48 protein-coding genes, 11 tRNA genes and 1 pseudogene (2 of these 60 only partly in view) are annotated in these 57,671 nt (G+C 44.0%); 40 read left to right on the top strand and 20 right to left on the bottom strand.

The annotated features are described in order from the left end of the window. From L5M71_RS07605 to L5M71_RS07595, 3 genes are all read left to right on the top strand, one after another. On the top strand, positions 1–562 hold the 3' portion of the coding sequence (locus L5M71_RS07605) for an NUDIX hydrolase (protein ID WP_263208078.1). The gene continues 152 nt to the left of window position 1, outside the view; only the last 562 of its 714 coding nucleotides appear in the window; its start codon lies beyond the left edge, outside the window; its stop codon occupies positions 560–562. A 357-nt stretch (positions 563–919) separates the two neighbouring features. Further along, the gene (gene prs / locus L5M71_RS07600; protein WP_263208074.1) at positions 920–1,807 is read left to right on the top strand and encodes a ribose-phosphate diphosphokinase; all 888 of its coding nucleotides are present in this window, start codon (positions 920–922) and stop codon (positions 1,805–1,807) included. A gap of 10 nt (positions 1,808–1,817) precedes the next feature. After that, the gene (locus L5M71_RS07595) at positions 1,818–3,290 is read left to right on the top strand and encodes a nicotinate phosphoribosyltransferase (protein WP_263208071.1); all 1,473 of its coding nucleotides are present in this window, start codon (positions 1,818–1,820) and stop codon (positions 3,288–3,290) included. Between the two features lie 171 nt (positions 3,291–3,461). Here L5M71_RS07595 and L5M71_RS07590 read toward each other — a convergent pair. The 5 genes and pseudogenes from L5M71_RS07590 to L5M71_RS07570 all read right to left on the bottom strand — a co-directional run. Beyond that, positions 3,462–3,707 (bottom strand): annotated as a pseudogene (locus L5M71_RS07590) (hypothetical protein); the annotation flags it as partial. A gap of 300 nt (positions 3,708–4,007) precedes the next feature. After that, positions 4,008–4,181 carry a hypothetical protein gene (locus tag L5M71_RS07585; RefSeq protein ID WP_006082106.1) on the bottom strand — a complete coding sequence of 58 codons (174 nt, stop codon included), beginning with the start codon at positions 4,179–4,181 and terminating at the stop codon, positions 4,008–4,010. A 726-nt stretch (positions 4,182–4,907) separates the two neighbouring features. After that, positions 4,908–5,630: a ChrR family anti-sigma-E factor gene (locus L5M71_RS07580; protein WP_113940905.1), complete on the bottom strand. Its 723-nt coding sequence runs from the start codon at positions 5,628–5,630 to the stop codon at positions 4,908–4,910. Further along, positions 5,623–6,285 carry a sigma-70 family RNA polymerase sigma factor gene (locus L5M71_RS07575; protein WP_028759609.1) on the bottom strand — a complete coding sequence of 221 codons (663 nt, stop codon included), beginning with the start codon at positions 6,283–6,285 and terminating at the stop codon, positions 5,623–5,625. The genes L5M71_RS07580 and L5M71_RS07575 overlap by 8 nt, the downstream gene beginning before the upstream one ends. A gap of 145 nt (positions 6,286–6,430) precedes the next feature. Further along, on the bottom strand, positions 6,431–6,982 hold the full coding sequence (locus tag L5M71_RS07570) for an LON peptidase substrate-binding domain-containing protein (protein ID WP_028759610.1): 552 nt from the start codon (positions 6,980–6,982) through the stop codon (positions 6,431–6,433). A 101-nt stretch (positions 6,983–7,083) separates the two neighbouring features. On the opposite strand from L5M71_RS07570, the gene L5M71_RS07565 reads away from it, so the two are divergent. Beyond that, a complete protein-coding gene (locus L5M71_RS07565; protein WP_263208065.1) occupies positions 7,084–7,698 on the top strand; it encodes a class I SAM-dependent methyltransferase in 615 nt (204 codons plus the stop codon). Positions 7,699–7,987: 289 nt separating this feature from the next. Beyond that, complete coding sequence (locus L5M71_RS07560; RefSeq protein ID WP_105252200.1) at positions 7,988–8,932, top strand: chemotaxis protein CheV; 945 nt, start codon at positions 7,988–7,990, stop codon at positions 8,930–8,932. Between the two features lie 184 nt (positions 8,933–9,116). Here L5M71_RS07560 and L5M71_RS07555 read toward each other — a convergent pair whose 3' ends face one another. Together L5M71_RS07555 and L5M71_RS07550 are read right to left on the bottom strand one after the other, a co-directional pair. Continuing rightward, positions 9,117–9,758: a hypothetical protein gene (locus tag L5M71_RS07555; RefSeq protein ID WP_263208063.1), complete on the bottom strand. Its 642-nt coding sequence runs from the start codon at positions 9,756–9,758 to the stop codon at positions 9,117–9,119. Between the two features lie 51 nt (positions 9,759–9,809). Beyond that, a complete protein-coding gene (locus tag L5M71_RS07550) occupies positions 9,810–10,169 on the bottom strand; it encodes a DUF2750 domain-containing protein (protein WP_028759614.1) in 360 nt (119 codons plus the stop codon). Positions 10,170–10,588: 419 nt separating this feature from the next. Here L5M71_RS07550 and L5M71_RS07545 point away from each other — a divergent pair, with 419 nt between their 5' ends. Then, positions 10,589–11,893, top strand: a complete 1,305-nt coding sequence (locus tag L5M71_RS07545) for a lytic murein transglycosylase (protein WP_263208061.1) — start codon at positions 10,589–10,591, stop codon at positions 11,891–11,893. Positions 11,894–12,037: 144 nt separating this feature from the next. Continuing rightward, positions 12,038–12,526: a peptidylprolyl isomerase gene (locus L5M71_RS07540; RefSeq protein WP_105252202.1), complete on the top strand. Its 489-nt coding sequence runs from the start codon at positions 12,038–12,040 to the stop codon at positions 12,524–12,526. A gap of 194 nt (positions 12,527–12,720) precedes the next feature. On the opposite strand, the gene L5M71_RS07535 is transcribed toward L5M71_RS07540, so the two are convergent. After that, on the bottom strand, positions 12,721–14,664 hold the full coding sequence (locus L5M71_RS07535; protein WP_263208059.1) for a M1 family metallopeptidase: 1,944 nt from the start codon (positions 14,662–14,664) through the stop codon (positions 12,721–12,723). 253 nt (positions 14,665–14,917) lie between these two features. Between L5M71_RS07535 and L5M71_RS07530 the strand changes: the two genes are divergently transcribed. The 4 genes from L5M71_RS07530 to L5M71_RS07515 all read left to right on the top strand — a co-directional run bounded on the left by L5M71_RS07530 (position 14,918) and on the right by L5M71_RS07515 (position 21,073). Further along, positions 14,918–15,145 carry a DUF3389 family protein gene (locus L5M71_RS07530; RefSeq protein ID WP_106651841.1) on the top strand — a complete coding sequence of 76 codons (228 nt, stop codon included), beginning with the start codon at positions 14,918–14,920 and terminating at the stop codon, positions 15,143–15,145. A gap of 92 nt (positions 15,146–15,237) precedes the next feature. Continuing rightward, positions 15,238–15,909, top strand: coding sequence for an alpha/beta hydrolase (locus L5M71_RS07525; RefSeq protein WP_263208057.1), 672 nt, complete (start codon positions 15,238–15,240; stop codon positions 15,907–15,909). 363 nt (positions 15,910–16,272) lie between these two features. Then, complete coding sequence (ushA, locus tag L5M71_RS07520) at positions 16,273–17,991, top strand: bifunctional UDP-sugar hydrolase/5'-nucleotidase UshA (RefSeq protein WP_105252205.1); 1,719 nt, start codon at positions 16,273–16,275, stop codon at positions 17,989–17,991. Between the two features lie 421 nt (positions 17,992–18,412). Beyond that, positions 18,413–21,073, top strand: coding sequence for a TonB-dependent receptor (locus L5M71_RS07515; protein WP_263208055.1), 2,661 nt, complete (start codon positions 18,413–18,415; stop codon positions 21,071–21,073). An 89-nt stretch (positions 21,074–21,162) separates the two neighbouring features. Here L5M71_RS07515 and L5M71_RS07510 read toward each other — a convergent pair whose 3' ends face one another. After that, on the bottom strand, positions 21,163–21,522 hold the full coding sequence (locus L5M71_RS07510; RefSeq protein WP_263208053.1) for a TraR/DksA C4-type zinc finger protein: 360 nt from the start codon (positions 21,520–21,522) through the stop codon (positions 21,163–21,165). Between the two features lie 251 nt (positions 21,523–21,773). Continuing rightward, entirely contained in the window at positions 21,774–22,721 is a 948-nt protein-coding gene (locus L5M71_RS07505; RefSeq protein WP_263208051.1) for a tRNA-dihydrouridine synthase, read from the bottom strand. Positions 22,722–22,988: 267 nt separating this feature from the next. On the opposite strand from L5M71_RS07505, the gene L5M71_RS07500 reads away from it, so the two are divergent. From L5M71_RS07500 to L5M71_RS07450, 11 genes are all read left to right on the top strand, one after another. After that, entirely contained in the window at positions 22,989–23,417 is a 429-nt protein-coding gene (locus tag L5M71_RS07500) for a hypothetical protein (protein ID WP_028759624.1), read from the top strand. 116 nt (positions 23,418–23,533) lie between these two features. Beyond that, on the top strand, positions 23,534–24,403 hold the full coding sequence (locus tag L5M71_RS07495; RefSeq protein ID WP_263208048.1) for a DUF692 domain-containing protein: 870 nt from the start codon (positions 23,534–23,536) through the stop codon (positions 24,401–24,403). Further along, positions 24,403–25,149, top strand: a complete 747-nt coding sequence (locus tag L5M71_RS07490; protein WP_263208046.1) for a DUF2063 domain-containing protein — start codon at positions 24,403–24,405, stop codon at positions 25,147–25,149. Before L5M71_RS07495 ends, L5M71_RS07490 begins: the two co-directional genes overlap by 1 nt. 150 nt (positions 25,150–25,299) lie before the next feature. Beyond that, on the top strand, positions 25,300–25,422 hold the full coding sequence (locus tag L5M71_RS07485; protein WP_006082086.1) for a hypothetical protein: 123 nt from the start codon (positions 25,300–25,302) through the stop codon (positions 25,420–25,422). Between the two features lie 81 nt (positions 25,423–25,503). Beyond that, positions 25,504–25,872: a YbaN family protein gene (locus L5M71_RS07480; protein WP_113940896.1), complete on the top strand. Its 369-nt coding sequence runs from the start codon at positions 25,504–25,506 to the stop codon at positions 25,870–25,872. Positions 25,873–26,140: 268 nt separating this feature from the next. Next, the gene (gene apt, locus L5M71_RS07475; RefSeq protein ID WP_105252212.1) at positions 26,141–26,692 is read left to right on the top strand and encodes an adenine phosphoribosyltransferase; all 552 of its coding nucleotides are present in this window, start codon (positions 26,141–26,143) and stop codon (positions 26,690–26,692) included. 37 nt (positions 26,693–26,729) lie between these two features. Beyond that, positions 26,730–30,041: a DNA polymerase III subunit gamma/tau gene (dnaX, locus tag L5M71_RS07470; RefSeq protein ID WP_263208044.1), complete on the top strand. Its 3,312-nt coding sequence runs from the start codon at positions 26,730–26,732 to the stop codon at positions 30,039–30,041. A 223-nt stretch (positions 30,042–30,264) separates the two neighbouring features. Then, the gene (locus L5M71_RS07465) at positions 30,265–30,594 is read left to right on the top strand and encodes a YbaB/EbfC family nucleoid-associated protein (RefSeq protein WP_028759630.1); all 330 of its coding nucleotides are present in this window, start codon (positions 30,265–30,267) and stop codon (positions 30,592–30,594) included. A 12-nt stretch (positions 30,595–30,606) separates the two neighbouring features. Continuing rightward, positions 30,607–31,206: a recombination mediator RecR gene (recR, locus tag L5M71_RS07460; RefSeq protein WP_028759631.1), complete on the top strand. Its 600-nt coding sequence runs from the start codon at positions 30,607–30,609 to the stop codon at positions 31,204–31,206. A 441-nt stretch (positions 31,207–31,647) separates the two neighbouring features. Continuing rightward, positions 31,648–32,139 carry a GNAT family N-acetyltransferase gene (locus L5M71_RS07455; RefSeq protein ID WP_113940894.1) on the top strand — a complete coding sequence of 164 codons (492 nt, stop codon included), beginning with the start codon at positions 31,648–31,650 and terminating at the stop codon, positions 32,137–32,139. A gap of 206 nt (positions 32,140–32,345) precedes the next feature. Then, positions 32,346–32,759, top strand: coding sequence for a hypothetical protein (locus L5M71_RS07450; protein WP_220776085.1), 414 nt, complete (start codon positions 32,346–32,348; stop codon positions 32,757–32,759). Between the two features lie 204 nt (positions 32,760–32,963). On the opposite strand, the gene L5M71_RS07445 is transcribed toward L5M71_RS07450, so the two are convergent. From L5M71_RS07445 to L5M71_RS07430, 4 genes are all read right to left on the bottom strand, one after another. Then, a tRNA-Met gene (locus L5M71_RS07445) sits at positions 32,964–33,040 on the bottom strand. Between the two features lie 153 nt (positions 33,041–33,193). Next, positions 33,194–33,270: transfer RNA gene (locus L5M71_RS07440), tRNA-Met, on the bottom strand. 145 nt (positions 33,271–33,415) lie between these two features. Beyond that, positions 33,416–33,492 (bottom strand) — tRNA-Met (locus L5M71_RS07435). A 41-nt stretch (positions 33,493–33,533) separates the two neighbouring features. Further along, positions 33,534–33,610: transfer RNA gene (locus tag L5M71_RS07430), tRNA-Met, on the bottom strand. Between the two features lie 257 nt (positions 33,611–33,867). On the opposite strand from L5M71_RS07430, the gene rlmKL reads away from it, so the two are divergent. The 5 genes from rlmKL (at position 33,868) to rmf (ending at position 40,402) form a co-directional block, all read left to right on the top strand. Then, positions 33,868–35,997 (top strand): bifunctional 23S rRNA (guanine(2069)-N(7))-methyltransferase RlmK/23S rRNA (guanine(2445)-N(2))-methyltransferase RlmL, encoded by a 2,130-nt coding sequence (gene rlmKL, locus L5M71_RS07425; RefSeq protein ID WP_173497383.1) that lies wholly within the window; start codon positions 33,868–33,870, stop codon positions 35,995–35,997. Next, a complete protein-coding gene (locus tag L5M71_RS07420) occupies positions 35,990–36,244 on the top strand; it encodes a glutaredoxin family protein (RefSeq protein WP_263208037.1) in 255 nt (84 codons plus the stop codon). Before rlmKL ends, L5M71_RS07420 begins: the two co-directional genes overlap by 8 nt. Position 36,245: 1 nt before the next feature. Continuing rightward, positions 36,246–38,171 (top strand): ABC transporter ATP-binding protein, encoded by a 1,926-nt coding sequence (locus L5M71_RS07415; protein WP_263208035.1) that lies wholly within the window; start codon positions 36,246–36,248, stop codon positions 38,169–38,171. Positions 38,172–38,199: 28 nt separating this feature from the next. Beyond that, a complete protein-coding gene (locus L5M71_RS07410; protein WP_263208033.1) occupies positions 38,200–40,038 on the top strand; it encodes a DUF3466 family protein in 1,839 nt (612 codons plus the stop codon). Between the two features lie 187 nt (positions 40,039–40,225). Further along, the gene (gene rmf / locus L5M71_RS07405; RefSeq protein ID WP_006082074.1) at positions 40,226–40,402 is read left to right on the top strand and encodes a ribosome modulation factor; all 177 of its coding nucleotides are present in this window, start codon (positions 40,226–40,228) and stop codon (positions 40,400–40,402) included. A 122-nt stretch (positions 40,403–40,524) separates the two neighbouring features. Here the strand turns inward: rmf and fabA are convergent, their stop codons facing one another. Together fabA and L5M71_RS07395 are read right to left on the bottom strand one after the other, a co-directional pair. Further along, positions 40,525–41,040 (bottom strand): bifunctional 3-hydroxydecanoyl-ACP dehydratase/trans-2-decenoyl-ACP isomerase, encoded by a 516-nt coding sequence (gene fabA / locus L5M71_RS07400; protein WP_113940888.1) that lies wholly within the window; start codon positions 41,038–41,040, stop codon positions 40,525–40,527. Between the two features lie 74 nt (positions 41,041–41,114). Continuing rightward, the gene (locus tag L5M71_RS07395) at positions 41,115–42,848 is read right to left on the bottom strand and encodes an AAA family ATPase (protein ID WP_263208028.1); all 1,734 of its coding nucleotides are present in this window, start codon (positions 42,846–42,848) and stop codon (positions 41,115–41,117) included. A gap of 221 nt (positions 42,849–43,069) precedes the next feature. On the opposite strand from L5M71_RS07395, the gene L5M71_RS07390 reads away from it, so the two are divergent. From L5M71_RS07390 to L5M71_RS07340, 11 genes are all read left to right on the top strand, one after another. After that, positions 43,070–43,160: transfer RNA gene (locus tag L5M71_RS07390), tRNA-Ser, on the top strand. A gap of 546 nt (positions 43,161–43,706) precedes the next feature. Continuing rightward, the gene (locus tag L5M71_RS07385; protein WP_263208025.1) at positions 43,707–45,704 is read left to right on the top strand and encodes a methyl-accepting chemotaxis protein; all 1,998 of its coding nucleotides are present in this window, start codon (positions 43,707–43,709) and stop codon (positions 45,702–45,704) included. A gap of 178 nt (positions 45,705–45,882) precedes the next feature. Further along, positions 45,883–45,973 (top strand) — tRNA-Ser (locus L5M71_RS07380). A gap of 190 nt (positions 45,974–46,163) precedes the next feature. Continuing rightward, positions 46,164–46,254 (top strand) — tRNA-Ser (locus L5M71_RS07375). 478 nt (positions 46,255–46,732) lie between these two features. Then, positions 46,733–47,377 (top strand): UvrY/SirA/GacA family response regulator transcription factor, encoded by a 645-nt coding sequence (gene uvrY / locus L5M71_RS07370; protein ID WP_006082070.1) that lies wholly within the window; start codon positions 46,733–46,735, stop codon positions 47,375–47,377. A 103-nt stretch (positions 47,378–47,480) separates the two neighbouring features. Beyond that, complete coding sequence (gene uvrC / locus L5M71_RS07365) at positions 47,481–49,310, top strand: excinuclease ABC subunit UvrC (RefSeq protein ID WP_263181527.1); 1,830 nt, start codon at positions 47,481–47,483, stop codon at positions 49,308–49,310. 47 nt (positions 49,311–49,357) lie between these two features. After that, positions 49,358–49,906 (top strand): CDP-diacylglycerol--glycerol-3-phosphate 3-phosphatidyltransferase, encoded by a 549-nt coding sequence (pgsA, locus tag L5M71_RS07360; protein WP_028759642.1) that lies wholly within the window; start codon positions 49,358–49,360, stop codon positions 49,904–49,906. 214 nt (positions 49,907–50,120) lie between these two features. Next, positions 50,121–50,196 (top strand) — tRNA-Gly (locus L5M71_RS07355). 44 nt (positions 50,197–50,240) lie between these two features. After that, a tRNA-Cys gene (locus L5M71_RS07350) sits at positions 50,241–50,314 on the top strand. Between the two features lie 49 nt (positions 50,315–50,363). After that, positions 50,364–50,450 (top strand) — tRNA-Leu (locus tag L5M71_RS07345). 137 nt (positions 50,451–50,587) lie between these two features. After that, positions 50,588–50,674: transfer RNA gene (locus L5M71_RS07340), tRNA-Leu, on the top strand. Positions 50,675–51,138: 464 nt separating this feature from the next. On the opposite strand, the gene L5M71_RS07335 is transcribed toward L5M71_RS07340, so the two are convergent. Together L5M71_RS07335 and pepE are read right to left on the bottom strand one after the other, a co-directional pair. Continuing rightward, positions 51,139–52,728, bottom strand: a complete 1,590-nt coding sequence (locus L5M71_RS07335) for a glucan biosynthesis protein G (protein ID WP_411568968.1) — start codon at positions 52,726–52,728, stop codon at positions 51,139–51,141. Positions 52,729–53,174: 446 nt separating this feature from the next. Next, the gene (pepE, locus tag L5M71_RS07330; protein ID WP_219251641.1) at positions 53,175–53,888 is read right to left on the bottom strand and encodes a dipeptidase PepE; all 714 of its coding nucleotides are present in this window, start codon (positions 53,886–53,888) and stop codon (positions 53,175–53,177) included. 435 nt (positions 53,889–54,323) lie between these two features. Between pepE and htpX the strand changes: the two genes are divergently transcribed. Next, positions 54,324–55,187 (top strand): protease HtpX, encoded by an 864-nt coding sequence (htpX, locus tag L5M71_RS07325; RefSeq protein ID WP_006082065.1) that lies wholly within the window; start codon positions 54,324–54,326, stop codon positions 55,185–55,187. A gap of 109 nt (positions 55,188–55,296) precedes the next feature. On the opposite strand, the gene L5M71_RS07320 is transcribed toward htpX, so the two are convergent. Next, positions 55,297–56,232: a LysR family transcriptional regulator ArgP gene (locus L5M71_RS07320; protein ID WP_107947972.1), complete on the bottom strand. Its 936-nt coding sequence runs from the start codon at positions 56,230–56,232 to the stop codon at positions 55,297–55,299. 125 nt (positions 56,233–56,357) lie between these two features. Between L5M71_RS07320 and L5M71_RS07315 the strand changes: the two genes are divergently transcribed. Then, complete coding sequence (locus tag L5M71_RS07315) at positions 56,358–56,975, top strand: LysE/ArgO family amino acid transporter (protein WP_113940882.1); 618 nt, start codon at positions 56,358–56,360, stop codon at positions 56,973–56,975. 244 nt (positions 56,976–57,219) lie between these two features. Here the strand turns inward: L5M71_RS07315 and bcp are convergent, their stop codons facing one another. Next, on the bottom strand, positions 57,220–57,671 hold the 3' portion of the coding sequence (bcp, locus tag L5M71_RS07310; RefSeq protein ID WP_113940881.1) for a thioredoxin-dependent thiol peroxidase. The gene runs 16 nt beyond the window's last position; the window shows 452 of its 468 coding nt (coding positions 17–468); its start codon lies beyond the right edge, outside the window; its stop codon occupies positions 57,220–57,222.

Genomic DNA, 57,671 nt, shown 5'->3' with positions numbered 1-57,671 from the left:
ATTACCTGGTGGGTTTATCGATGAAAATTGCGATCAATCCCTTGAGCAAACCGTGTTACGTAAACTACATGAGAAAACCGCGGTAGTGCCACCTTATATTGAGCAGCTATGCACTGTGGGTAATCGTAGTCGTGATATAAGAGGCTGGTCCGTGACTGTGTGCTATACCGCCTTGATGAGTTATCAAGCCTGCCAAATCCAGATTGATTCAGTGAGTGATGTTAAGTGGTGGCCATTAGCAGATGTGTTGCAGATGCCCTTGGCGTTTGATCATCTGCAGTTAATCGAACAAGCGCGGGAACGTTTAACACAAAAAGCCTTATATTCTTTAGTGCCAGGATTTGCACTGTCTGAACCTTTTACCTTGCCAGAATTGCAGCATGTACATGAGGTTCTACTGGGTAAGCCTATCCAAGGTAAATCTTTTCGTCGGCGGGTTGAACAGGCTGATTTATTGATCGATACGGGATTAAAGCGAACCGAACGGGGTCGTCCCGCTAATTTATACCGCTTGAAACCCAATACCGCATCGTATCGCTTCTTAAGAAATTTAGAATGTTGATCACAGTGAATGTGGATTTAAGCCAGATATTCGCCTTGCTCAATATGAGTTACGGCGACTGCTTATGCCTTATTCATGGTGACTTTGAATCAGTAAAGGCTGTTTAATTACTGATTTTGCCTTAATGTCTCAGGTTCTTGTATTACTCGAACCCCATATTGTGGCTTCTTAGTTGTCTTTCCCACTAATAGTGTCTAAAAGACACTATATGCCATTTAAGCATAACATTTCAGGTTGCTCCGTTTGAAATAGTCTAAAAATCAACTTTACACAATAATGTCTTTAAGACACTATTATTCATGTAGACAACAAGGGCGCCGTCAATTTCGGCAATCTTGCCACAGACAGGAGGTTACTATGTCTCAACGTATTCAAACATCTCAAGATGCTTCTCACGCTCAATGTTCGCAAGCCGATTTTTATCGGTTACCCGCAGCTAGCGATGAGACTCACTACCGTTTATTTCAATTTGGTGCGGGGGAAAACCATGTTCAACTACTGGTTCCTCCAGCGAAACGCGTCACAGTTTTCTTCGGTTATCGTGGCGATCATTCCATCATGCAGCTCTTGTTGTTAACTGATGCATTGCGTCGCAGTGGTGCAGAGCAAATTGATCTGTTACTGCCTTATATGCCGGGCGCTCGCCAAGATAGAGTGTGTAATGCCGGTGAGGCCTTGTCGGTAAAAGTCTATGCTAGCCTGATTAATCAGCAGCAATATGCTTCGGTCACTGTTTTTGACCCTCACAGCGATGTCACCGCCGCATTGTTAGACCGAGTTCAGGTTATAGACAATCACAGCTTTGTCGCCGCCATCACTGCCCAATTATCGGGTGAGCTAGTGTTAGTCTCGCCCGATGCGGGGGCGAATAAAAAAGTATTCGGCTTAGCTAAAGCGTTACAGGGAATGCCGGTGATCAGGGCCGATAAACATCGTGATGTGGTCAATGGCCATATTATCGCTACCGAAGTGTTCTGTGATGACTTATCGGGTAAAACCTGCTTAATCGTTGACGATATTTGCGCGGGTGGCAGAACCTTTATTGAACTTGCCATCAAATTAAAGCAAAAGGGTGCACAAAGCGTTATTTTGATCGTGTCACATTATGAAGATAAGGCCTGCGAGTTGGTACTGCGCGAGGCGGGCATAGACAGATTATTTTGTACCGATAGTTTAGGTGTCCCCACACATATTTCGAGCGAGTTCTGTCATTGTCATGCTGTTTTGAGTTATATGAATCATTAAGGAAAATATTATGTACTTGAATCCCGTTACTGCCATTGATGGCTACAAAGTCGATCACCGTCGCCAATATCCCGATAATACACAAGTGATTTTTAGTAACCTGACCGCCCGTAAATCCCGTCGTGGTTACACTGACCAAATGGTGTTTTTTGGCTTGCAATATTTTATCAAGCATTTCTTGATCGACAGTTGGAACCGTGATTTCTTTCAACAACCTAAAGAGCAGGTCATTCGCCAATTCTCCCGCCGTATCAATAACTATCTCGGGCCGAATAACGTTGGCACTCAGCATATTGAGGAGTTGCATGATTTAGGCTATTTACCAATTAAAATTATGGCATTACCTGAAGGCTCTGTGTATCCATTAAAAGTGCCTTGCTTGATTTTGTACAATACTGATGAGCGGTTCTTTTGGTTGACCAATTATCTCGAAACCATCCTTTCCGCTAATGTGTGGGGTATGTGCACCAGTGCCACTACCGCGCTGCAATACCGCAAAATATTTGAGGCTTATGCTTTAGAAACCGATGGTGACATCGCTTTTGTTGATTGGCAGGGGCACGATTTTAGTTTCCGTGGCATGTATGGTGCAGAGGCCGCTGTAATGAGCGGCGCCGCACATTTACTCAGTTTTACTGGGACTGATACCATACCCGCCATTGATTTTCTTGAGCAATATTACCTTGCCGATAGTGATAAAGAACTTGTCGGTGGCAGTGTGCCCGCAACGGAGCACAGTGTCATGTGCGCGGGTGGCATGGAGAATGAATTAGAGACGTTCCGCCGTTTGATTGAAGATATTTACCCAACGGGTATTGTCAGCATTGTTTCAGATTCTTGGGATTTTTGGCAGGTGATGACAGAATTCACCTTAGCGTTAAAAGACCGCATTCTTGCCCGCGATGGCAAAGTGGTGTTTAGGCCTGATACGGGTTGCCCTGTGAAAATCATTTGTGGCGATCCACAAGCACCAATCGGGAGTCCTGAATATAAAGGCGCTATTGAGTGTCTGTGGGACGTCTTTGGGGGTAGCACAACTGCCAAAGGTTACAAAGCGCTGAATAGCCATGTTGGACTGATCTATGGCGATTCAATCACCATTGAACGGGCTGAAGCCATTTGTGCTGGCTTAAAGGCTAAAGGTTTTGCGTCAACTAATATTGTGTTTGGAATTGGCAGTTTTACCTATCAACACGTGACACGAGATACTGACGGTTATGCCGTGAAAGCGACCTTTGCGAAAGTTGATGGTAAAGACAGAGAAATATTTAAAGATCCTAAAACAGATGATGGCACTAAAAAATCCGCTAAGGGTTTAGTGGCGGTATTTAAAGATGAGCAGGGTCAATTTTATCTTAAAGATCAAGCCAGCTGGCAAGATGTCAACAATTGCGAGTTTGTCCCCGTATTTGCCGATGGTGAACTATTAACGGAATATTCTTTGGCAGATATTCGCGCAAGGTTGGCAGAGTCTAGAAGTTGAGCCTATCGATTTGTGATTTTTAACGGCTATCGACAATAGCGAAGATAAAACTGGCAATGTGATTTCTATTAGGGTCATATTGTCAGTTAGGTTTTGAATTTATTTTAAGTCGCGTAAGTAAAACGCCCTATAAATAATCAAATGCAAATACAAGCGATTAAGACAGTAACGGTTCCGTTTAAGAACTTTATAGGTACGACGGCCAATGTTTTCGAGGTTTTTTAAATCTTTTAAGCTAGGCGTCACCTCACTAAATTGCCAATAACTGATTTCGGCATCTAACATTTCCAGCATTTTCTTCGAACAACCTAAACATTGTCCCTGGCACAGTTGTGCTTCTTCTAAATTGAGTGGAATAGTCTCTTTGATCTGGTTTATCAAGGTTTGCATGGCAATTTGAGTATTGGGTTTTGGCATAGATGATGTGCTGAACAGTATTCATGTGTATGAATATTAGCGGATGCTGCAATGGAAAGAGGTGATCTAACGCTGGATTTGACTCATTTGGTTCGGCAGGTATCTGTGTGAGAGAGATACAGCCTGAACCAAATGTGCTCGTCATAATGACGTAAAAAAGGATAGCGTGTTCGTGACATTCGGCTATCAGTCTACTTAAGTGCTCGGTACTGCGAAGATAATGGAAACCGATTAAATACACTTGAGTAAACGGGTACTGCGGTATTAATTTTTAACTTATCGTTTTACTTACTTTTTGACTTATTTGTTCGCGGACAATAACCATTTCATAAAGCTGATGGCTTCTGTACGTTTAGAAAAAGTCTGTCTGTTTTTACCTTGACGATCGGTAAAAGCAATTGAGGTTTTATTTACTGAGATTGAATCTACAGGGAAGTTCACTGTAATTTCATGTCCATTAATTTTGTATGACATATGCCACACTCCTTTTTGTTAATTCACCCATAGGTGAGATAGTTGTAACTATAAAATATCCTTAGCAATTGTGCGAAAGATTCGTTCTATTGAGTATCGAGGTTACCCCATCTTTGATTCATTAATCAAGAGATGCTTAATCGATAAATATTTCATGTTGTCGATTACGTCAATGGAATAACTCGATTCAACCAGTTGACCATAGCTTAATGACAATACTATGACAACAAGGAGAACGGTAAGTTCACAGACATAACCACATGATTTTAGTGATATCGAATGATTGAGCTTATGGGGTTTTGCTTGTAGTAGGCTTTCTTTATGAGGACCGAACTCTGATTGCTAAATATCAGGCTGGGTTAAAAAGGTAAACAACAAGGTGTATCTCAAAACGACGTGCAGTATATCAATAAAAATGGCTTATGCAAGTTTAATTTTTATTCGATGTCATTATTTATTTGCTAATGTTGAATTAAAGTGTATTTTTCGTGACTATTCATTTGATTTAAAGAGGAATTGTCAGGCCTGTTTATGGGTTCGTTTTTATTTTTGTGGTAATTGACTAAGGTTAATATTGCCGTTTTATAGGTAAATGTTATAAAAAATCCCACTAAAACAGGTCATTTTAATGGGATTAATTGTAGTCAGTTATGTAATGGACTTATTAAACTGAATTTATAAATGAATCTATGCGTTTGCTCTTGTTTAAAAACTCAGTCAAAAGGTTTAATAAATTAGTTCACCTATGGGATTGAGTAGCTTACTCAGACCTTTGGTAAAATGCAGCGGTGCATCTAATACTGTGTAGCATAAGCAACCGTTAATGGTTTTCGGTGAGTGATGATATTGGCCGTCAAGCACGATAAAATCACCTGGGACATAGTCACCATTAAGATCGGAAAACTCTCCGGCTAGCAATAGTGTTAGTTCATAACCTTTATGGGTATGTTGGGGGATTTCACCTTGGGCATCTATATGCAATAGGCTAGCGCGGGTGTTCGTTTCGTCGACATCAAAACGCATGCGACTGACTTTGCCTAATATTTGCCATGGACGGGCCAAATGCTGACGAAACACCGAGGGCACAGTGTAATGCTGTTGCTTTATGTCGACATCGATAGGGGCGTTATTAGGCACATTTGTCGCTGCCGGTTGAGCCATGATTTGCGCCATCATAGCGTCAATGTCCAATGCCGATTCTTGATTGTCGCCTGAGTGTTGCACCTTAACATACTCTCTGTGCATCAACTCTTCGCCCGTATCATTTGCAGCATGACCGCCATCAGGATTTAATGCTAAATTTGCAGCTTGTTCTGTGAATAGGGCAAGCTGCTCTCGACAAGTCTCACATAGGTCGCAGTGTGCGGATATTGCTATCGCCATTGATAAAGGTAAGTTCCCATTAGCATGGCTCACGAGTAATTCTTGTTGGGGATGATGTTTAATCATTGTGTGTCTCCAAGAAGCTTTTCAACTTTTCTAGCCCTAATCTTAAACGGGACTTTATGGTCCCAATTGGTACCTTTAGGGCATCGGCTAGCTCTTGTTGAGTGAGTTCTTGCATGTAAATGCCTTGCACAACTTGTCTTTGTGCTATGGGAAGGGCATCAAGATGTTGGAGTAATTTAGCCGTCAACTTGTGATCAGTGAGTGTGTCCTGAGCCATGGTCGCATCACACAGCGGCCAAATATCATCACCGAAAGTATCTTCTCTATTGTGTTGTACCCGTCTAAGCATATCGAAACATTGATTACGCATGATGGTAAACACCCAAGTTGTCACTGACCCTTTTTCTGCATTATATAGATGAGCCTTAGTCCAAACGCTGGTCATGGTTTCTTGTACTAAATCCATCGCCAACCCTTGTTGATTCAGTCTTTGTAAACCAAATGCTCGGATCTTGGGCATGAAATGCTGGAATAAGTGACCAAAGGCGGCTCTGTCTCGGTTGTCTGCTACTTGTAGCATAAACGTGATTAAAGCATCCGCTTGAGGCTCGCAGGTTTGGGAAGCTGGAATTTCGTTATCCATAGCCGAATTAGTCAGAGACGTGATTGGGACATGATACCGAGTTTGCCTGCTTTGTGATTGAATATTTTCCATTATTTTCGCTCTTATCCCAGTCGTGAGTGCTGAGTGTGATATCAGTAACGACAAAATTGAGAAGTGTGTTGCACTTCTGAGCCCATTTTTGCTGTCAAACTTTCAATCAATACGAAGTGGCTTAAATAAAGGATCATTCACAGCATTATTTAATGACGGCCCGCAATAGATCTCGGGTCATAATATGATCTAAGGCATTAATGCAGGTGTACTTTTCGGATGCTTGTACGGGTAATATTTCTAGCCAGCGCTGGCAGACCCAAGCGATATCATCGAACTGTTCTGTTTGGTAGTGCTTGAGATGTTGCGGATATTCCTTAAGAATGTTTTGTAACATTTGACTCAAGTAACGTTCATCGGTCGCAATACGTACAGCAGGCCAATTGTCGATTAAACTGACGTCTCCGCGTTTTAAACCATCGGCTTCGACACTGATTTTATCAAGTTTAAAGCGTTTAGAACCTTGAATACTGATCCCTAATAGTCCGTCTGGTAAGGTTTCAAAATCAATAATATGCACTAAGGTGCCTATGGGCTGAATGGTTTTACCATCCTCTTCAAGCATACATAAGCCAAAGCCTTGGCCTGACTTTAATGATTCGGCGACCAAGCGTTTATATCTAGGTTCAAATACCCGCAGTTGTGTGTAACCTTCGGGCAATAAACAAATGGGTAATGGAAAAAGAGGTAATTTCATCGTGGCCTCTGGTGAACTTATGTTCCTATCATTACGTACCATAATGGCAGTTCGATCAGTAAAATTATTCAACAGTAGTTTACCTATAGTGAGAGGATGGCATGAAATTAAATCCATTTGAGAAAAAGATCGTTCAGCATCCATTACGTTTTTGGCTACAAAATCATCTCGAAGCGCCCTTATTGACCTCTATGATGCCAAAACCTATGGCTTTGTGCGAACGCGCATTAGAAATAGGTTGTGGGTTTGGTAACGGCATTCAGTTGATCCGCGAACATTTTGGCGCGGGACATATCACGGCCGTGGATATCGACCCTGACATGGTTGCCTCCGCACAATCCCGCTGGCAATCTCGGCCGCAAGGATTAAAAGGGCTGAGTTTCTCGGTTGCTGATGCAACATGTTTACCCTTTGCCGATAGCGAGTTTGATATGGTGTTTGATTTTGCCGTATTCCACCATATTCCAGAGTGGCAAGCGGCCATTAAGGAAGTTGCAAGGGTGCTGAAACCGAACGGATACTTTGTGATAGAGGATTTATATCGTGCCGCAATTTGTAATCCATTGAGCCGACGCTTATTTGAGCATCCACAGCAGAATCGCTTTAATCATAGTGAGTTGTTAACGGTATTGCGCCAGTTGGGATTTGAGATTGTCCGCGATAGAAATGCCTTTAATCTTGCGGGTATGGTGCTCGCTCAGAAAATATTGCGTTAGGCGTTAGAGTTGATGCTTAACCTAAATTGAATCGTTAGGATTAAATGATTGCGTTAACACTAAGACCAAATATTAGCAATGTCGCGTATTATCTGAAAATATAAGCTTAGGTATGCAGATATCTGAGATGCGCTAAACGAAGTTTATGGTCGAACTTTGCGAGAGTGGTTGTAATTTTTAGATAAAATAGACTCTCGGCATGGTTCTTCATGGGAGTTTACCGCTATAATTTGAGCTAATCCGTCGCATGTGGGGAAAGGATTTTCCTCAAGAGTAGAGAAGCAGCATTATGGCAAACGTACTTGCAACCGTAGATCAGCGTACCAAACTCGTTGGTGAGAACCGACTTGAGTTGTTGCTCTTTAGCATTAATTCCACGCAGTTATTTGCCATTAACGTCTTTAAAGTCAAAGAAGTCGTCAAGCTTCCTCCCTTGAATGCGATGCCGGGTAGTCATCCGCATATTTCTGGTGTTGCTAATATTCGTGGGATTTCTATCCCCGTGATTGATTTACGTTCGGCCATAGGGTTTAAGCCCGTGCCGCCTAACGAAGATGCCAATATGATCATCACAGAATATAACCGTAGTGTGCAGGGTTTCTTAGTCGGTAAGGTTGAACACATTATCAATATGACTTGGAGCGATATTATGCCACCGCCGAAAACGGCTGGGCGTAATAATTATCTAACGGCAATTACTCGCATAGAGCATCAAGGTCAGTCGCAGTTAGTGTCTATTATCGACGTAGAAAAAGTCTTGGCGGAGATCATTCACTACGATATCCGTTTATCTGAAGGTGTACTCGACGAAACCTTAGTCCATGAAATGCCTGGCAGAAAAATCCTGATTGTGGATGATTCATCGACCGCCAGACGTCAAGTGCGTGAAACGTTAGGCCAACTGGGTATCGAAATTATTGAGGCATCTGATGGCTTACAAGCACTGACGTTATTGCAGAAATGGCGCGATGAAGGTAAACAAGTTGCCAAAGAATTATTGATGATGATTACCGATGCCGAAATGCCCGAAATGGACGGTTACAAGCTCACTTCTGAAGTGCGTAGCGATAAAGCTATGTCGGATTTATTCATCACCTTAAATACTTCGTTGAGTGGCAGTTTTAACCATGCCATGGTTGAAAAAGTGGGCTGTGATAAGTTTATTTCTAAGTTCCAACCGGATTTGCTGGTGGAAGTGGTGCAAGAAAGATTAAGACAAGTGATCAATCACTGATCGCATTTTGAGATTCGAACTATCGGTGATTGACCTTGAGTCGATCATCGATAGGTTCGGCGCTTTGAATGAACGCTTTAATAACAGTTTTTAATACGGTCTTTGAATCACATTCTTTTAACTGCTACTTTTTCAACTGCTTTTCTGCAAACATCTGCCAACCCACTACCTATAACTCGCTAGATTATAACGCTAATTCGGCTGCTACATCGTGTAATACTTGGCGCTTCATTTCTTTGGCGGCGGCGATATGGATACGGGCGAGCCTTAAGGCATAGTTGAATCTTGCTCGGCCGACGAGGCGCACAAGTTCGGCAAAAAACTGTGGATCTAAGGTGAATTGCGTCGAATAGTATTGGATAGCGGCATTGACTGAATTAAAAGTCACGCCATCGAATTCAAAACCTGCGTTATAACCTTGGTCGTCAATTTCTTCGCCTTCTAATACCAGTGGCCAACCGGGCGCATTGATACGGTCTCGTGCAATTTGGTACATCATCCAAGCACTTTTTTTAAAACCTTCAAACACTTTGCAGGAGAATTCGGACTCAGCAAGCTCTTCTTCGGTCCAATTAATCCCAATGGCGAGGTGTTTCGCATAAATACGCATCAGTGCATCTTTGACGGCCATACGACAATCCCAAATGGAGCTAAGAGTATGTTGTTTGGCTAATCGCAAACATTCGCTGCAGGCGGGCACAGCTAACGAAGCATGTGGTGTATGTGTGTGTGCGATATATTCGAAGTGTTGATGACTCGGTTCGCCACAAAACCAGCAGGTATGGCGTTTGTCGAAGGGAATATCGATAAGCGGAATAGCAGACATCAAGGAATGAGCACCTCAGTCCTTGATGCCATCAATGGCATACTGAAGTGATTAAACTTCTTCAACATCAACCAAATCTTTTGCTAAAACAATCGGATCAAGTTCAAGACAATCTTCATCGGTTTGCCAATCAACACCGATCAATACACCATCGTCGTTTAGATCTGAGACCCAATATTCTAGAAATTCTTCTAATGAAATAGAAACGGGTTGATAGTCGTGCCATTCGTCGCTGCAATGGGATTTTGCAGTAGCTTCATTTGACCATAATGGCATCACATCTGTGTCTTCAAATTCTGAAGAATCACAAACGACCCAGCCTTCGCCAGTTTCATCCATTAGACCCCAAAGCGTCTGATGTTGTTTTACATTTTTGATAAAGCCAGCCAAAGCCGCATTGATTTCAGTCATGATAGGTCTCTTTGATGTGTGCTGTTAACTTATCCATTATACGGTAACGTGCTGCGATACCAAGGGATTCTTTGTTAAGAATTTTTTTGTGTTGGATAACTGAGCAATAAGCCTATGCCGCAAGGTATTTATGGCGATAAGGATTGTGTTACGTGTCACTATGGGTCAGGATTATTGGTAATGAGTCGCCTTGGTACAGGCTGTTTTACTGACTAAATGTGGCTCAGATAGGGGCTTTACGTGGCGGGGAAACGTGTCTTCTATGCTTTTGGCCGTTAAAGGTGTTTTGGATTCTAACCTTTAACTCGTTATGCCAAGGCGAATATCTCTCTAGGGCAATTCCCTCTTGAAGACGGAATATTGTCGTGTTTAGCCACAACAGTGTGATTGTTGTGAGATCAAATATTGGAGTTGTTGATTTGATTAAAATTAAAGGGTTAACTTATCTATTTGCGAGTATTGCCGCCTGTGTCAGTCTGAGTGCCTGTTCAAGTGCGCCAACGGCGAGTGCCAGTGCTAATGCAACCAGCTCTAACGCAAGTGGCATAGCTGCTGAAGTCAATCAAATGCCCGATATCAGTGCTAGCGTACAATCTAATGCAGAGGCGTTTCCAATGTGCTTGACTGGACTGCAAGCGCGAGCACGTGCAGAAGGCCTGTCAGAGGCGACGATAAACTCTACCATTGCGAACTTGAAATTTGTCCCTCGAGTGATTGAGTTGGACCAACAGCAACCCGAATTCAGCCAGACATTTGATAATTATTTCAGTAAGCGCGCGACCGAATGGCGCGTCAATGAAGGCCGCCGTTTACTGCAAAAGCACAGTGTCTTACTTAATCAATTAGCGCAAAAATACGGCGTCCCACCGCAATATATCTTGTCTTTTTGGGGACTGGAAACGAACTACGGTTCCTATAAAGGCAAAATGTCGGTATTGAATTCGCTGGCGACTTTGGCCTGTGAGCCACGCCGTAGCAATTATTTCACCATAGAGCTGATGCAAGCCTTAAAATTGAAAGAAAAGTATCAGTTCGATGATGACACTATGGTGGGATCATGGGCAGGTGCTATGGGACATACGCAATTTATGCCTTCTGCGTATGCCAAATATGCGGTCGATGGCGATGGCAATGGTAAGGCCGATTTATGGAATAGCACCACAGATGCGCTCACTTCTGCCGCGAATTTTTTGCAGCACTTAGGTTGGCAGCGTAATCAGCGTTGGGGGCGTGAAGTCTTGTTGCCAAAGGATTTTAGTTACAGTCATTTAGGTGCGAAACAGCCCTTGTCGTTATCGGAATGGGCTGCGCTCAATGTAACGCAGTCGAATGGGCAACCTTTGCCTGCCGTCGATATTCAAGCTGCGCTGTATTTGCCTGCGGGACACACAGGCCCAGCCTTTTTAGGTTATGAGAATTTTAATGTGATCATGCGTTGGAATCGCTCCGAATTTTATGCCATTACGGTTGGACACTTGGCCGATCGTATTAATGGTGGTCAACCCTTGACAGTCAGTCCGCCTGAGCAACCACGCCTAAGCCGCGAGCAAGTAAAGCAACTGCAAACAAAACTGAACGAGGCTGGATTTGATGTTGGTAAGCCTGATGGTGTGTTGGGACGTAACTCTATGGCAGGGTTGCAAGCCTTTCAACGGAGCAAACAGATGATTGCCGATGGCTTCCCAAGCCCTGAGGTGTTTACTGCTTTAGGACTATCACTGTAGCCACTGTCACTGTAGTTACTGTAGCCAAAGAGCGCTCGCTGCCGGTTTTGAGCGCTTTTAGGCCGGATAAAAAAGTGGAGTGAAAAGCGCAGTTTTGTTAAGCTCGGCCCACAATTGAAATCGAAGAAAATCAAAGGATATTCGATGAGCATTAAAGACGATATGGTTGTGCAGTTTAACTACACACTGCGCGACGAGAAAGGTGAAGTGATCGAGACGAACGAAGGTCGCGATCCGATTGCCTATTTACACGGTCATGACAACATGATGCCAGGTGTAGAAAACGCGATAAACGGTAAAGCCATAGGTGAAAAGTTCACTGTGACCTTGCCTGCCGCTGAAACCTACGGTGAGCGTGTAGCGGATGCTGACGCACACCAACGTGTGTCAGTTAAGCACTTATTAGGCGCGACTGTGTGGAAACCAGGCATGACAGCAGTGGTTAATACCGACCAAGGTCAGCGCCAAGTGACTATCGTTAAAATGGGTAAGTTTATGGCGACTGTGGATGTAAACCATCCATTAGCCGGCCGCGAACTGACATTTGATATCGAAGTCGTTGGTGCCCGTGACGCGAGTGATGAAGAAATCGCCCACGGCCATGCCCATGGCGCTGGTGGTCATCACCACTAATCTTTAGGCTTCGGGTTCGGCTTCGAACTTGGCTTCTATTTGACTCAATGTGAGATGAGTATAAGTTCAGTATGAGTTGAATGAATCGAGTCTCAAGACTGAATAGCAAAAGCCCAAACCTAGGTTTGGGCTTTTTGTTTTTATGGTGCTAATGGCTTAATGATTGTCGCAACCGCTAATGGCTCCTTATCTCGCTAATGGTTATGTTCATGCTCGAGTGGTTTGTCGGCAAACATCATATCTAGACTTGCTTGGGTTTGGGGATGGTAGCCGCTGTGAGCCTTGAGATAGACACTCTTGGCCCAGTCGTATTTATCTGAGCTTGCGAGCTTTTGGTATAAAGGCACGATTAAGCGCATGCGGCCAATATGGGTTAAGTGTTGTTTTAATGCGGGTAGTACTGCGTAATAGCCGTTGTCTAGGGCGAGTGAATACCATGCGAAAGCAATTTCACTGTTGCCAGTGCCCGTAAAATGGAACGCCTTATCTAGCTCGGCAACTTTGGTTTGATCTAGATTGATCCTTGGCATTTCATTGATGAATCTTAACCACTGGTGGACTGTCCAAGTGCTGGTTTTCAACTCGCTTGCACTGAGTTTACCCTCGAGCCAAGTTTGTCTTTGAGCATCAATATCATCGAAGGCATGGGAATTAGGCGGCACAAGAAATGACGGTAAACCTTGACCTTCAATCCAAGTATCCACTTCACCTTCACTGACAAGATGGGGATATTTGTTTAATAGATTCAAAGATAAATATTCACGGAATTGCGCCGTAGTAATACTCTGAAATGCAAAATGATCGAAGTAGCTTTTTACAAAAGTGTCGAAGCGTTCACGGCCAAATTTTTGCTCTAAAAATATTAAGAACAACTGGCCTTTTACATAAGGGACACCGCTGAAGGCTTCGTCGGGCGAACGTTTACCGAGATTGAGATGTAGCACTGAATCGGCAGGAGTAAGTTCTGCAAGCTCGGCAAGCAATTCAGAGTAGCCGATGGTTTGCTCCATCAGTGCTCGGTCACGACCATAGAGATCTTCCATGATGCGGTTCTCAACATAGGTCGTAAAACCTTCATTAAGCCAGAGATCGCGCCAAGTGGCGTTGGTCACTAAATTACCTGACCACGAGTGCGCAAGTTCGTGGGCGATGAGGCTCACTAAGCTTTTATCACCCGCGATCACTGTGGGTGTAATAAAAGACAAACGCGGGTTTTCCATGCCGCCAAAGGGGAAACTTGGTGGCAAGATAAGCAAGTCATAACGTCCCCAAGGGTAATCGCCATAACGTTTAGCCGCGATTTTGATCATTTCTGGCGTGTCGGCAAATTCTTTGCTCGCTTTGTCGAGGATCTCTGGCTCAGCCCAAATGCCCGAGATGTTATCTAAGGGAGCAAACTTTAAATGCCCGGCCGCAATGGCAATCAAATAAGCTGGAATAGCCTGCGGCATAGTGAATTGGGTCTGAGTGCTCGACAGGGTTTTGCGAGCGGCACTCATGACCACAGTGATGGCTTTATCGGCAGTAATTGTGGCGCTATAGGTTTGGCGAACGGCTGGCGTATCTTGCAGTGGGATCCAACTGCGAGCATGAATCGCCTGACTCTGACTGAACATAAAAGGCAACTGTTTACCTTGGGTTTGCTCTGGAGTTAACCATTGAATACCAGACGGATTATTCGATGTGTGGTAATTGATTTTAATTTTTTGGGTATCTTCATCGGCAAGTTTGATGGTCAGCGCCGCGCCTTTTACAGCGTCCGCTTTGGCTAAGGTGAAGGGCACGCTTTGCCATTTTCCATTTATATTCAAAGCACTCACACTGTTAATCGTCAGATCTCGAGTATCTAAGATGAGTTCTTTCCCCGCCTTATGCCAAGCTAAATCGAGGGTGGCTTCACCGGATAAGCGGTTTTGCTTAAAATCGACTACAAGGGCTAGTTCCAAATGACTCACGCTGACTTCAGTGTAATTGGCGTAGGTCAGTGCATCTTGGTTCTGCTGCGTATCAGCTTGTACAACAGTGGCAGTAGGCTCAGTGGTTAAGGTATTTGGAGCGCTATTGGCATAAGTGCAGGGAAGTAGTTGCAGGGCAAAGACTAGGGTGCTGTAAAGGACGGTTCGACGAAGTGAAAGCATTATTTATAGTAGCCTAATGATGAAGTATGTTAGTTCGAGTTTGGGGCGATAAGACCATCAATTCAGCTTGGTTTTCTGTTAACCCACTCTATTAGCGCAAAAGTTTACCTGATAATTCACTGGATTTGTTATCTCACTGTTAGCTCAAATGTAATCAAACTTTAATGGCTTGAATGCTGGTCAGGAAATGCCATCGGTAAAAGAGCACAAGTTTGCTATGATGACGGCGTTTTCACATAGGGCGGTTATTAAAATGGTGTTAGATTTTTCGCAGGGTAAGTTAATCGTTACTGAGTTTGAGGTTCAGGTGCGCCTCAACGTTGCCAGTATCGTACTGCAAGCGAGTGCTGAGGATATCGGCTTGAGACGTCAGCCTCCTATGCTGATCGCCGATGGTGGCGGTGTACGTTGGAGCTTAGTATTGGACTCAAATACTCAGTTACGTGCGATTCAAGATGTGCTGGGCATGGATGCTGAATAACCTGTGCCCGAGTGGTGATGAGTGTTTAACGTATAGATTTATCATCATTTTTTAGTTGATGAGTGTTTAATATCGAATTGGGAATTTTTAGTATGTCAGTTTCTCTTGAGCGTATTGTTGTCGAACCTAAGACTCCTGCTACGGCTGTGGTTATTTGGTTACATGGATTAGGGGATTCGGGGGCCGGATTTGCTCCCGTAGTGCCAGCATTAGGCTTACCTGTAGATCATGCTATTCGATTTATTTTTCCCCATGCACCAGAGCAAGCAGTGACCATTAATGGTGGCTACGTTATGCGCGCTTGGTACGATATTAAAAGCATGGATTTGCATGACAGAGCCGATATGCAAGGCGTGCTTGAGTCGGAAAAAATGGTTGCCGCATTAATTAATGAACAAATCGCGGCGGGTATTGCGAGCCAACGTATCGTATTAGCGGGATTCAGTCAGGGTGGGGTAATGAGTTTATTCTCTGGACTGCGTTTCCCTGAGCCACTTGCAGGGATTATGGCGTTGTCTTGCTATTTGCCGACGGGCGATGTGTTACCCGCTGAATTAAGTGTGGCGAATCGCAATACACCCATATTACAGCAACACGGTCTACAGGATGATGTTGTACCATTATCCGCTGGAATGTTAGCAAAAGAAGCCTTAAGGGCGGGCGGCTATCATGTTACGTGGCAGAGTTATCCAATGCCTCATTCTGTCATTCCTGAACAATTGAAAGCGATTTCTAAATGGTTATTACAGCGATTTGAAATGTAGACAAGTCTAATTGCTGATAAAAACAGCATGCGGTAAGTTGAGATTTACCCATGCTTGTTTTTTTAAAGGAACAATCGCGATGTTTTTTCATATTTCCTAAGTTATTTATAACAAACGATTAAAATCCATTTATTCCATTTTTATTTTGTATTCTGTAAATATATAAAAATCAGTCATTCAGCTTATTTTTTATATGAAACAAATCCTTCTTAAAATGCCCGCCAAATTTCATATAAATGTCAAGTTTTTAATAAAAATGACACAATTTATCTTTATTATTTGCTATTATCCGTGACGCTGAACTTGATGGAGTTCACGACAATCTTTCTATGATAAAATAATTAAAATCAAGGGGTTGATGTAATGAGACATATGCTTATTAAAGGATTAGTTGCAACTGCTGTTCTCGCTGCACTTGCGGGTTGTAATAATAGTGATGACGATAAAGTTCCAACAACGTGTGCTGAAGCGGGAAGTGCTTGTAAAACGTTTACCGTTTTACATACCAATGACAACCATGGCCGTTTCTGGGAAAACAGTGATGGTGAATACGGTTTAGCCGCTCAGAAAACTCTGGTTGATCAAATTCGTGCAGAAGTGAGTAAGAATGGCAGTCAAACCTTATTATTATCTGGTGGTGATATTAATACGGGTGTACCAGAATCTGATCTTCAAGATGCCATACCAGACTTTACGGGCATGAATAAAATCGGTTATGACGCCATGGCTGTTGGTAACCATGAGTTTGACAATCCGTTATCAGTACTTGATATGCAGCGTCGCCTTGCTGAATTCCCTATGTTAGCGGCGAACATTTACCGTAAAAATGCCGATGGTACTCTTGGTGAGCGTTACTTTGATGCCTATAAAGTATTTGACGTTAATGGTCTTAAAGTTGCTGTTATTGGTTTAACGACAGAAGACACTGCTAAGATTGGTAATCCAGAATACATTAGCGATCTAACATTCACCGATCCCAAGGTGGAAGTTGCTAAAGTGATTAAAGAAATTAAAGATGCCAAAGCAGCAGATATCATTTTCGCTACCACGCACATGGGTCATTACGCAGATGGTAAAAATGGTAGTAATGCCCCTGGCGATGTGGCTATGGCTCGCGCATTGAAAGAAGGGGATTTACAAGTTGTTATCGGTGGTCATTCACAGAATCCAGTGTGTATGGAACCGGGAACTGACAACAAAGCTTATGCAGCCTTTAAGCCTGGTGATGCATGTGCACCTGATAAACAAAATGGCACTTGGATCATGCAAGCCCATGAATGGGGTAAATATGTTGGCCGTGCAGATTTTGAATACTTTAACGGTGAACTCCATCTAGCGAGCTACAAGCTTGTCCCTGTGAATATGCGCAAACTGGATGATGCTGGTAAGAAAACTGCTGACTTAGCTGGCACTAAAATTGAACCGGATTCAGAGTTAAAAGAGCTGCTTTCTTACTATCAAGAGAAAGGTCAAGCTAAGTTAGACGAAGTCATTGCGACAACGGATGCCCTGTTAGATGGTGAGCGTGCAAACGTGCGTAATAAGCAAACTAACTTAGGCCGTATGTTAGCGATGGCACAAAGTGCTAAAGTGACTGCTGATTTTGGTGTAATGAACTCAGGCGGTGTACGTGCATCTATCCAACCAGGCAACATTAGTTACCGTGACGTGCTGACTGTTCAGCCATTTGGTAATATGGTTACCCTTAACGAAATGACGGGTACTGAAGTTGCGGCTTATTTAGGCGCAGTCGGCAGTCTTCAAGTTGGTTCTGGTGGTTATGCACAAATCACTGGTGTGAAAATGACCATTGACTGTGTGGCTAAAACAGCCAACATCAGCGACATCGGTGGCAAGGATTTTAGCCCAACAGCCACTTATAAGTTCACTGTACCTAGCTTTAATGCTGCGGGTGGTGACGGTTATCCTAAACTAACCAGCCCAATTCAAACGGGTTTTGTTGATGCTGATTTACTCTATTCTTTCTTGAAAGAGAAACAAGTGATTAAAGCTGCTGACTACAATCCTGTAGGCGATATTGTTTATGAGAACTCAAAAAGTGTTGAAGGTTGCCAACTTTAAGTAATCAATCATTACTCAGTGTTTCAATATTAATGCCACTCAAATGAGTGGCATTTTTTATGGTTAATTAATATTGAACTAAGTGTAAATTAATATTCAGCGTTTTATTTTCGATACACTTTGATTCATTTGTGGCGTGAGTTTCTCGGTATTCTTTTAGTTAACAATTAAGATTTATTGTATCAAATTAAATATTTAATATGTTCAACAGGTCTGTATTGCTTAACCCCATGATGTATATCCGGATATCTTATATTCAAGTTGATTTATTTTGTGTCAATTTGTTTTGATTTGAGATTAATTGTTTTTAATGGTTGACTTAGATGTTGCGTATTAACATTATCCCTACAGCGAAATAGAGTTCGCTTGCCAAATATAAAAATAACAAACATAGGGTTTTATTTACCTCAAGGAGAGATTAATGCGCTATTTAAGTTTAACGGCCAAAGCCGTTCGTACTAGTTTAATTACAGTGGCGACAAGCAGTGTGGTTTTTTCTGGAATAGGCTTTTCTGCAGCGGTAAATGCAGCAGAAGAAAATGCGAAAGTTGAACGCATTGAAGTGACGGGTTCTCGTATTAAACAAGTTGATATGGAAACTGTTTCACCCGTGACTGTCATTAATGCTGCGGATATTGCCATGACGGGTGAAAAAACCGTTGCTGACGTATTGAATAACTCTGCGATAAACAGCTTTGGTTCTTGGCGTGGTATTTCTGGCTATGGATCAGGAGCAAGCTCAACCAGTGATGTCAATTTACGTGGTTTAGGATCGTCTGCGACATTAGTGTTATTAGATGGACGCCGTATGCCGGGCACGAGTTCGAGCTCTGGCTCTGTGGCCGATACATCTTCTATCCCTATGGCTATCGTGGAGCGTATTGAAATCCTGCGCGATGGCGCCTCGGCAGTATATGGTTCCGATGCGGTTGCGGGTGTGATAAACATTATCACTAAGAAAGAGTTTGAAGGGTTTCAGCTTGATTACAGTACTGAGCAACCAAGCGTAGAAGGAGGCGATGCCAACCGTTTATCACTTGCAACGGGCTTTAATACTGATAAAGGCAATATCACGCTAACCTATGAATATTATGATACTAAAGCGGTAATGGATCGTGATATTTGGCGAATGGACGATTCAAGTTATAACGCATATAGTGGATATAGCTCAGTACCAAACGGTAAATATGGACCAGGCAATGGTAGCTGGTATAGTAATTCAGATATATGTGAAAAAACGGAAAATACCATAGACTCAGGTGATGGTCGTTGTTTATATAATCATGGTAATGTCACTAAGTTATTTGGCGATCAAACTCGTAATTCGCTGTTATCTAATTTCTCCTATGAGATTTCTGAGAATATAAAATTCCGAGGTCGTGCTTCTGCTTCATTAGCAGAAACTGAAACCCGTTATGCGGGTACGCCAGTATCAACGAATACCCCTGTGATGAGTGCCGATAATAAGTTTAATCCAGTTGGCGAAGAATTAGTAATTTCTATGCGAGGCGCGCAACTTGGCGAGCGAGATACATTAACTGAAACCAACAACTTTGATATTCTAGGTGGCTTTGTTGGTACAATAGATTCAGGGAATGGTATCGACTGGGAATTAAATGCCCAGCACGCAACATCGACGACAAATAGTTTTAATTATAATTTACTGAATGACGATATTATTCAGCAAGAAATTGATTCAGAGCAATATGATATTTTCAATACCTCTGGAATGAGTTATGAGCAGTGGGATCAACAGATGACAGATCTGTATCGTAAAGCTGCGCATACTGGGGTTTATCAGGGCAAATTTGAAAGTACTCAATTGGATGGTCTTGCTTCGACCTTACTGCTCGATGACGGTGATCTTTCGGTCGCTATGGTCGGTGGTCTTGAATATGAAATGATCAAGTTTAAGCAAACCAGTGATCCAGAATCGGCCGCGGGTATTATCTCCGGCGGTTCGGGGGGTGATGATGTGGATGCCACACGTGACCGTAGCGCCGCTTATTTGGAACTCCAAGTAGGCTTACCTGCCAATGTTGAGTTTTCTGCCGCAGTACGTTATGAGCGCTATGAGCAGAAAGGAACTCTCACAGGGCCTCAGGGGGAAGTCGTTAATTCATCGACCTTCGATGCCGTGGTGCCTAAGTTTGGTTTAAGCTGGCGTCCTATAGACACATTATTACTGCGTGCTAGCTATGGTGACTCATTCCGCGCGCCGAATATGAGCGAAATGTTCTCGTCTCAATCCTTGAGTTTTGAGAAGGGTGTTGATTCTTTATGGTGTAATGAACCTGGTAACGTGGATGCCATTTATTGCGCGACTAATAATCAACATAAAACCTGGTATGGAGGAAATCCTGATCTAGAGGCAGAAGAGGGCAACTCGTTAACCTTTGGCGGCGTTTGGAATGTTACTGACGCATGGAACTTGGAGTTATCTTATTACTCAATCACCTATGACAACAAAATTGAGTCAATTGATGTGGATGATATCCTGCGTGATGAAATCAAGAATGGTTCTTCTCCCTATGTGACGCGCGGTCCTGATGGCAAGATTGAATATATTGAAGCCGGAGTTCGTAACTTAGCTACAGTTGAGACCTCAGGTATCGATTTTGTTACGGCTTATAACTTAGAAACAGGCTTTGGGGATTTCAATTTCAAACTGGATTTAACTCATGTGCTTGATTTTAAAAAGCAGGACAACGCTGAAGCAGACATGATCGATTACGCAGGGTCGACTGACTCGCCCGATTGGCGCGGTAACTTTGCGACCAGTTGGAAATACGATGATTTCTCTGCCGCATGGACAGTTGTTTATATCGGTAGTCAATCAGCAAGTTATTTCAACGAGTTAGAAGAAACCGACCGTTATGTTGATTACGATAATTACTTTAAACATAACATTCAGTTTGGTTATACCCATGCTTATAACGGCTCTATCACAGTAGGGGTGAATAATGTGTTTGATGCTGAAACACCAAACTATTACACCTACGCCGATTATCGCGATGTGAATGTGGGTTTATATGATGTGTTAGGTAGAACGTATTACCTGAGAATAAACCAGAAGTTTTAGGTTGTCCGCCCTCCCTGGATAACTCAAACCTCCGCTTGCGGAGGTTTTTTTGCTTATAAGGCCGTTTACTGGATGTCGAATGAGCGCTATCAATGCGTGAGGCGCAGCTCGTGGCGATGTTCGTGTTGATAATGCTCGGCGCAGGAGGCGCAGCGTTGTTCAGTGGGATCTTGGTTTAAGCGTTCGGTGTCGATTTCTGCCTCACAATCCGAGCAAAGACCGTAGAGGCCTAAGTCGAGCTGACAAAAGGCGGCATCAAGTTTATTCAGCTGGCAAAATAGCGGGTGATCGGCCAGTGGCGTTTGCGCCAATGTATCAATTAACTCTGTCAGACTCAGGCTAGCATAATGCTCCCCTATGACTTCGAGGAACGGAGGGAGCGCGCCGAGTTCTTTCCTTAGATTAGCTTCAAGCTCTGACAATTCATGTATGATATGGGTGGTGCTCACGTAAAATCGCCTATTTCATTTGACTCTAGGCGTCCAGTCTAATAGTTCCACTACCAACGACTATGATAAAGATCAAGTATCTGCCATATTTTAAATATTTTCGCCGTTAAAAATCGAAAAAGTACTTCATTCCTATCGCATTATGTGTGCTATGACTAAGTCCCTTTCATTGCACACATTGCCGCGTTTGAGTCTCGATTTCTTACCTTTATCAGATAGATTTTCGTTTTGTGGTTGGTCACACTCTATGGTTAGACGGCTAAGTTTCGCTGCGCAGCTTCTAATACCGCGACGATTTCTTCTGTTGTTTTAAACACGCGTAGCTCCCTAAATAAGGTATCGGCTTCGGGATATTGACGATTGAGGTAGGTAAACCACTGTTTGATCCGAGCGGGATAATAGTCACTCTTGCGACCATTAAGCTCTCTTTGGGTATAACTGAGCATCAGCCCTAAGGTTTGCGCCCAAGTATAAGGGGTTGCGCCTGTCTTGATGGTATCGGCCAAGTTGGGCAATGAAATCGCCCCGCGGCCGATCATAATACTGTCGCAGCCGGTGATGTCGATGCAACGCTTAGCATCGTCGCGGTTCCAAATTTCACCGTTGGCGATCACCGGGATTGGCAAGCGTTTGCGTACTTCGGTGATGTATTCCCAATAGGCTGGCGGTCTGTAACCGTCGACTTTACTGCGCGCATGGATGGCAAGTTCAGTTGCACCAGCTTCATACACTGCAATGGCGTTTTCCATAAACAGTGACTTATCTTCATAGCCCAAACGTATTTTGGCCGTTACGGCATGCTCTTTTGGTACTGCTTGACGCATGGCTTTGACAATATCGTGCACACTCTCAGGATATTGCAATAATACGGCGCCACCTTTACTGCGGTTAACAATTTTTGCTGGACAGCCAAAGTTTGCATCAACACCGTGTGAGCCTAACTCAATGGCACGCAGGGCATTTTCGCCCATACATTGGGGTTCTTGACCAAGCAATTGTACTCGTACTGGCGTACCTGAAGGGGTGTTGCCGTTGTTGAGCAGTTCAGGACACAGTTTGAGAAAGACCTTTTCAGGCAGCAGTTGGTCTACCACTCGCACAAATTCGGTGACGAGCAAATCGTAGGGATTGATGGTCGATAGGATGTCACGCATCAAAGCGTCTACTACGCCTTCCATTGGAGCCAAAATCACACGCACTGCAGTAAACCCATATCTGTTGCAAAGGGCGAGCATTCTACCTTATCAGCCCTAAGTTACAAAGTGGCCTTGTGAAGGAGGATGAATAGGTACGCCAATAAATAAAATCCAAGCTAAACTGATTGTCATAGCAGGATATTTTTACCATTTCTGTGACTTAGTGATATTTTTTGCAATAGAATCGAAATAAGGCAGGTCTTTTGTTGTAAGCCAGCTACTTAAACTGTTGTTGGTCATTATTACTCAATAAACAAGAAGGGATTATTTATGAATTCAGTTAAAAAAACAGCAGTTGCAGTAGCGTTAGGTTCAGTTGTGATGAGTTCAGCTTTTGCTGTCAATGCACAAACTAACCCATTTGGTTTTGAAGCTATGGATGCGGGCTATCAAATTGTAGGTTCAGAAGGCAAATGTGGTGAAGCCAAATGCGGCGCAGACATGAAGAAAGCCGCCGCTGAAAAAGCCAAAGAAGGTAAGTGTGGTGAGGCTAAATGCGGTGCTGAGATGAAAAAAGCGGCTGCAGATAAAGCTCATGAGGGGAAATGTGGCGAAGCGAAATGCGGTGCTGACATGAAGAAAGCCGCTGATAAGGCCCATGAAGGTAAGTGTGGTGAAGCGAAATGTGGCGCTGATATGAAGAAAACCGCTGAAAAAGTGGATGCTAAAGTCGAAGCCGTTAAAAAAGAAGTGAAGTAAAGCGGGTTTGTTTTATCCCTGCAGTTATTGGGATAATTGAGCCTAAAGAGGCCAGCCAGCGCTGGTCTCTTGTGTTTTATTCTTAAGCGATTACAGGTTAGCGTTCGTGAGGTTCTATGAATGATCAAAAAAATACGGCACAGGTAGGGCTGGGATTAAGACGAGAAATGCTCAGTGAATTTTGTTTACAGGTGCCTGATGCTATTAATTTTTTTGAAGTGGCGCCTGAGAATTGGATGACCTTAGGTGGTAAATTTGGCCGCCAATTTCGTGAGTTGACTGAGCAACATACTTTCTACTGCCACGGTTTGAGTTTATCCATTGGTAGCCCTGAACCTTTAGATCTCGCGTTTGTAAAAAATATCAAAACCTTTATGGATTTACACCAAATCCAAGTCTATTCCGAACATTTAAGTTATTGCTCAGGGCAAGGTCACTTATATGATTTAATGCCTATCCCTTTTACCTGCGCTGCGGTGAAGCATGTGGCGGCGCGGGTCAAGCAAGTAGAAGATATTCTAGAGCGGCCGCTTATTTTAGAAAATGTGTCTTTTTATGCCGCTCCAGGTGCGCAAATGACAGAACTTGAATTCGTTAATGCCGTGCTGCAAGAAGCCGATTGTAAACTGCTACTGGATGTGAACAACATCTATGTGAACTCGATAAACCATCAATACGATGCCGATGCCTTTTTACAGGCCATGCCGACGGAGCGCATCGCTTATCTGCATATTGCTGGGCACTACAAACAAGCTGAAGATCTGCTCATTGATACCCATGGCGCCGCCATTAACGATCCCGTCTGGACATTATTACAGCGCTGTTATGCCTTGCATGGGGTAAAACCGACGTTGCTTGAGCGTGACTTTAATTTGCCGACAACCGCTGAATTGTTGCTCGAGATAAATCAAATTCACGCTTATCAAATGGCGGCGTCCAGCTCCCATGCCCAAAATAGTGCTCATGCCGTAAAGAGGAGCGCCTAATGGATTTTAAGCAAGTGCAGCAATCCTTTATCGATTATATCCGCGATCCCTCTTCGCCATTGCCCGCGGATACTGATTTCCGGAGTATGCAGGTTTACCGCGAGTTATTTTTTAATAATGTGCTGGGATTTGTGTCGAACGGCTTTCCCGTGCTTAAAAGTTTGTATTCTGAGGAGGATTGGCTGACTTTGGTGCAGCGTTTTTTCAGTCAACATGATTGCCAATCGCCGATTTTTATCGATATAGCGAGTGAGTTTTTAGATTTTTTACAGCAGGAATATCAGCCCACGGCAAATGATCCTGTTTTTATGCTCGAATTAGCGCACTATGAATGGCTAGAGTTGGCCGTTGCGGTCGCACAGGCGAGTGGGGATGAATCTCAACTTAGCCTAGCGCAAATGTCGACGCAGGCTTTATGTTTGTCACAGACGGCGAGGGTGGCGCAGTATCATTTTGAGGTGCAGCACGTTCGTCAGGATTATCGTCCGCAGCAACAACTCGATACGCCAGTGTTTTTTTGTCTCTATCAAGATGCCGATTGCGAAGTGTGTTTCCTACAGTTAAATCCCTTAAGCGCGCAGGTGCTGGCATTTCTTCAAGCTCAAGGCCAAGCGGGTTTTAAAGAGATAGTTGATTGGTTAACAATCACTTACCCTCAAATGGCGCCAGAGATTATTGAGCAAGGTTGTATGCAGTTACTCGAGCAATTAGCGGCCAAAGGGATAGTGCGCGGACGTCAGTCTTAAGGTTGGGTTTATTGCCGAAATAAATGCAATAACCCTACATTTAGAGGGTTTTTATTAATTTGACAAACCGCTACAATGTCGGCCGTTTTGTGATCTCAATCACTGTACGATTCCTGCGCACTTATACTTGCACATACTAGAGGAGCTGTAATGAGTAGTCAGCCGTTTAAAGACCCATTTAATTTTTTGTATTTTATTGGTTTTATTTTAGTTTTACTGTTGCCGACTCTGCCAGCAAGTCTGTCTTGGTTAAAGCATTTAGGTTTAATTTAAGCGAGCGTTAATCTCTAGCGCGTAGCCTATTGGCCACTCTTCGAGTGGCTTTTGTTTTTCCGATAAAGGGCATTTAAACTTATGGTATTAAAGCGCGGATTATTTTTACTGTTAGGCTTAACCGCTTTAGTCTTAGGTTTAGTCGGTATCGTGCTACCGATATTGCCGACCGTGCCTTTTATCTTGCTTGCTGCCTTCTGCTTTGCCCGCTCGAGTGAACGTTTACACCATTGGTTGATGACACATCCCTGGTTTGCCGACGCTTTAACCCAGTGGCAAGAGCAGCGAGCAATGCGTAAGGGATTGAAACGCAAAGCCATGATAGTTAGCGCGCTGAGTTTTAGTGTCAGTATTATTGTGGTCCCTATCCTTTGGGTAAAAGGTCTGCTGTTTGTCATGGCATTGGTCCTACTTTGGTATCTTAAAGGTATACCTGAAATAGAGGGATGATTGAGTTATTAGATGGGCTCAAGTGCTGTGACTGAAAGTTTAGTCGTGTTCTTGTTGAGGCTATTTAACTGAGAGCCAACAGGGTTTGATCTAAGGCACAAATTGATAACCTTTCCATCACTTGTGCATTGTGATTGTTGCAACTAAAACTAAAGCGGCATAAGCTTTGTCCGACTTTCGACAATGCGTCCACCCAGTGTGGACGTTTTGTTTTATACCGCCACCGCTAGGTTGGTGAATTGATTAAGTAACTTATTAAGCAAATATGATGGCTATGAATACAGAAACCTTATCCTTGATAAAGCAAAGCATTAAAACGATTCCTAATTATCCTAAGGAAGGGATTTTATTTCGAGATGTCACCAGTTTGCTTGAGAATGCAGCAGCCTATAAAGCGACCATCGACTTGTTAGTTGAACATTATCGTGGTCAAGGCTTTACCAAAATTGTGGGTACTGAAGCCCGTGGTTTCTTATTTGGTGCACCGTTGGCTTTAGAATTGGGTATCGGTTTTGTACCTGTGCGTAAACCCGGCAAATTGCCGCGTGCAACCATCAGCCAAAGCTATGAACTGGAATACGGTCACGATAGCCTAGAAATTCATACTGATGCGATTAGCGCAAATGACAAAGTGCTCGTTGTTGATGATTTACTCGCCACTGGCGGTACTATCGAAGCGACCGTTAAACTGATCCGCCAACTCGGCGGTGAAGTTAAACATGCGGCCTTTGTGATCTCATTACCTGATTTAGGTGGTGAAGCCCGTTTAACCGCATTAGGGCTTGAGTTGGTTAAACTTTGTGAGTTTGAAGGCGAATAAATCTGCAGCTAAAGGCGCCTTGGGATAGTTTGATGGCATGTCAAATCATGGCATGTTATCTTTCAAAGTTCTCGGGGCGCATGCTCCCGCTTTTGTATCACATACTCTGGGGAGTTCCATGTCATATCAGGTGTTAGCCAGAAAATGGCGCCCTGCCACATTTGATCAAATGGTTGGCCAAAGCCATGTTTTGCATGCCTTGACCAATGCGTTAAGCCAGCAGCGCTTACACCATGCTTACCTGTTTACGGGAACGCGCGGTGTCGGTAAAACCAGCTTGGCGCGACTCTTTGCCAAAGGCTTAAATTGCGAACAAGGCGTGACAGCCACTCCCTGTGGTGTTTGCGGCAGTTGTGTGGAAATCGCCCAAGGCCGTTTTGTCGATTTGATTGAAGTCGATGCCGCATCTCGCACTAAGGTCGATGATACCCGTGAGCTGTTAGACAATGTGCAGTATCGTCCAACCCGTGGCCGCTTTAAGGTTTATCTCATCGACGAAGTGCATATGCTGTCGCGCAGCAGTTTTAACGCACTGCTAAAAACCTTAGAAGAACCCCCCGAGCACGTTAAATTTCTTCTGGCGACCACCGACCCGCAGAAACTGCCAGTGACTGTGTTATCTCGTTGTTTGCAGTTCAATTTAAAAAGCCTGACCCAAGCTGAAATTGGCACTCAGCTCAATCATATCTTGACCCAAGAGCAGTTTCCCTTTGATGTAGAAGCCCTAAAATTGCTGGCTAAAGCTGCCAATGGCAGTATGCGTGATGCCTTGAGTTTGACAGATCAAGCCATCGCCTTTGGTGGCGGTAATGTGATGCTTGGCCAAGTACAAACCATGCTTGGCAGTATTGATGAGCAGCATGTGGTTGCCTTGCTTAAAGCCTTAACCGATGCCGATATTGGTGTGTTAATGCATACCTGTGCCCAAGTGCTTGCGTACGGCGCAGATGCCCAAGAAGTGCTACGCAGTTTACTTGAGTTGTTACATCAAATTACCTTGACCCAATTTGCCCCCGCTTGCGCACAGCAATCCTTGTATAGCGCACAAATTCGCGCCTTTGCCGAACAGCTTAAGCCGGAACAAGTGCAGCTTTATTATCAGATTTTATTAACAGGCCGCAAAGACTTACCCCATGCACCGGATCCTAAATCGGGTCTTGAGATGGCGCTATTACGCGCTGTGGCGTTTGTGCCGGAAAAGCCAGTAAAGCGCTGGCAGCCTGATGCGGTCGCTGAGATCAGTTTATCCGAAGGGCAAACGCCAGTTGCGACAGCGCAAGCTCATGATGTAAAAGAACAAAAGTTTGCTGAGCCACATACTGCGGAACAACTGCCTGCTGAAAAAAAAACAGCATTAATTGAGCCTGCCGATACCGCAGAGCAGGCACTTGATGCTGAGCTCCAAGCGGATGCGGCATTAATTGCCGAACAGGCGGTGATTCTAAGTCAGGCGCAGAGTCAGGGATTTAACGCTGGCAGCTTAAGCTTAAATGTTGAGATAGTGAATGCTGAAGTCGAGCCACAAACTCAAACAGTATCAACCGCTCAAGCGTCTCTTATACACACTTCAGAATCTGTTGCTGGTATCGAGGTATCGGTCGCTAGTATTGATACTCAGAATATTCAAGGAATTGAATTAGTCACAATAGCTTCCAAACCGAGTCTAGTGAATACGGCAGAGCCTGAAACTGCTGTCAATTCAACAGTTGTTGAGTGTGGTGACAGTGTAGATAAAGCTCTTTTTGATAAAGACCTTGCTGCAGAGAACATCTTCGATAACAACATCGATAACAACGCGTTTGAGCTAGGGCATGATGCTAATCGCATTCATGGAAATGAAGCTGAGCATTCATATTCAGCGATGGAGGATTATGCCCTAGAGTCAGCTCCACTTGATTCCTATCAAGACGTTTATGCTGATTTTTCCTCTGGCGCTTATAATGATGATAACTTTAACCATGGCTTTGATTCGAAAGAGGCTATAAATTCTGTTGATGTTCAAAGTTCTGTAGGTGTTTCAAACGCTGCAGGCATGCAAGCTTCTGCTGATCGTCAGTCAGCACCTGTGGCTCAAGTCTTCACTCAATCACAGACCTCAGTATCAGATTCAATACAAGACCAAGCGCTACAACAAGCCGCTTCTGTATCCTTAGCCGATGATGATATTCTCTCAGCTGTGTTGGCGGCGCGGGATTCGCTGCTATCTGATCTTGACGCCTTAAGTGCTAAGGACGGTGATGAAAAAAAGTCGTCATTGGACTCAAAACTTAAGACGCCAAACACTAAATCACATTGTGTAACCTTACCTAAATCGGTTACTAAAATTGAAGCGAGTCAGCCAAGTGTGGCATTTTCTGTTGATCCAGCATCTGATTTAGACCCTGATTTAGCGATAGATTTTGATGATGACTTCGACTTAGATCTTGAGCCTATCGATCTGCACCAAGCAGTATCTTCAGTCGTCATCTCAACTGGAATTGTCTCTGATAAGCCTGTCAAACCGTCCGCTGCAGATGATCGTCCGCCTTGGGAGGCAGCGCCTGAAGCTGAATCTATCGAAGTGACGCAAGTCGATAGCAATAAGACTGACAGTGTTCAGCCGGTGAGCGCGCAAGCTGCTGATATAAAGAATGTTCAAGCCAGTCATGCTCAAGAGCTTTTAGGCGTGAGTTACGCACCTAATCATGCACAAGATGACACTCTATCCCTGAGTGACGGGCAGGTCGCAGCATCAAGTTTGAAGTCGGAAATACTTCAAAATCAGGCTGTACGTCAAGAAGAAATACCCGCCTCAGAGTTTGCTTTGGCTAGCACAACAGCACTGACAAATGCGTCAAATACAGTGGAACACACGCAGGAGACACAAGTCGCGCTCAGTTCGACTCAACCTATTAGCGGCCATCCATTAGATTTACATTGGTACAAGTTGATGGCGAGCTTAGAGATCGGCGGGCGAGTGCGGCAACTGGCGGTTAATTCTGTCTGTCAAACTTTGAGTGATCCTTTGCCGTTGCTGCTTAAACCAAACCAGAAGCATCTAGCGGCCGATGTTGCCATAGTGCAGCTTGAGCAAGCCTTAACTACCGCGCTCGGGAACCCAAGACGGGTGCAAGTGGTCATAGGAATCGATGAACAGCGGGAAACGCCCTTAGAGTTACGTAAGCGTTTCCACCAAGAGTTGCTGCAACAAGCGCATCAATCCTTGATTCATGATGACAATGTGCAATGGTTGATCCAACGTATGGGCGCCGAACTCGATGCCGATAGTCTAGTGTATCCGCCAGAGTTGTTGAATTTACGCAGTCAGCAAATACAAGCGTTACCAGAGTTAACTGAGGCCGCGAGTTAGCCATTATTGGCGAGTCTTTGGGTAAAATTTTCATCGTTAATTTGTAGCGTTGTGGTTTAAATTTAGGCTTCGAGTGCATATTTATAGTGATGCTGCTGAGAAACTCTGCATCGAGATCATAAGTTTATTAACAAGATAACGGCATTGATTGCCAATCCCATTTATTTAAGTAAGATTAGCCGCGTTAATGCTTGCGACTAACCCTAATAGAAGAGAAATGACTATGTTTGGAAAAGGCGGTATGGGCAATTTGATGAAACAGGCCCAGATGATGCAAGAAAAAATGGCCAAAATGCAGGAAGAAATCGCCCGTATGGAAATGGTGGGTGAATCTGGTGCTGGTTTGGTGAAAGTGACTATGACAGGCGCGCACACAGTGCGTAAAGTCGAAATCGACCCAAGCCTGATGGAAGACGACAAAGAAATGCTGGAAGATTTGATTGCTGCGGCCTGTAATGACGCTGCCCGTCGAATCGAAGAAAACCAAAAAACTAAAATGGCTGAAGTTACTGGTGGCATGCAATTACCACCAGGCATGAAAATGCCATTTTAATTGAGATAGCCGATGAAATTCAGTCCATTGTTAGATGAGTTAATTCAGTCCCTGCGTTGTTTACCTGGGGTTGGGCCTAAATCGGCGCAACGTATGGCGTTTCAGTTACTCGAGCGTGACCGAAAAGCAGGGCTTAAGTTAGCCAGTGCGCTGTCCAGTGCGATGAGTGACGTCGGTCATTGTCAGTCTTGCCGAACCTACACTGAAGAAACCCTCTGTCCGATCTGTGCTAGCCATAAACGCGGTACCTCCTCCACCATTTGTGTGGTGGAAACGCCGGCTGATGTGTTAGCCATTGAAGCGGGTGGACATTTCACTGGCCGTTACTTTGTGCTTTTAGGCCATTTATCGCCCCTCGATGGTGTGGGGCCAGAAGAGTTAGGCTTAGCGTTACTCGAGCGCCATTTGGCATCGGGTGATGTCACCGAACTGATATTAGCGACAAATCCAACAGTAGAAGGTGAGGCTACAGCGCATTTTATTGCCGATATGGCCAGACGTCACAAAGTGATGATAAGCCGCATTGCCCATGGCGTACCCGTAGGTGGCGAGTTGGAATACGTGGATAGCACTACGTTAGCGCTGTCCTTTAATGGTCGTTTACCACTTTAATTAAACAGTTTATATTAGAACCATACTATTGATTGTATTGGATTAATTGAAGGCTGAAGTATTCAACTCGATTATCACCTTAGTGCCTGAATCTTATAAACCCGCCTAGATCTTATCTTGAGCGGGTTTTTATTTGCCCAGAGTTTCAACCTAGGTGTTGAGGCTGGGTTATGGAGACAGGGCGGTGGTTGATTCAATTCCTATATTGATTGATATCTATCTGTATAAAATCCATGTTTATCAATAGTTTTTTAAATTTCATACTTGTCTTATGTGAGCTTCATCCGTAAAGTCGGTTTGATAATAATCGGGTTGAGTTGCTTAATCACAGTGATCCACAGCATGCCTAAGTCAATTCGTTGGGCTTAGACCTGTGTGCTTAGTTCTGTGTACGTTGAATTGGACACGTCTTTTTTATTTGAAAACCAGGGAGGGGACTCATTGGGAAATATTACTATTAGGCATGCAGAGAAGAGTGACGCTGCAGCCATTCAAGCAGTATATGCCTGTCCAAATGCCTATGCGGGTACCTTGCAATTACCTTTGCCATCGACCGATAAATGGGAGGCGCGTCTTGCAGCAACATCGAATCATGTTCATCGCTATGTCGCAGAGATTGAAGGTGAAATTGTCGGTGAGTTGGGTTTTGAAGTGTATGAGCAACCTCGCCGTAGGCATGTTGCCTCATTTGGTATGGGTGTAAAAGACAGTTGGCAAGGCCGCGGTGTAGGCAGTGCCTTGATTAACGCGATGCTTGAGCTTACCGATAAATGGATGAATATAAAACGAATTGAATTAACGGTTTATACCGATAATCATGCCGCCATTGGTCTATATAAAAAGTTTGGCTTTGTAATGGAAGGTGAGTCGAAGGATTTTGCTTTTAGAAATGGTGAGTTTGTCAGTGTGTATCATATGGCGCGGTTAAAATAGCATGCTGATCTCGGCGCTATTTTAGCTGTTGCTTAAGGCTCTCACTCTAAGTACTAACTTTAAGAATTTGCTCTAAGCGCTGAATTTAAGAACTTACTTCAAGATCTCACTTTACGAACCGAGGTCTTGGAATAGCATTAAGCGCTCATTTTCAGAGTTCGCTTTAGGTGCTAAGTGTATGTCTATCCTAACTTTTAAGGATAAAAATGGGACTCATTTTATTGCCGCTGCTGATACTTTGGTTGGGTGTCGGTATTTATGCCATACGTATCGGCTATCAAGTATTGGCTGGGGCTTCTCAATTAAGCTATGCACTCAGTGTTTGCACTCTCGCTATAGTGGCATTACTGCTTTATCTCTATTTCGGTTTCGCTCAATTTAAGGAAAATAAAGCGTTGTGGGCGTTCGAAATTCCGATGTTTTTTGCTGCAAATAAGCTCGCTTTTGGCGTCATGATCCTTGGTCTGTTGCTGCACTGGTTCGGTCAAGGTGTTCTCACTTCCGCTTATTTGAAACCTCTACCTTTCATCATGATTTTCACCGTTTCCTTTGGTGCTATGGCAGGAGTCATATTGTCCGACACCTTCATGGCGAAATTTGAAATCCAAAAAACGCATTGATGTCAGCTAATCAGTTTAAATCTTATTTTGGACGCTGTTGTTGAAGATGATTTGAACTGATGGCTTTCATCGGTTGTTTATAGGTCGTTGAATCCGATGAGCGCTACCATGGTGATCTGGTTAGGATTTTACAGAGGGTTATTACGAATTTTAGATACAAAAAAACCAGCTTGTGCTGGTTATTTTCTCTTTAATAAAGAGAAGTGGTTGCGGGAGCCGGATTTGAACCGACGACCTTCGGGTTATGAGCCCGACGAGCTACCATGCTGCTCCATCCCGCGTCCGATTGTTGTTAATAACTGTTTTAATTCTGTCATCAAAGAATTGGTTGCGGAAGCCGGATTGCTAATGTTAAATCAGCGACTACCTTCGCCTGTTGTTTATAAGGAGTTGAGCCCGATAAGCTGTTTCTCTTTATAAACACATATAAAAAGTGGTTGCGGGAGCCGGATTTGAACCGACGACCTTCGGGTTATGAGCCCGACGAGCTACCATGCTGCTCCATCCCGCGTCCGATTGTTGCTGTTAATAACTATTTTAATTCTGTCATCTAAGAATTGGTTGCTGGAGTCGTATTTTAACTGACTACCTTCGCCTGTTGTTTATAAGGAGTTGAGCCCGATAAGCTGTTTCTCATTACAAACACATATAGAAAGTGGTTGCGGGAGCCGGATTTGAACCGACGACCTTCGGGTTATGAGCCCGACGAGCTACCATGCTGCTCCATCCCGCGTCCGATATCTATCTGTATTACTTTATTATTTTGCTTTTAAATGGTTGCGGGAGCAGGATTTGAACCTACGACCTTCGGGTTATGAGCCCGACGAGCTACCATGCTGCTCCATCCCGCGTCCGTCTTCAAAGCGGGGCAGACTATAACGGCAGCGCCTTGGCATTGCAAGGACGAAGATCGAAAAAGGTGGTGAACGCTTAAATATAAAGCGGAGTGGGGGGCTTTCATACAATTTAAACATAAGTTAGGGATTTTTCGTTGATTATCTTAAGTCGAGGATGAGACTAAATGGGGTTTCGACTAATAACTGTTTATCTTTTATGTATTCGAGCAGGTATAATGTCGCTTTGATTTTGACTGCGTACTGATTATCCCATGCTTAATTTTTTTGCCGCCGCCCCTAAGGGCTTTGAATATAGCTTAGCCCAAGAGCTGACAGAATTTGGTGCGACTGAAGTAAAAGAGAGTGTTGCTGGTGTGTATTTCACTGCCCCCTTAGCTTTAGCGTATCGGATTACTTTATGGACACGCTTAGCCAGCCGTATCGTGTTGGTTATCTATAAAGGCAGCTGCGAGTCGGCAGAGCAACTTTATAATGCCGCCTATTGTGTCGATTGGCCGGCGCACTTTTCCAATAAAAGCACTTTTAGTATCGATTTTCATGGTACGGGTGGTTTTATCAATAATACCCAGTTCGGCGCACTTAAGATTAAAGACGCGGTTGTGGATAGATTCCGGGACGATGACGTTGAGCGCCCCAATGTGTCACGCGTCGATGCTGACTTTAAAGTTGATGCCCATTTTCGTAATGGCGTAATCACGATTGCGATGAACTTCTCTGGTCCATCATTGCATCAACGTGGTTATCGTTCGACCACTGGCGAAGCGCCTCTGAAGGAAAACTTAGCCGCCAACATGTTAGTACGCAGTGGCTGGCAAGCAGCGCCTTCGACCTTGCTCGATCCTTTCTGTGGTAGTGGAACTGTGCTGATTGAAGCGGCTTTAATGGCGGCCGATATTGCCCCAGGCTTACAGCGTAGCCGTTTTGGGTTTGAACATTGGCGTCGTCATGATAAAGCTGTGTGGCAAGAAATCGTTGAAGAAGCGAAAGCGCGTGCCTCATTAGGCGTGAAACGTTGTGAGATTAAATTCTACGGCTCAGATATCGATTCGCGCTTAGTCGCGTTAGCCAAACGTAACGCCGAAAATGCCGGTGTACTCGAGTTAATTGAGTTTCAAGTTGCAGATGCGTTGACGATAACGCCGCCTTCAGAAAGTGGCTATTTGATCACTAACCCACCTTATGGTGAACGTTTAGGCAATGTGTCTGAGTTATTGCAGCTTTACTATCAGCTAGGCGACAAGTTTAAGAAAGAGTTTGGCGGCTGGAAAGTGGCCATGCTGTGTAGTGATATCGAGCTGGTATCATCACTTAAGCTTAAAGCCGACAAACAGATGAAGATGTTCAACGGTGCCCTAGAATGTGCTTTTAACATTTATACCTTGCATGCGACCAGTACACGTCGTGATACGCCAGTGCTGCCAGACGGCGTCGACATTGCCGATATCGCCCCTGCATTTGCTAACCGCATTAAGAAAAATGCCAAGTTATTAGAGAAGTGGGCCAAGAAAGAAGGCATCGACAGCTATCGTATTTATGATGCCGACATTCCTGAATATAACGTCGCAGTAGATAAATACTTAGATTACGTGATTATTCAAGAATATATGGCGCCAGCAACTATACCTGAAGCCGTAACCAAGCGTCGTTTAAGCGATGTGTTGTTAGCACTGCCGTCGGCCATTGGTATCAATCCGAACAAGATGATCATGAAGACCCGTGAGCGTCAAAAGGGCACGAGTCAGTATCAAAAGCTGGATGAGCGTAAGTTAGAGCTTATCACTACCGAATATGGCGCTAAGTTCAAACTGAACTTAACCGGTTATTTGGATACAGGTTTATTCCTCGATCACAGATTGACACGCCGTTTAGTCGGTCAAAAATCTAAGGGACGCCGTGTACTTAACCTGTTTTCTTACACAGGTTCTGCTTCTGTGCATGCGGCGCTTGGTGGGGCTAAATCGGTGACGACGGTGGATATGTCCAATACCTATATTGCTTGGGCGAAGGACAACTTTGCACTCAATGGGCTTCAAGGTAAGCAGTATGAGTTTGTTCAATCTGACTGCATGCAGTGGATCCGTGATTGCCGTGAACAGTACGATCTGATTTTTATCGATCCGCCGACCTTCTCAAATTCTAAGCGTATGGAAGATTCATTCGATGTGCAGAGAGACCATGTGAACTTACTGGCATCCTTAGTGAAACTGCTAAGCCCAACAGGCGAGCTAGTGTTCTCTAATAATAAACGTAAGTTTAAGATGGACATAGAGGCACTGACAAAGATGAACATTAATGTGAAGAACATTGATGACGTGACTTTGCCTATGGACTACAAACGTAATCCACATATTCATAATACTTGGCTTATCACACATGCCTGAGTTGACTCAAGCAGAATTAGATAACAGGCATTATCTGCTATATCACACAGAGGGATGTCATCTGTGTGAACTGGCCGCGGCCTTACTGGACGCGGCCGATATTGTCTATCGGGCCATAGATATTTGTGACGATGAATACCTCGCGCAGCATTATGGCGTATCGATCCCAGTGCTTAAAGCTTGGGATGGTAGAGAATTACATTGGCCATTTAACGCAACGCAATTACAAGAGTTTACAGGAGCTTAGTTTGAGTCTGGTTCGTATCAATAGTGGCTCTTTAGCCTATGGTTACACTCCGTTGTTACAAAAAGCGGATTTTACTATTCAACGCGGTGAGCGCGTGTGTATTGTTGGCCGTAATGGTGCTGGCAAGTCGAGTTTATTAAAAGTGTTATCTGGTGATGTACTGCTGGATGAAGGCGAATTCAATATCGCTGGTAATGTGACCGTTAGCCGTCTACAACAAGATCCGCCAAAGGCTGAGCAAGGCACGGTATACGCTTATATTGCTGCGGGATTAAAGGAAGTGGGCGAGGCGCTTGAGCGTTATCATCAACTGTCCCACGATGTGGCCCATGCCGATCCAGAGCAAATGGATCGTATGCTAAATGAGATGCAAGGTCTGCAAGAAACCTTAGACCACTATAATGGATGGCAGTTAGATTCTCGCATCCAACAAAACTGCGAGTTGTTAGGTCTCGATCCTGACAAATCCTTGAGCGAGTTATCGGGTGGTTGGCAGCGTAAAGTGGCGTTAGCCAGAGCACTGGTGAGCGAGCCAGATCTGTTGTTACTTGATGAACCGACCAACCATTTAGACATAGACACTATCGAGTGGCTTGAAAAGTTTTTACTCGATTATCAAGGCGCTATCGTCTTTATCAGCCACGATAGGGGCTTTATTGCCCGTATGGCGACGCGGATTGTCGATTTAGACCGTGGTGTGGTGACCTCATGGCCGGGCAACTATCAAATGTATCTTGATGGTAAGCAAGAATGGTTGCGCGTCGAAGCCGAGAAAAATGCCTTGTTTGACAAGCGTCTCGCCGATGAAGAAGTGTGGATCCGTCAAGGCGTTAAAGCCAGACGTACCCGTAACGAAGGTCGAGTTCGCGCACTGAAGGCGCTACGTGAAGAGCGAAGTGAACGTCTGAATCGTCAAGGCAATGCTAAAATGGCAGTATCGGATACTGAACGTTCTGGTAAGTTAGTCTTTGATGTGACCGATCTTAACTTCAATCTGCCCGATAAAAATCTGGTTAAAAACTTTAATACGACGGTTATCCGTGGTGACCGTATTGCGCTGATTGGGCCAAACGGTTGTGGTAAATCAACCTTGATCAAGCTGTTAATCGAGAAGCTGCAACCGCAATCGGGCGAAATTAAAGTCGGTACTAAGCTCGAAATCGCTTATTTCGACCAATATCGTGAAGCGTTAGATCCTGAGCAAACCGTTGAAGATAACGTTGGTGAAGGTAAAAAGACCATCACGATCAATGGTCAAGACCGCCACATTTTAAGTTATTTGCAGGACTTCTTGTTCTCGCCTATGCGCGCCAGAACGCCAGTGAAAGCGCTGTCGGGTGGTGAGAAGAACCGTTTGTTATTGGCTAAGTTATTAATTCGCCCTGCAAACTTAATCATTCTCGATGAGCCAACTAACGATCTTGATATTGAGACCTTAGAATTGCTAGAGTCGTTGCTCACTGAATACCAAGGTACGTTATTGCTAGTGAGCCATGACAGGGCATTTATCGACAATACTGTGACCAGTAGCTGGTGGTATGCGGGTAATGGCCATTGGAGCGAGTATGTAGGTGGTTATCAAGATGCTGTGAACCAAGGGGCAAAGTTTTATTCTGAGGAACCTAGTTCACAAAAGGTGGTCGAAGCTCCTGCGGTTGAAACTAAACCCGTCGAAGTTAAAACTGCAGAACCAGTGAAAGCGATAAAAAAACTGTCGTATAAGCTACAGCGTGAGTTAGAGTCGCTACCTAATGTGATGGAGCAATTGGAGGCAGAAATTCTCGCATTGCAGACCACTATTGGACATTCAGACTTTTATAGTCAGGCGCAGGATAAAGTCAATCAGGTATTGAGTCAGTTGGCTGATAAAGAAAAGCAATTGGAAGTTTGCTTCGAGCGTTGGGAAGAGCTTGAGTCACTGAAGTAAACCAATAATAAAAATGGGAATAGAATTAATGAAGTCAAAGTTGGATAAAGCCCTTTCCTTGGTTGCCTTAGGTGTCCTTGGTGTATTAAACAGTGCCCATGCTGCACCTGTCTACGAGATTGTTAATCTTGATGATTATGATCTGCCACTTTCTGATAGCTTCAAAGGAACTCGTAATGGTTATGCGTTAGGTGTTAACGCCAACGACGAGTTAGTCGGTATCATCAAAGGTAAGAAAAAACTTAGCACATCAGATGTGGAAGGCGGGGTTATTGATATAGAAGATGGTATAGCCAAAGAGGAAACTATCACCTATTCAATCACTTCGGCGATTATTGCCAATAACTTTGCCTTTATAGCGGCGCAAAATGGTGCCGATGGTGCATGGAAGACAACCTTTGATAGTATCAATGGCACTACGCCACCGAGTGATACTTCGGTTGTTAACTCAGTCGATACTTTTTATTACGGCATCAATGATGCGGGCGTGAGAGTGGGCAGCATGACTGCGCCTGAAAAGAAAACAGAAAACACTGCAACTACTGATGTTACTGATGATTATTGGTATTACCGCGACTATGAGTTCCGCGGTGTTGTAAAAGTGGGCAGCACTGAAATTCCATTAGTTCCTCCCTACACGCAATTTGTTAATGCTGATAAGACTAAAACCGCAGAGTTAGGTGGATGGTCTGCTGCTACAGCTATTAATAATAATAACTTAGTGACCGGTTACGCCAGTACTGCTATCAGTAAATATGGTAGTGATCGTGTTAATTATTGTTTAGGCTCGGATAATACTTTGCCGTTGGATATTTGTGTACAACGTGAGCAATATCCGAATACGACGGGTACGCGTAACATTCAGTACCAGACGCGTGCCTATGTATGGCAAATCGACAATAATATTGCTACGGGAATTGAGTTGCCTTTAGGGTTAACGCCTAAAGCTGATAACACTTTAACCTTTACTGCTCAGGCGCTCGGCGTGAATGATAACGGTGTGGTTGTTGGTCGTTCGCACGTTTATCGTAATAACAATACAGATAAGTTACACCAAGATGCGGCTTATTGGGCTAAGGATGTCGAAGGTAATTATAAATACCACTGGATCCCAATGGGCGAATCGATTTCAAGTTCCATTGCCTATGACATCAACGATAGTGGTATTCTTGTCGGTAGTTATCGTAGCTATATTCAAGGTTATTTGCGCGACAAGTTTTTCTATTTTGATACTAATACACCTGATGTTGGCTATGTAACCCCTAATGATTTTGCCTCAACGGCAACGGATCTTTCGAGTAAACCCAAGGATATTAACAATAAAGGTCAAGTCGTAGGTTATATAGAAACCACCTATGATAAGGAAAAACCACGTCCTAAGGCGGGCTTCCTGTATGAGAAATCTACCGGTGAATTTAGTAACCTTAACAACCTGTTGACCTGTGAATCTAAGGGCTATGAAAAGGGCTCTGATGGCAATTGGACCCGTCATAAGGTTGAATTTACGGATGGTACTGGTAAAGTACTGACTTATGACAGTGATATTCTCGTTGTTGAAGCGACCAGCATTAATGAAGATGGCACCATCGTGGGGACTGCCTTTATTCGTAAGCCTTCTTTCCAGTTAGACTCTAATGGTAATATTATTGTTGGTGAGAATGGTGTACCACTATTTGAACTCAGTGGTAATGGTAACCCTGTAACGGCTTATGTTCCACGTATGGTTGTACTTAAACCGGCTACCAGTGGTGAAGCTTGTACTGTTGAAGATAGCACCGATACCGGTAATTTTGAGCGTTCTGGTGCGGCAACGTTAGCTTGGTTATTTGCTTTGCCATTGGTGTGGTTCCGTCGTCGAATTCGTTAAGTTTTAAGCTTCAATTCAGACTAAAAAAATCGAGGCGAAATGCCTCGATTTTTTTTCGCTAGGATCTCAATAGTTTAATAAATAGTCAGTATAATAGCCGATTTTTTGATTGATCTTGGCGTCAAAAAGCACTATTTCTATGGGTGAAGCTTTTGCTTCTATTTTATGTAGAACAGAGGACGCTTGCATGAAAAGACAAAAACGAGATCGTTTAGACAGAGCTTTTTCAAAAGGATTCCAAGCTGGGGTTGGTGGACGCTCTAAGGAGCTCTGTCCATATGCAAATCTTGATTCGCGATCGCAGTGGTTAGGCGGTTGGCGTGAAGGTGTGGATGGCCGAGTTAATGGGCTATTTAATAAATAATTGAGTTTTACTCATTAATTAAATAGCCCAGAACAAGCAAAGTAATGCAGCATATTGCCCTCAGATGAGGGCATTTTTATATCTGTAGTACTGATATCTTCAGTGTATTGGAGTAAGACTGATCAGAATGTAGACGTATCGCTAAAGACACCGACTTTAAGATCGGTTGCACTGTAGATTTGACGGCCATCAACTTCAAGGATTGCATCGGCAATACCCATCACCAGTTTACGGTGAATAGTACGCTTGATATTGAGTTTATAAGTGACTTTCTTAGCGCCTGGTAATACTTGACCCGTAAACTTCACTTCACCTACACCCAGAGCACGTCCTTTGCCTTCTGCGCCTTCCCAGCCTAAATAGAAGCCAACGAGTTGCCACATGGCATCAAGCCCTAAACAACCAGGCATTACCGGGTCGGTAATAAAGTGGCAGTCAAAAAACCATAAGCCTGGATTAATATCGAGTTCAGCGACAATTTCACCTTTGCCAAACTCACCGCCATTATCATTGATAGTAACGATTCTATCTATCATCAGCATGTTATCGACAGGCAGACGAGGTGAGTTTGGACCAAATAATTTCCCATGGCCACAGGCGATGAGTTCTTCTTTATTGAAACTGTTTGCTTTGTTCATTGTTTTACTACTCCAGCAATAAGAGCCGCCAAGATTAGCGAACACGTGTAAGCTAAACAACTCCGATCAGCTAATTAGCGGCGAAAAAATCCCAATTTTGCGAGTAATCTCGTGATTATGCCGATTTCCTCCTCGCCATTTCCTGCGAGCTTGTCTAATCGTTCCTGCACAAGGCCGTATAATGAATCATGTGGAAAATCATTATCTTCATCGGCTACACCCGCAGGCATTTGCATTAATAGCTCAACAGCTTGGTCCATATGCTCGATTGCATAGAGGTGAAATAAGCCTTTGCCTACAGCTGTAATCACTTTGGGATTGAGGTTAAGCTGTAACACGTTCGACTTGGGCATAATAACGCCTTGTTCTCCCGTGAGACCACGACGTTCACACAGATTAAAAAAGCCTTCAATTTTCTCGTTGATGCCACCAATCGCTTGCACATTACCAAATTGATCCAATGCACCCGTTATTGCCAGTGACTGAATAATGGGTTGTTCGGCAATCGCTGACATCAAACAGCAGTATTCTGCGAGTGATGCGCTATCACCATCAATTTCTTGATAGGATTGTTCGAAAACAATATTGGCATTTAGGTGTAATGGTGCATCTCGCCCAAAGATACGGTACAAGCAGGCAGAAAGGATCATCATTCCTTTGGCATGTATATTGCCACCAAGTTCAGATTTTCTTTCGATATCGGCGACTTCACCATCACCATAGTGAACAGATGCCGTGATCCGCGCTGGCTCACCATAACTATAATCGATGGCATCAATGACAGTTAAGCCATTGATCTGACCAACCATAGCACCCGAAGTTGGCAGATTTATGAAGTTGTCATCGAAGCTTTGACCTGAATATTCTTCCGAGCTGTTATGACGATAGTTGGCTTGGGCTAACGCGAGCTCAATACTGCTCGCATTGATACTCGGTTTACCACAATAGGCTTTAGCTTGTACCATCAGTTGGGCAAACTCGAGCATAGACAAACTGAGGCGGCGCTGATGTTCGGTTAACCGTGCACTATAACGAAAAAGTGGCGCTAGGCTTGATTGTTCTAGAGTGACCTCGACACTTTGTGCAACCGCTTGCAACCATGCGACGTATTGTGACTCTGTATAACGGACCAAGTCGATTTCGCTAGCGAGTTCTGCTAGTAGGGTAAAGTGACGTTGAAATTGCCAATCCTCAGTTCTGACTTGGCTATAAATCATTCCTGCACCGATAAGGACAATTTTACAATTGAGCGGGATAGGACTTAAGTTATTGCTAATCTGATACGCTTTATGAGTGAGGATTTGCATCACTAATTCCCATAAACCTTCACGTTTCCAAAGTGACTCGGCGCAAATAAATACATAATGACATTCGGCCAGAGCACCAGCTTGATACTGACTTATTGTTCCTGTTTGTGCCATACGGCCAATGAGGTCTACACGGCGAATATTGCCACTGAGGTAGCGATAGCGAGTCGTTTTTTCGGCAATACTGATCTGATTTTCTAGTGGTTTCTCTGATTGCCACTGAAATGTTGCCGCTTTGTCAGTCGGGCGTGTTGCCACTAAATAAGCTGGAGATAACGGCGCTAGGCTATCAATACAGGCTTGCATCATTAACTGGCGGTCAATGCTCGGGAAATCAGCCAGATACAAGTGCTGATCGACAATAGCTTGGTGGAGTTTAAACGCATCCACAGCACGCTCTTGTCCTAAGAGTAATGCGCTTAGATTGTCAGCCGTTTCGGGAAGGGTTGGCAGGCTAAATTCAGGTGCGAGTGAAGACGTGGGTATCAAGAGTGAATTCATATAAGCATTTACCGTGAAAAGTTGCAGTGATTTTACCATACCAAGACGACAAGTCTCTCACTGTATAGGTCTTTTTACGTCTGTTTACTCGATTATTCGTTGAAACTGGGCATGTATTTGTTGTAAAAAACATCGGGGTGAACATAAGTTGAGCATTTGACTCGATATTTAAAAATTGAGGTTTACAAGTTAGCGGTATACTTATATTATTTTCGGCGTTCGGAGGGGTGGCAGAGTGGTTTAATGCACCGGTCTTGAAAACCGGCGTGGGTTTATAGCCCACCCAGGGTTCAAATCCCTGCTCCTCCGCCATATTTAGTCAAAAATCCGCTAAGCAATTAGCGGATTTTTGCATTTATACAGTTTGAACCCTTTGGTTCCTGATTTGAAGCGCATCTCCTCCGCTATATTTACAAAAAAGGCCATCAGTAATGATGGCCTTTTTTGTTTGTGTAATTTGAACCAAGGTTCCTTATTCTAAGTTCAGCTCTTGCGCCATATTTAGTTAAAATGCCGCTAAGCAATTAGCGGCGTTTTGCATTTGTGCTAATTCCGCTCTTAGGTTTTGACCCTAAACGTGGCGTCAGTGCCATGCTTTAGGGAAAGACTATCTGTCATGATTGTTCATTGTGTTAACCCTAGATTCTTCATTCTGATATCAGTGACTGCTACTGATTAATGGGCTTTTTTATCCGCGCTTCTCATTTATGGTCTACACTAAGTTTGTGGCCAAGTTAATGGTTTTTATGGCCTTTAAAATTTGCACTAGGATGGTGCGACGTATGATTCTCGACAGTCTTGGACCATACGGCCGAACAATTCTCCCATCTGGGTGACTTATTTTAAGTAGAAAAAGCTATGTTGTTACCTACACGTATTTCGCAGCAGCTCACAATGGGCAGTGTAGTGCTGCTTCTACTGACCGGGCTCGCGGTTTTTGGTGTGATGTCACTTCGAGGGCAGCCTCGAGTGGTGGCGGCGAGTCAAGAGTTAATTGAGCAAACGGGTAGCAGTATCGTAAGGCAACTCGCCCTTAAGTTGGCAAGCATTGAGGGGATTACTTTAAGCCTTGCACACCTCGCCGAAGTGTTGCCCCACGAGCAAGCTCTTTATCTTAATTCTTTACCTAATCTAATTGATAACAATGGCGATCTCACTATTGCTGGCGGTGGGATCTGGCCTGAGCCAAATAAATTTGTCGCAGGGAGTATTCGCCACAGTTTCTTCTGGGCGCGTGGTAGCGATAATCTACTGGCTTATTCGGATGACTATAATGCGCCATCTGGCCCTGGGTATCATAATGATCCTTGGTATACGGGCGCGCGGACTAGCTCAGTATCTCAATGTTTATGGTCAGAGGCTTATCAAGATCCGGTTACAAAGGTGGCTATGGTGACATGTAGTGTGCCATATCGTCTCACGGGGACATTTGCTGGGGTCGCAACGATAGATTTAAAACTTGATGATTTAGCCAAATTTTTAACAGAACATGGCAATGTGACTGACGGTTATGCTTTCGCTTTAGACCAAGCGGGTAATATCTTACATTTTCCTGAAACGAATAAGTCCGACACTTTGTTACGTTTTACGGATATCGTCGCGCAGTTACCTTGGCTTGCCCCCGTTGAAACTGCACTTAAGCAAACCTCAATCAACAAAGTGGTGTCTGTAAGCTTAAATAAGGATGGAAGACTTAATCAGGCGAGTGAGGTGAGCCTTTTTGTAATGCCTGATACCGGATGGGTGATTGGCCTTGTGACGCCTAAAACGCGAGTTACAGGGCTTGCCCGTGAGCTGACATTTGATATTTTATTGTTTTTATTACCATTACTCGCCATTTTACTTTCTCTGGCTTGGTTATCGGGTAAAAAACTGTTGGCGCAACTTGAGGAAACCACAGATCAAATTGCTTCCCTTGGGAGCGGTAGTTTGGAGGCGAATGTTGAACTGCAAATTCAGCGGGATGATGAGATTGGCGCTTTGCGCCGAGCCGTAAACACCTATGCAGGGACGTTAAGGGCAATGTTAGATCTGATCACTCAAGAAGCGAAGAAAATTCAATTTGAGGCAACGCAATTAAGCGGACTTAGCCGTAAGTTAGCTCAGCGCGCAGAACAACAGCGGCTGGAGAGTGCACAATTAGCCGCTGCGATAACGCAAATGTCTTCAAGCGCTATGGAAGTTGCGAATAATACCAATGATTGTGCTGCAACTGCGCAATCGTCTTTGATTGTAGTGCGAGAAGGGCAAACCCGTGTTGCAGCCAGCAATACTTCCATCGAGGCATTATCAGGAGAAATTGCCAACGCAACTAAGGTGATATCCCAATTGGCCCAAGACAGTCAAAAGGTGGGCGCTGTATTAGATGTGATTAAGGCGATTTCTGAGCAGACTAATTTGCTCGCTCTCAATGCGGCAATTGAGGCGGCTAGAGCGGGCGATCAGGGCCGCGGTTTTGCAGTCGTTGCTGATGAAGTTCGAACCCTTGCGGGGCGAACTCAAGATTCGGCCAATGAAATTAGTACCATGATTAACGCTTTGCAATCGGCTTCGCGGCTCGCTGTGCAAGCAATGCAAGCTGGGGAGTCCCGCACTGTCCATGCGGTTGCGGAGGCTGAGGGCGCTGCCGATTCTCTATCGAGTACCGTACAAAGTTTCGATGATATTTCACAGCGTGCCCAACAAATCGCGTTAGCTGCTCAGCAGCAAAGCCAAGTCACTCAAGAAATTAATGAGTTGGCGGTGCGAATAAATAGCATCAGTGAAGATAACTCTCTCGATGCAACGGCGCTTGATGTGTTAAGCCTTGAGATGCAGAAACTATCTGACCGTTTAATCAATATCAATCGAGCTTAGTTTTAATATAGTGCGAAGTGTGCCACCTTAAAATGGCACTTCAACTGACAAGGGTGTCAAAGATAAGTTGAATAACGCAATATTTTTAAGCGGATTGGATGTAGATTGACCATGTAGATTACTTCTTTAAATTAAGGGTTTACAGCAGAGTAGTTGATAGCTATTATCTCGCTCGTTCGGAGGGGTGGCAGAGTGGTTTAATGCACCGGTCTTGAAAACCGGCGTGGGTTTATAGCCCACCCAGGGTTCAAATCCCTGCTCCTCCGCCATATTCATGGAAAAGGCCATCAGTAATGATGGCCTTTTTTGTTTGTGCAATTTTCATTTCAATTTTCTCATCCTAAGTCCTTTGTTGTTCACGGCTTTCGATTTAAGTGAATATGAAATAGTCAATCAACACTATTAACCATAAATTTAAGTTTACAGTGGCGACAGAGATAGCTATTATCTCGCTCGTTCGGAGGGGTGGCAGAGTGGTTTAATGCACCGGTCTTGAAAACCGGCGTGGGTTTATAGCCCACCCAGGGTTCAAATCCCTGCTCCTCCGCCATATTTTACAAAAAAGGCCATGTTTATTCATGGCCTTTTTTGTGTGTGAAATTTGAACTAGGGTTCTCCATTCTAAGCGCAGTTCTTGCGCCTTTTTGCATTTAAGCTATTTAAAAACCTTAGGTTCCTGATTCTAAGCGTATCTCTTCTGCTATTTTCACGTGAAAGGCTAACAGTAATGATGGCCTTTTGTTTTTCTTGAACTGAAAAATTGCCTATATTTGCTGGATATTTTGATATCGATTTAACAGGGATTTTAGGCTGGTCATTCTGGGGTTATTGCTTCGTTTTTAAACGCTTTTTATTGGTATGCTATTCTGGAATCCTTCCTTTAAATATCATCTAGTTAACAATGTTGAATTTATGCTTTGCGAAATGGGGTTGTTGGGCTAAATTAGCCCTATGAACTCGTTATCCGTTTGCCATGTTGCTTTGTTTAACACACGGATCGAGCTGTAAATTGTAAAAGGTGGGTTAAGTTGATTTCGATATATTTGGTTGACGATCATGAGCTTGTGAGAACTGGGATCCGCCGCATCTTGGAAGATGAACGTGGGATCAAAGTCGTGGGCGAAGCCCCTGATGGTGAGACTGCGGTGCAGTGGGCTCGCCAGAATGAAGCGGATGTGATCTTAATGGATATGAATATGCCTGGGATGGGCGGATTGGAAGCCACTCGAAAAATTTTACGATATCAACCCCATGCAAAAATTATTGTATTAACTGTACACACGGAAGATCCGTTCCCAAGTAAGGTGATGCAGGCTGGTGCTTCGGGCTATTTAACAAAAGGAGCGACGCCGCCGGAAGTATTGCAAGCGATACGTCAGGTCTCTCGCGGACAACGTTATTTGTCCCCAGAAATTGCCCAACAGATGGCGCTGAGTCAGTTTAATCCCGCCGATGAAAACCCGTTTAAGTCTTTGTCCGAGCGCGAGTTACAGATCATGTTGATGATCACCAATGGCGAGAAGGTTAACGATATTTCTGAGCAACTGAACTTAAGTCCTAAAACCGTTAACAGTTACCGTTATCGTTTATTTGCTAAGCTGGGGATCAGTGGTGATGTCGAACTAACGCGGTTAGCTATTCGCTATAAGATGTTGGATGCTGGCCATTTTTAATGGAAAGTGGATTGCGTTGGTCGATGACTTTAATCTAGCGAGTTCTTGGGTTATATGTTCCTATGTTGTTTGTGTTAAGTCTCCAAAACTGTGGGTGTGAATGATGTCTAATGAATTTAACGCCCAAAGTTTCTTACGTACTGTTTCATCCTCCGCTGGGGTTTATCGCATGTATGACGTCAAGAATGACGTCATTTATGTGGGTAAAGCCAAAGATCTTAAAAAACGGCTCACCTCGTATTTTCGTAAAAACCTCGGTAATGTTAAGACCCAAGCCTTAGTTTCACATATTCACCATATTGATGTGACGCTGACCCACAGTGAAACAGATGCTCTGTTGCTTGAGAATGATTACATCAAGCAATACATGCCAAAATACAATGTGTTGTTGCGTGATGACAAATCTTACCCTTACATCTTATTAAGCCAGCATGAGCACCCAAGGCTTGCCTATCATCGCGGTCCGCAGCGGGAAAAAGGCCACTATTTTGGTCCTTATCCCAATGGCGGTGCTGTGCGTGAAAGCCTGCATTTGATGCAGAAGCTGTTTCCTATTCGTCAATGTGACGATCTTTACTACAAATCGCGCTCACGCCCTTGTTTGCAATATCAACTGTCTCGCTGTAGCGCGCCCTGCGTGGGCAAAGTCAGTAACGCTGATTACGATGAGCAAGTGAAATTAGCCAGCCTGTTTTTAAAGGGGAAAGATCAGCAAGTGATCAGCGCCTTGGTTGATAAAATGGAACTTGCGGCCGAGCAGCAAGCCTATGAACAGGCTGCACGATTTCGCGATCAGATCATGGCGCTGCGTAAAGTTGCCGAGCAACAGGAAGTCTCTAATAATAAAGGCGATATGGATGTTATTGGGGTGCATTATGCGTCAGGCATCGCCTGTTTCCACCTGCTATTTATCCGCGAAGGTAAAATTTTTGGCAGTCGTAGTTATTATCCTTCAGTGCCAGCCCAAACTGATATGGATGAGGTGCTACGCTCCTTTATCCTACAGTTTTATTTAAATGCAGATATTCAACGCACTATTCCAAAAGAAGTGGTGATTAGCCATAATTTTGAAGAATTACATGAACTTGAAGCGGCGATTTCAGAGGCGCTAGATAAAAAGTTTTCGATTAAGACTAATGTTCGCGCCGACAGGGCGAGCTTCTTACGTTTAGCCGTGACTAATGCGACGAATGCAGTGGTTACGCGCCTGTCCCATAAGAACACCGTCGAACAGCGTTTTGTGTTACTCGAAGAAATCTTAGAGTTGAGTGGGCCTATCCAGCGGATGGAATGTTTCGATATCAGTCATACCATGGGGGAGAGCACCGTTGCCTCCTGTGTGGTGTTTAATCGAGAAGGACCGCATAAAGGCGAGTATCGTCGTTATAATATTGACGGTATTACGCCGGGTGATGATTATGCGGCGATGAAGCAAGCGGTGAGCCGACGTTTCGATAAAATTGAAGCGGGCGGCAAAATCCCTGACATTCTGTTTATTGATGGTGGACTAGGGCAGTTGCGTATTGCCCAAAAGATAGTAGATGAAAAGTTTGTTCATTTGGATAAAGCGCCGCAGCTTATTGGGGTGGCGAAAGGTGAGGGCCGTAAACCTGGGCTTGAAACCTTGATCTTAGGGGATACCGAAACTAGCTTTTCCCTCGAAGGGGATTCGCCAGCACTGCACCTTATCCAACATATTCGTGATGAATCCCATCGATTTGCAATCACTGGCCACCGTAACCGTCGCCAGAAAACCCGTAATACTTCAACACTGGAATCTATCCCTGGTATTGGTCCTAAACGTCGTAAAGCTTTGTTACAGCATTTAGGAGGCTTACAGGAAGTGAAAGGGGCAAGTGTGGCGGAATTAGTCAAAGTACCAGGGATCAGCATAGAAATGGCACAAACCATTCATGATGCATTGCGAGGGTGATAAAATTAAGGCAAGATTGGCGCTGCTTTTGACTAACTGGTTTGATCATGCCGTTTAACTTACCTATAGCATTAACTCTTTTCAGGCTTTTTTTACTGCCCATTTTTGTGGTGCTGTTTTATTTACCCTATGACTGGACCCCTTTTGTTGCCGCATTTACCTTTTGGCTTGCGGCGTTAACGGATGCATTAGATGGTTATGCTGCCCGTAAATTGAAACAATTAACTCGTTTTGGCGCTTTTCTTGACCCAGTCGCTGATAAGTTGATGGTGATTACAGCTTTAGTTTTGTTGGTCGATCAATACGCGAATATCTGGCTGACATTGCCCGCCCTGTTTATGATAGGTCGCGAGATTGTCATTTCAGCGTTGAGGGAATGGATGGCTGAAATTGGTAAACGTGGTACTGTCGCCGTGTCTTGGATTGGTAAATATAAGACGGCTGCGCAAATGGTGGCAATTATTGGGCTGATTTGGCAATACAATCCTTTAATGACGAATGCCGCATTTGTACTGTTATATATCGCCGCTGTATTAACGTTTTGGTCAATGATGAGTTACATTTTAGCCGCTTGGAAAGATCTTACCGCTGAATAGTGCAATAAAAAATCAAAGAGATTATTTAGTGTGCAAGCAGTAAGTTATCGATAAAACAGCGGTTGACACTGGGTGGTAAATCGGTAGAATGCCACCCCGTAGACAAGAGGCAATGTGCAAACAAAGTCTTAACGTTACCAAATATTGACGTTTGATATTAGCTAGATAATAAAGTGAAATGCTTTGTTTATCTGAGTGAATAGTAAAACAAGATGCGACATTAGCTCAGTTGGTAGAGCGATACCTTGCCAAGGTATAGGTCATCGGTTCGAACCCGATATGTCGCTCCAATATTTTTAAAGTCTAATTCTACTCAACATGAGTTAGCAACTATGGCGCGATGGCAGAATGGCTATGCTGCGGATTGCAAATCCGTCGATCTCGGTTCGACTCCGGGTCGCGCCTCCATAGATTAAAGTATTAATGACACGATTCCCGTCGTTAATATCAAGAGTTTGCCCGAGTGGTGGAATCGGTAGACACAAGGGATTTAAAATCCCTCGCTGGTAACAGCGTGCCAGTTCAAGTCTGGCCTCGGGTACCATTATTTTGATAGTGATGGTAAAAATAAAGTCCGAATCTTCAATAGGCTTTATTAAATAGATTTATTAGTGTTAAGCGTTAATGATGTAGAGTTAATAATATTTTTGACATGATTCCCGTCATGAATATTCAGCGTTTGCCCGAGTGGTGGAATCGGTAGACACAAGGGATTTAAAATCCCTCGCTGGTAACAGCGTGCCAGTTCAAGTCTGGCCTCGGGTACCAAAAAAGAAAAATCCTCGATATTTATATCGAGGATTTTTTGCATTTAGATTTCTACTTTTAGTCGGCATTCTTCGTGAGGGGTTTAAGGTCAAACTTGACTGACACACTTAACGTACTGCTTACTTTAGTTCGCAGAGGTCCTTGCGGCGACGCACATCAGGAGAGGCTAATAACCCTAAAATCACACAATAGTGCTACGTTTTAAGCTGATAGTGTCATTTGAATTAAGCCTGTAGTTATGTTGGCAGAGAAGTCGGGCGATAAGGTATGGGATTATGTTTGCTGAAAGCAGGTCGTGAGTTTTTAGCCTTGGCTTGTTCTATTTATGCTAGAGATAAAACCTATAAATAGTAAGCCTATAAATAAAATCCTAGGTATAAAAAAGCGCCAGTAAAAACTGGCGCTTTTATTCATTTACTCGTTCAGTTTATGCTTGTTAGACAGTGATACTAGTGAATATTAGCTTATTGCCAATCATCGCTATTCCAGCGGTACAGCCAAGTCGCTGCAAGTGGTTTATCGTCTTTCTTAAGCTGTATTCTCAGTTCGGCTACATTGGTACTTTCTGGTTCGAAGCTGATAAATACTCGAGCGCCATTGATGTCTGGGTGGGCGACAATCCGAGACGACAGGATTTTACCTTTGCTGATGCTGGCATCGATGATAATTTTATCAATATCTTGCGGCTTGATGTTACTGAAATCGATAAGTAATTCTTTGCCTTTTGCTAAGACTTGCCCCTTAGTACTGCGGACAACACGTGCTTTTGACGCCGTAGAAGGGCTGTCGTTTGAGGCTGTTATGCGATAGGAGTATTTATAGGGCTGATCCTTTTTCAGTCCGCCTTGCGGCTCCCAATAGGCAACTATGTTGTCGTTGGTTTCAGCATTAGAGGGAATTTCAAGCAACACCAGTTGGCCTTTGCCCCAATCATTGAGGGGTTCAATCCATGCTGAAGGTCGAAGTTGATAGTTTGCACTCAGATCTTGATAGTCTTCAAATTTACGATGGCGCTGTATAAGACCAAATCCCTTTATATCTTCATCGCCAAAAGCACTGATCTGCAGTTTGTTAGGATTATTTAATGGACGCCATAGGCGCTCGCCATTACCGCGATCGATTTGTAGGCCGTCGGAGTTATGTACTTGTGGGCGGTAATCGGGTTTATCTGAGTTATCGAGTCCGCCGAAGAGGAACATAGAGGTCAGCGGTGCAAGACCCACATGCTGGATATCTTTGCGTGGGAATAAGGTTACATCCACTTCGACACGTGATGGTGCGCCGGGATAAATACCAAAACGATAGGCGCCAGTGACACTTTGGCTATCTAGCAGAGCATGAACCACAATTGCCGTCTGATATTTAGATGGGCGCTCGACCCAGAAACGCTTAAACAGGGGATATTCTTCACCTTTTGGCTGAGCGACATCAATCGCTAAACCACGATTAGACAAGCCATAGGTTTGCCCTTTAGAGAGCACGCGAAAATAGCTCGCACCTTGAAACATGATGAATTCATCTTTTATTTCATCATCATTGATAGGGTAATGTAAACGCACACCCGCGTATTGGCCCACTTGAGTGATGAGTTTTTCAATGGTGTCGTTAGGGACATCGAATGAAGCTTCTGTTAGCTCAATTGGAATAGCTTTGCTGTTTTCGACCACGTCGATATCGACAAGGTTTTTATAGAGAAAGCCTGGAGCAAAAAGTTGTACCGAAAATTTGGTCGGTGTTCCGCCCCAAATCGCGGCATTTTCTTGGTAATTGATTTTGCCATAGGTCGCGAAATCGAGATCAACCAGTTCTTTAGGTGCTTTTTTCGCTTCTTTAAATGGCTTTTGCGACAGTTGTTGAGCGAGTTCAATAACTGTGTCTTGGGAGAATTTTTTAGATTTCTTCTCTGGTGTAGGCGTTGGTGTTGTCTCTGCCGCTGCGGCATTGACGTTGTTTATGCCGACGACATAGACGATGGCGGTCAAGATGACAAAAGGTAGTTTTTTGAGTAATGCCGGATAACCGGTAGGGTAATTCATCATAAGATTCATTCGCAAAATGGAAACTCCTTACTAAAATGACGCTGATTCATAGGCACAATATATGCTTCAGTCTATCTAATCCCTAAATATTAATAACTTGTCTGCTATAAAATCCTCAGTCGTGGGATTCGAGTAGCTGAGGTAAGGGATAATTTTACCTGCGTAGCTAGAGATTTGTAACATAAATTATGCTTGGCGCTATTTTAGGTGCCGTTCTCAATACTTTGCGGTGTGATTTTATGATAAATAATCGCAATTGGTACTGCAGTAAAAACTGTCTTGGCTGAGCTAACACTGTTCTCATTGAATTCTGTGGCGTTTTTACACAAAATTGGTGCAGTTGAATCGAGAGTGTTAATTAAAAACTTACAATATCAAATGGTTAATCTTAATTATTGCTAATGAGTGATTCAGGCTCACGGTGTTAACTGTGAGCCCATTTAGATATGCTAACGTGGATATTATGACTTGAGTAAGTGCGATAGGTCACTGCCCACAGGAATTAGGATCTCTTGCTGCTCACCACAGAATAAATACGCAGGTTTGTCACCTAAGAGTGATAGTGTGTCTCCTTGTCGCCACAAAGCTGAGCCTTCAACTATGCCGATCACTGGGGTTAATGGGTCGACTTTAGTGAATTCTAATAACCGTTGGGCACGGGTTTCACCATTGTGGCCCGGTGCTTGGTAATTGGAATAGTGTGGATTGAGCTGGAACGGCACTAAGTTTAATGCGTTGAACGAAGGTGGTTCGATGATCGGCATATCATTAGTGGTGCGAATACTCAGTCCCGATACGTTTGAACCCGCACTCCAGCCGATATAAGGTTTACCAAGGGCGACTTGCTCACGAATAAGCGTGACCAGATCATAATGATATAGTTGGTGTAACAGGTGAAAGGTGTTACCCCCACCGATTAAAATTCCATCGGCATCTTTTATTGCTTGTTTAGGGTCTGGATGCTGATGAATACCACTGATATCGAGTTCAAGCTCAGCTAGCCCAGTCACGACAGACGCTAAATAAGTGTCATAACTCATGCTAACCCCTGCATAGGGAATAAAAATCCATTTTTGTGCGTTGGCGGTGAGCGGTTTAATAAAAGGGAGCGCGTGGGCAAGATAAGGCGTATCACCGACACGAGAGCTGCTCAGTAGTAGGGCGTTGATTGTCATTTTGTATCCTGAAATCTCGGAGTGTATTGGTATGTTAACAAAGATTAATTCCGATAAACATACAGAGTTAAAGCAGAATTGCGCTGTAGCACGGCTAGCGGCGGTGTTTTTCAAGATAGTTATCCCCACCAAGATGGAGCGTTCGGGGCATTCTACTTCTGTGTGGCATCAATGCAAAAGTCAGTGATTGATGCGCCTTGAATTAAAGCTCTCAGAACGCGATGAAACTCGTATCTTGAGGTTGCTTGGGCATAAGTTTAAGTTTCGATTAATATACTGTCCCTAGACTCTCGGCCATGAAAGGCAGTGTCTATATACGAGAAAAATAACCTATTTTAAAAACTCTTTTCTTTTACCACTTGAATTTCGATGATTTGGACATATTATGTCTTTGAACAAAGTTAAATGGCCTATTCTTGCCCTAAAGGAGCTGAAATGAAGCGTATATTTCTATTGATTGCGACTAACCTAGCTGTGTTGCTAGTAGCCTCAATTGTGATGTCTATTCTAGGCGTGAACACGTCTACTATGGGTGGACTGCTGGTGTTCGCTGCCATTTTTGGATTCGGTGGGGCCTTTATCAGCTTAGCCATTTCAAAATGGATGGCGAAAAAGACCATGGGTTGTGAAGTCATCACTACCCCACGTGACAGTACCGAACGTTGGTTAGTGGAGACGGTTGCCCGTCAAGCTAAGCAAGCGGGGATTAAAATGCCAGAAGTGGCTATTTATCAATCGCCTGACATGAATGCGTTCGCTACTGGTCCAAGTAAAGACAATTCATTAGTGGCTGTGAGTACGGGTCTGTTATATGGCATGAGCCAAGATGAAATTGAAGGTGTATTAGCCCACGAAGTGAGCCACGTTGCTAACGGTGACATGGTGACCTTGACACTGATCCAAGGTGTGGTTAACACGTTCGTGATCTTCGCGGCCCGTGTGGTTGCTGGCATTATCAACAACTTCGTGTCGAGCAATGATGAAGAAGGCGAAGGTTTAGGCATGTTTGCTTACATGGCCGTTGTTTTCGTACTGGATATGTTATTCGGTATCTTGGCTTCAATCATCGTCGCTTACTTCTCACGTATTCGTGAGTACAAAGCCGATGAAGGCGCGGCCCGTTTAGCGGGTAAAGGCAAGATGATTGCTGCGCTTGAGCGTTTACGCCAAGGCCCTGAAAGTACGGCAATGCCTGCACAAATGTCAGCCTTCGGTATTAACGGCAAGCGTTCAATGGCGGAAATGATGATGAGTCATCCTCCATTAGAGAAACGTATTGCTGCGTTAAGAGCTAGCTAATAAAGAGTGAGTTAACTCTTAAATGTTAAATCTGAGTCTTTAAGACTCACTTGATATTAGATTGAAGGCTTTTAACATCGGGCTCAAACTTTGGTTTGAGCCCGATTTTTTATGCCTGCAGCAAATTATGCTGCGCGGTTGCCGCAAGGGCACGGTAAACCAGTGTCGTTTGTTTTGCTTTGATATTCCAATGCTGCCAAAACAGCGGCACGCGCATGCGCCGTTCTGGGGTGATCTCAATCAGTATCCCTTTATCGATTAATGGTTTAGCTTGTAAATGCCCAACGAGCCCATAACCTAAACTCAAGTTAATCGCTTCTAAAAAGCTCTCGGAAGAGGGGATAGTATGTTGCCACCATTGCCCTGGCGTCATATTGAAATACTGGGCGAGAAACTTCTCATGCAACTTATCTTTGGTGGAGAACACTACCGCTGGCGCCTTTGCTAACTGAGCTTGGTTGATGGTGTTGAATGACGAGGTGTCACTAAATGATGGAGTGTCGCTCAGATCGCTAAAATAGCGTGCGGCAAATTCGGGTGTGGCCACACATAGGTATTCCATGGTGCCTAAAAACTCACTGCTGCAACCCGCCATCGGCACTTCGGTTGTGGTGACACATCCGACCGCTTCACCATTTTTCAATAGATGATGGGTGTAAGACTCATCATCGACAATTAATTCCAATAACCAAGCGTGGCGACTGAACATGCCTGCTAGCGCAGGTAAAAACCACGTGGCCAAACTGTCGGCATTCACAGCGATGCGCACTGTGGTTGGATGGTTGGGATCGTCGGCGTCCATCTCGGCTCTTAATTCACTCTCGAGTAATTGTACCTGTGAATAGTGGCGCAACAGGCGCTTACCTGTGGGCGTTGCGACCACAGGATTGGAGCGAATAAGCAGTGACTGACCGACTTTTTCTTCAAGTTGTCGAATGCGCTGTGATACAGCCGACTGAGTAATGTGCAGCACTTTAGCGGCGCGATCGAAACCGCCTTCCGAGACCACAACGGCGAGCGCTTTGAGATTGGCGTATTCCAGCATAGTCATCCTTAATCGATCTGTGTTTGATGGTTATTAATTTTACTTATGATACATAAAAAACATTAGTTATATTAATTTTGTTGTTTTGACTATGCTAGCGGCTTCTTTAAACATAAGAGGTGGTTATGCAAGCGGCATTTATACAAGGTATGGGAATTGGTGGTAGTTTGATTATTGCTGTGGGCGCGCAAAATGCCTTTGTGCTCAAGCAAGGCATTAAGCGCTCGTACACATTACCGATTGCCTTGCTCTGCTCTATCATTGATGCGCTGATGATCACTGCGGGTGTCGCGGGGCTAGGACATATTATTGAGTCGTTTCCCACTATTAAGCATGTGGCGAGTTTCGGTGGCGCCGCGTTTCTACTTTGGTATGGTGCGAATGCGCTAAAGGCGTCGTTTGTGGCTAAGGGCATTGAGATGGATCAGGCCGATAATGCGGACACATTTAAGAAAGCCGTACTGACGACGCTTGGGATCAGTTTACTTAATCCGCATTTGTATCTTGATACTGTGGTGTTGCTCGGCAGCATTAGCACTCAATTTGATGATTTCGATCGGCCTTGGTTTGGCGCGGGTGCCGTACTGGCATCATTTATTTGGTTTTTTGGCTTAAGTTTTGGTGCGCGTTTGTTAGCGCCTATTTTTACTCGCCCAGCGGCATGGCGTTATCTTGACCGTTTTATTTGGTTAACCATGTGGAGCATTGCCGCTGCGATTATTTGGCCCTATGTGGCAGGATAACCGGTGTTGGGATGCCATAGAATACGGGCATAGCTGAATACTTTTGCGGTTTTTTTGCTCGGTTAGAACGTATCTTGTGATATGAAAGTGAAAATTTTTCATGAAAAAGGTCCTGATTTCAGGACCTTTTCGTTATCGATTGCCGATTATTTATTCAGGCTACCAAGATCAACTGACAACGTTTACACTTTTGTGCCGATTAAAGCAGCAGCTTGAAGCCTTGTATTCGTCGTCATATTAGTCATTAACCCGCGATTTGCGCGAGTACGACTTCATGGTGATCTTTGGTTTTAAACTTATCGAATACGTGGGCGATGGTGCCGTCGGTATTGATAAGGAAGCTTAATCTGTGGATGCCATCATAGGTTTTTCCCATGAATTTCTTTTCACCCCAGACCCCAAAAGCGTCGGCGACACTGTGGTCTTCATCGCTCAGCAAAGTGAAGTTGAGTGCTTGTTTCTCTGCAAATTTAGCCAGTTTAGCCACAGGATCTGGGCTAATGCCAAATACAGTGACATTATGACTATCGAGCTCGGCTTTACTGTCACGCAGACCGCAGGCTTGAACTGTGCAACCCGGCGTTGATGCTTTCGGGTAAAAATACACTAAAACAGGGCCTTGCTTAAGGCTGTCTGCCAGTGATACTGAGTTACCATGTTGATCTTGCAGTGTAAAGTGAGGCGCTTTTGCCCCAG

Origin of the sequence: Shewanella sp. SW1 (assembly GCF_025653545.1) — a bacterium.
In the GTDB taxonomy this organism is placed as follows: domain Bacteria; phylum Pseudomonadota; class Gammaproteobacteria; order Enterobacterales; family Shewanellaceae; genus Shewanella; species Shewanella oncorhynchi.
The sequence above is the reverse complement of the archived record's forward strand: the minus strand, read 5'-3'. Positions and strand labels throughout refer to the sequence as shown.

What these genes read in the sequence shown, in the direction of transcription:
- L5M71_RS07420 (WP_263208037.1), top strand. Translation starts at nt 35,990, where the DNA reads ATGCCTGAGTTGACTCAAGCAGAATTAGATAACAGGCATTATCTGCTA.
- L5M71_RS07555 (WP_263208063.1), bottom strand. Translation starts at nt 9,758, where the DNA reads ATGTCTGCTATTCCGCTTATCGATATTCCCTTCGACAAACGCCATACC.
- L5M71_RS07480 (WP_113940896.1), top strand. Translation starts at nt 25,504, where the DNA reads ATGGTATTAAAGCGCGGATTATTTTTACTGTTAGGCTTAACCGCTTTA.
- L5M71_RS07530 (WP_106651841.1), top strand. Translation starts at nt 14,918, where the DNA reads ATGGTGTTAGATTTTTCGCAGGGTAAGTTAATCGTTACTGAGTTTGAG.
- pgsA (WP_028759642.1), top strand. Translation starts at nt 49,358, where the DNA reads ATGCCGTTTAACTTACCTATAGCATTAACTCTTTTCAGGCTTTTTTTA.
- L5M71_RS07515 (WP_263208055.1), top strand. Translation starts at nt 18,413, where the DNA reads ATGCGCTATTTAAGTTTAACGGCCAAAGCCGTTCGTACTAGTTTAATT.
- L5M71_RS07410 (WP_263208033.1), top strand. Translation starts at nt 38,200, where the DNA reads ATGAAGTCAAAGTTGGATAAAGCCCTTTCCTTGGTTGCCTTAGGTGTC.
- L5M71_RS07560 (WP_105252200.1), top strand. Translation starts at nt 7,988, where the DNA reads ATGGCAAACGTACTTGCAACCGTAGATCAGCGTACCAAACTCGTTGGT.
- rmf (WP_006082074.1), top strand. Translation starts at nt 40,226, where the DNA reads ATGAAAAGACAAAAACGAGATCGTTTAGACAGAGCTTTTTCAAAAGGA.
- L5M71_RS07585 (WP_006082106.1), bottom strand. Translation starts at nt 4,181, where the DNA reads ATGTCATACAAAATTAATGGACATGAAATTACAGTGAACTTCCCTGTA.
- L5M71_RS07535 (WP_263208059.1), bottom strand. Translation starts at nt 14,664, where the DNA reads ATGCTTTCACTTCGTCGAACCGTCCTTTACAGCACCCTAGTCTTTGCC.
- htpX (WP_006082065.1), top strand. Translation starts at nt 54,324, where the DNA reads ATGAAGCGTATATTTCTATTGATTGCGACTAACCTAGCTGTGTTGCTA.
- L5M71_RS07565 (WP_263208065.1), top strand. Translation starts at nt 7,084, where the DNA reads ATGAAATTAAATCCATTTGAGAAAAAGATCGTTCAGCATCCATTACGT.
- L5M71_RS07525 (WP_263208057.1), top strand. Translation starts at nt 15,238, where the DNA reads ATGTCAGTTTCTCTTGAGCGTATTGTTGTCGAACCTAAGACTCCTGCT.
- L5M71_RS07450 (WP_220776085.1), top strand. Translation starts at nt 32,346, where the DNA reads ATGGGACTCATTTTATTGCCGCTGCTGATACTTTGGTTGGGTGTCGGT.
- L5M71_RS07485 (WP_006082086.1), top strand. Translation starts at nt 25,300, where the DNA reads ATGAGTAGTCAGCCGTTTAAAGACCCATTTAATTTTTTGTATTTTATT.
- L5M71_RS07490 (WP_263208046.1), top strand. Translation starts at nt 24,403, where the DNA reads ATGGATTTTAAGCAAGTGCAGCAATCCTTTATCGATTATATCCGCGAT.
- ushA (WP_105252205.1), top strand. Translation starts at nt 16,273, where the DNA reads ATGAGACATATGCTTATTAAAGGATTAGTTGCAACTGCTGTTCTCGCT.
- L5M71_RS07570 (WP_028759610.1), bottom strand. Translation starts at nt 6,982, where the DNA reads ATGAAATTACCTCTTTTTCCATTACCCATTTGTTTATTGCCCGAAGGT.
- L5M71_RS07395 (WP_263208028.1), bottom strand. Translation starts at nt 42,848, where the DNA reads ATGAATTCACTCTTGATACCCACGTCTTCACTCGCACCTGAATTTAGC.
- L5M71_RS07575 (WP_028759609.1), bottom strand. Translation starts at nt 6,285, where the DNA reads ATGGAAAATATTCAATCACAAAGCAGGCAAACTCGGTATCATGTCCCA.
- L5M71_RS07315 (WP_113940882.1), top strand. Translation starts at nt 56,358, where the DNA reads ATGCAAGCGGCATTTATACAAGGTATGGGAATTGGTGGTAGTTTGATT.
- pepE (WP_219251641.1), bottom strand. Translation starts at nt 53,888, where the DNA reads ATGACAATCAACGCCCTACTACTGAGCAGCTCTCGTGTCGGTGATACG.
- apt (WP_105252212.1), top strand. Translation starts at nt 26,141, where the DNA reads ATGGCTATGAATACAGAAACCTTATCCTTGATAAAGCAAAGCATTAAA.
- recR (WP_028759631.1), top strand. Translation starts at nt 30,607, where the DNA reads ATGAAATTCAGTCCATTGTTAGATGAGTTAATTCAGTCCCTGCGTTGT.
- L5M71_RS07495 (WP_263208048.1), top strand. Translation starts at nt 23,534, where the DNA reads ATGAATGATCAAAAAAATACGGCACAGGTAGGGCTGGGATTAAGACGA.
- L5M71_RS07540 (WP_105252202.1), top strand. Translation starts at nt 12,038, where the DNA reads ATGAGCATTAAAGACGATATGGTTGTGCAGTTTAACTACACACTGCGC.
- L5M71_RS07385 (WP_263208025.1), top strand. Translation starts at nt 43,707, where the DNA reads ATGTTGTTACCTACACGTATTTCGCAGCAGCTCACAATGGGCAGTGTA.
- L5M71_RS07580 (WP_113940905.1), bottom strand. Translation starts at nt 5,630, where the DNA reads ATGATTAAACATCATCCCCAACAAGAATTACTCGTGAGCCATGCTAAT.
- L5M71_RS07465 (WP_028759630.1), top strand. Translation starts at nt 30,265, where the DNA reads ATGTTTGGAAAAGGCGGTATGGGCAATTTGATGAAACAGGCCCAGATG.
- rlmKL (WP_173497383.1), top strand. Translation starts at nt 33,868, where the DNA reads ATGCTTAATTTTTTTGCCGCCGCCCCTAAGGGCTTTGAATATAGCTTA.
- L5M71_RS07320 (WP_107947972.1), bottom strand. Translation starts at nt 56,232, where the DNA reads ATGCTGGAATACGCCAATCTCAAAGCGCTCGCCGTTGTGGTCTCGGAA.
- dnaX (WP_263208044.1), top strand. Translation starts at nt 26,730, where the DNA reads ATGTCAAATCATGGCATGTTATCTTTCAAAGTTCTCGGGGCGCATGCT.
- L5M71_RS07550 (WP_028759614.1), bottom strand. Translation starts at nt 10,169, where the DNA reads ATGACTGAAATCAATGCGGCTTTGGCTGGCTTTATCAAAAATGTAAAA.
- prs (WP_263208074.1), top strand. Translation starts at nt 920, where the DNA reads ATGTCTCAACGTATTCAAACATCTCAAGATGCTTCTCACGCTCAATGT.
- uvrC (WP_263181527.1), top strand. Translation starts at nt 47,481, where the DNA reads ATGTCTAATGAATTTAACGCCCAAAGTTTCTTACGTACTGTTTCATCC.
- L5M71_RS07500 (WP_028759624.1), top strand. Translation starts at nt 22,989, where the DNA reads ATGAATTCAGTTAAAAAAACAGCAGTTGCAGTAGCGTTAGGTTCAGTT.
- fabA (WP_113940888.1), bottom strand. Translation starts at nt 41,040, where the DNA reads ATGAACAAAGCAAACAGTTTCAATAAAGAAGAACTCATCGCCTGTGGC.
- L5M71_RS07595 (WP_263208071.1), top strand. Translation starts at nt 1,818, where the DNA reads ATGTACTTGAATCCCGTTACTGCCATTGATGGCTACAAAGTCGATCAC.